This window comes from Streptomyces cellostaticus, from assembly GCF_001513965.1.
GTDB lineage: Bacteria > Actinomycetota > Actinomycetes > Streptomycetales > Streptomycetaceae > Streptomyces > Streptomyces cellostaticus.
Genome location: NZ_KQ948019.1, coordinates 113,634 through 169,187, shown reverse-complemented (window position 1 = coordinate 169,187; position 55,554 = coordinate 113,634). Strand labels below are relative to the sequence as shown.

The window sequence follows — 55,554 nt, the reverse complement described above, 5'->3', positions numbered from 1 at the left end:
GCTCCCCGGCCACCCCGCTGAGGTTCTGGATCATCTCGGGGGTGTGCCGGTGGCCGCCGCCGACGCCGTACGGCGACATGGAGCCCATGACCTCGCTGCCGAGCAGGTGGGGCTTGGGCGCCTTGCCCGCGCCGGAGGTGCCGGACGCGGCGACGATCACCGCCTCGGGCTCGGCGAGCCGGGCCGCGTAGGCCGGGTACAGGGCGAGGGAGACGGCGGTGGGGTAGCAACCGGGCACCGCGATGCGCTTGGACCCCTCCAGCGCGCCGCGGGCGCCCGGAAGTTCGGGGAGGCCGTAAGGCCAGGTGCCGGCGTGCGCGGAGCCGTAGAACCGCTCCCAGTCGGCCGGGTCCTTCAGCCGGAAGTCGGCGCCCATGTCGACCACGAGGACGTCCGGGCCGAGCTGCTCGGCGACGGCGGCGGACTGCCCGTGCGGCAGCGCCAGGAAGACGACGTCATGCCCGGCGAGCGCCTCGGCGGTGGTCTCGGCCAGCACGCGGTCGGCCAGCGGCAGCAGATGCGGCTGGAGCGCACCGAGCCGCTGGCCGGCGTTGGAGTTTCCGGTCAGGGCGCCGATCTCGACCTCGGGGTGTGCGAGGAGCAGGCGCAGAACCTCTCCGCCCGCGTATCCGCTCGCTCCGGCCACCGCCGCACGTACTGCCATGTCCACCCTCCTCTAGATGGCATGACTATACGTATCGCTGCACTTTTATGCAATCGCATGCGGGGGCCGGTACCCGCACCGCTCATCGGTGCGTCACGGCCTGCGGGGCGTCGGCCGTCACGCCGGCCGGGCGGGGCAGCATGATCCGGCGGGAGAGGACGAAGGTCACCGGGATCGCCGCCGCGGAGGCGAGGAGGGGGGCGAAGCGGCTGCCCGCGTGCAGGACGTCGACGATCACGTACACCCCCGCGGTGGTGATCAGGAAATTGGTGACGTTCGTCAGCGGGAACAGCAGGAACTTCCGCCAGGTCGGCCGCGTCCGGTAGGTGAACCGCGCATTCAGGAAGAAGGATCCGATCATGCTGAGCAGGAATGCCAGAATATGTGCGCCCAGATACGGCAGCCAGGTGAGCAACAGCAGATAGAGGCCGTAGTACGTCGCCGTATTGACGGCACCGACCACGGCGAAGGTGGCGATCTGTCTCGACATCAAGGGATAAGGTCTTTCGTCCGTTCCACGTTGGTCGCCTTCACCAGGAAGTGCGGACGCCCCTTCACCTCGTAGTAGATGCGGCCGGTGTACTCCCCGATGACTCCCAGCATGACCATCTGGACGCCCGCCAGGGCCGTGACAGCGGTGATGATGGTCACATACCCCGGCGTCTGCACTCCGTGGACGAGCGCGGCGCCCACGATCCAGGCGGTGTACAGCCCCGCGCACAGCAGCAGGCCCATGCCGAGCCAGAGGGCGGCGCGCAGCGGCCGGTTGTTGAAGGACAGCAGGCCGTCCAGGCCGTAGTTGAGCAGGCTGCGGAACGACCAGGAGCTGTGGCCGGCCTCGCGCGTCGCGTTCTCGTACTCGAAGGTGGTGCTCGGGAAGCCGACCCAGGCGAACAGGCCCTTGGAGAAGCGGTTGTACTCCGTGAGGTTCACGATCGCGTCCACCACGCGGCGCGAGAGCAGACGGAAGTCGCCCACGCCGTCGACCAGTTCGACATCGACCAAGCGGTTGATGAGCCGGTAGTACAGGCGGGCGGTGAGGGTGCGGGTGAGGCGGTCGCCGGTGCGGGTGCGCCTGGCGATGACCTGGTCGTAGCCCTGGTCGCGCAGCTCCACCATCCGCTTGATCAGCTCCGGCGGGTGCTGAAGGTCGGCGTCCATGACGACGACCGAGTCGCCCGAGGCGTGCCGCAGGCCCGCGAGCAGGGCCGCCTCCTTGCCGAAGTTGCGGCTGAAGGAGACGTAGCGCACCCGTGAGTCGCGGTCGGCGAGGTGCCTGAGGACGGCGAGGGTGCGGTCGCGGCTGCCGTCGTCGACGTACACGAACTCCATGTCGTGGCCGAGCGGCAGCAGTTCGTCCGAGATCTTCTGGACCTCCTCGTGGAAGCGTTCGAGGACGTCTTCTTCGTTGTAGCAGGGCGCGACGATCGATATCAGCATGGCGATCCCCCCAGGGGCGCGTCAGAGGGCAGTGGTCACGCGCTCGCGCGCTGGTGTGGTCGTGGACGGTGCCGAGGCACGTCGGCGGCGGACGGCGCCGAGGGTGCCGAGCAGGGCGAGCGTGAGAAGCGAAACGCCCCCGACGGCCGTGCCCAGCCGCAGGCCGGGTGGGTGGAAGGTGCAGGTCAGCGAGGTCGGGTGGGCGTTGAGGGGGACGGCGATCAGCCCGTGGTACTCCCCCGCGGGCCGCTCCGGGGCGCCGTCCGTCGCGCACCGCCAGCCGGCGATCCGGGGCGCGGCGACGACGGCGGTCCCCTTGCTGCCGGCGGGCAGTTCGGCCCGGAGGGTGCCGTCGGAGACGGTGACGTGGGTGGCGCCGGTGGCCGTGAGGTGAGCGGCCGCGGTCCGCAGGCGTGCGGTGTCCAGGCAGCCGACCGCGCCGCCCGGGATGCGGCCGGGGCGGTCCGGGGACAGCGCGATGCGCAGCCGCCCGGATGCCGCGGCCGGGCCGAGGGGCGCCATGGCAGCGCGGTTGCGCGGGTACGCGAACCGGAAGCGCGCGGTGGTATCGGCACCGTCGAGCCGGGCGGTGCCCGAGAAGTCCGGGGCCCACAGGTATACCTGGCTCCCGGCCGGGCAGCGGGCCGTGACCGTCGGCCGGGTGACGGCGTTCCGGGAGCCGACCCGACCGCCCCGCACCGGCTTTCCGGTGTCGTCGTGCACGGCGACGCGGGGCACGGTGTAGACGCGGCTGCCGAGCAGCATTTCCTGGTTGCGGTACGGCGAGGGCCCGAAGGCGGCCCGGTCGGGCGCGGTCCGTACGGTCACCAGGGGCGGCACGTCCTGCCGGGACACGGTCACCGGACCGCCGGCCCGGGTCACGTGCTTCTGGTGCGGATCCGGCGGGGAGTGCACCCGGGCGCCGACGGAGAAGATGACGTCGGTGACGGCGTTGTCGAGGCTCTGCACGCTGCGGCCGCGCGAGGTCGAGCCGCCGCCGAGCGCGGTGAGCGTACGGCTGAGGACGTCGGAGGTCAGGCTGCTGTAGTACTGGGCGCCCTGGCCGCCCACCAGCATCGGGTCGTTGCCGACGGTCTGCTCGCGTCCGGGGTCGGTGCGGTACCGGGGCCAGCCGTCGGCCTCGGCGATCGCCGCCGCCTGCCGCTGCTGCCGCTCGCCCCAGGGCGCGTAGTCGTCCAGGTGCGCCAGGCGCAGCCGGGTGGCCACGGCGGAGGTGGCGGCCGTCTCGCCGAGCTGCGCTGCGAGGAGGAGTACGACGGCCAGGCCGGCCAGCCGGGTGCGCCGGCCGGCGTCGGCGCGGCCCAGCAGCGCGAGTCCGCCGAGCGCGCCCGCGGTGGCGAGCAGCAGCACCGGCCAGGTAGAGAGCCGCACCAGGTCGCTGCGGCTCGCCACGAGGGTAAGCAGGGCAAGGAGCCCGGCCGCCGCCGCGAGCGCGCGCCGGTCGGGCGGGCCGTACGACAGCGAGTGCCAGGCGGCGATCACCAGCAGCCCGCACAGCACGAACGTCTGGCGGTAGGAACTGCCCTGCGGGGTGGCGAAGGCGTGCCAGACCAGGTGGGTGGGCGCCCACTGCAGGGACAGGGTCACCGCGAGGACGAGGAGCGTCCAGCCGGTGCGCACCCGGGCGGGGACCGCGCGGTGGAACGGCAGGGCGAGGGCAAGCAGCAGGGCCGTGATGCCCACGTAGACGGCCGGGGAGCCGAAGCCGTACGTCGTCGGCAGCAGCCGGGCCAGCAGGTCCTCGCTCGCCACCGGGGCGAACTGGCGGACGCGGCCCGGGTAGGCGTGCCTGGTGCCGAAGTAGACGACCGTCACCAGCGGGGCGGCCAGACCCATGCCGAGGGCGACGGTGAGCGCGGCACGGCCGGCCGCCGCGCGTGCCCGCCGACGGGGCAGGTCCGCCAGCAGCAGCCGGAGCAGCAGGACCAGGCCGGCGCCCAGGGTGGCCATGTAGGCGGTGTAGAAGTTGGCGGTCCAGGCGAGGGCCACGACCAGGACGCCGAGGTGGCGGCGGCGTCCGGCGAGGGCCCATTCGCCGACCAGACAGAGCAGGGGCAGGGCGATGAGGCCGTCCAGCCACATCGGGTTGTAGGAGGCGTCGGCCACGCTCCAGCCGCACAGGGCGTAGGAGGCGCCGAGCAGACCTGCGGCCCACCAGCGCCCGGGCCGCAGGGTGAGCAGCAGCCAGGCCATGGCGGCCGCGGCAAAGGCGGTCTTCAGGACGGTGATCACATACACCGCGAGGTCGATCTCGTCCCGTGGGAAGACGGCCACGAGCAGCGCGAACGGGCTGCCGAGGTAGGTGCCGAGGTCGGGCAGGAAGCTGGAGCCGTAGCCGGACTGCCAGTTGACGAGGAGGCCGCCGTCGGTCCTGCCGTGCAGCAGGTCCCACAGGTGGGCGTGGAAGGGGACGTACTGATTGCCCAGGTCGTTGACGCTGCGGGTGCGGGGGCCGAAGGGGTAGCTGCGGGCGAGGGTGTCGGCGGCGCAGAACGCCGTGATCGTGACGGCCGCGGCGAGCAGGGCGGCGGCCCGCCTCGGCTGGGATATCGCTTTCACACCCTGTTCCTGTCCGGGGGTCGCCGCGCGTTGCCCTGCATTTCCGGCGGTCCCCCACGGAATGTATGCCTTATGGATTCGCCGTCTTAGACGGGACCCGTTTCCTGTTGGTTGTGCGCTCACCAAAAAGTGGGGCGACTTCTTCCGAATACGGGAAACACCGTGTGAATTTCATGACGGCCAGGAAAACGAATGCTTTCCAAAAGGTGTTTTCAAGGTGAAGCGAGCAGCGCTTGACCTGGAGCGCACTCCAGGTTCTATCGTTCTTGTCATGACCAGCGGACAGCCCCTCCCGCAGGACCCGGAGCCCTCGTTGACCATCGCCCAGGTGGCCGAGCGCACCGGCCTGACGCACGACACGCTGCGCTACTACGAGAAGGCCGGCCTGATCGAGCGGATCGGCCGGACCACCGGCAACCAGCGCCGCTACCAGACGGCGGACCTGGCCTGGCTGGAGTTCCTGCTGCGGCTGCGCGAGACCGGCATGTCGATCGCGGACATGCAGCACTTCGCGCGGCTGCGGTCCGAGGGGGATGCGACGGTCGCCGACCGGCTGGCGATGCTCCGCGAGCACCGCGCCGGACTGGCCGACCGCATCCGGGCGCTCAGGCGCAACGCGACCGCGCTGGACGACAAGATCGATCACTACGAACAGCTGCTGGACGAACGGCAGCAGGGAACGGACGAGACGACATGAGCGAGAGCACCACCCGTGACGAGCGCTTCACCCACGGCCTGGAGGTTCTGAAGAAGGTCGACGGCGAGGCCGGGCAGCGGGTCGTCGACGCGCTCGCCGACATCAACCCCGAGCTGGGGCACCAGATCGTCGCCTGGGCCTTCGGAGACATCTACGACCGGCCCGGCCTCGCCCCGCGCGACCGCCAGCTGGTCACCCTGGGCATGCTCACCGCGCTCGGCGGCTGCGAGGCCCAGCTGGACGTGCATGTGAACGCGGCCCTCAACGTGGGCCTCACGCCCGAGCAGATCACGGAGGCGCTGCTGCACTCCGCCGTCTACTGCGGCATACCGAAGGCGCTCAACGCCACCTTCGCCGCGAAGAAGGTCTTCGCCGAGCGCGGGCTGCTGCCGCTCGGACAGCAGCCCGCGCAGGAGGACCCGGCGCCTACTTCTGCTTGATCCGCAGGAAGGTGACGGAGTTCGCCGGGAAGGTGTACGTGAACTTCCCCGCGACCGCGTCGAAGGTGGACGTCTGGGGGGCGACCGCCGTGGACGTCTCGGTGTTCACCGCGCCGGGCGCGGCGGCGAGCGTGGTCACCCTGGCCCGGGAGGCGACCTTCGCGCCGCCCAGGTCGATCGCCGTACGGGCCACCGAGGCCTGGGCGTTGACGACCTTGACGATCAGCTCACCGGTCTTCGCGTCCCGGGTGACGACCTGGCGGAACGGCTCGGCCGGCTTGTCGTCGGTGAAGCTGCCCCACTGCTGCCCGTCGAGGTAGAGCGTGACCTGGCGGCCGCGCACCTTGACGTCGATGTCGTAGGACCGGCCGGTCTCGACCGAGCCCGCCTTCGAGATCAGCGTGGACTTTCCGCCGTCCACGGCCTGCTCGACCGCGCTCTGGGTGTTGTTCCAGCCGCCCAGGTTCCACCAGTAGTAGTTGCCGGTGTCCTTGACGCCGAAGGCGACGAGGAAGCCCTCCTTGCCGGACTTCTTGGTGGCCTTCACCTGCAGGTCGTAGTCGTGCCAGGACGGGTCGCCCGCCTGGACCATGGTGTTCTCGGCGGTGTCGGACGTCTCGACGTACTGCCCGTCCTGGACGGTCCAGCTGCCGCTGCCCGTGTGGGTCCACTTCGAGGCGTCACCGGAGAAGTCGTCGCTGAGCAGGGTGCTCCCGTCGGCGGCGGTGACCTTGACGTCGTCGTAGGCGGCGCTGGTGTCCCAGGTGGACAGGCCGACGGCGCCGGTGACGGGTCCGCTGACGTCCGGGGTCGTGGTGGCCGTGGACGGCACCACCCGGCTGCCCACGTTGTTCATGAACAGCTTCTGGACCTCGTAGTTGGCCGAGCTCCAGGAGGCGTGGTTGTTGAACCACACCATGTCCGGGCTCCACTGCACGTAGTCCTCGTTGGCGAACAGCGGCGCGTAGGAGGCGAGCTTGACGACGTCCGCGTTGCGCTCCAGGCCGGTCATGTAGGCCGCCTCGGCGAGGCCGTTCTTGAAGGCGTTGCCCTGGGAGGCGTACTCGCCGAGGAAGACCTTCGGGCCGCTGCGGTCGTAGGAGTCGTAGCGGTCGTTGTTCTGCAGGAACCACTGCGGGCTGTTGTAGTAGTGCTCGTCGACCAGGTCGACCTTGGCGTCCTTGTTGAGCTTCCACGCCGTGTCGAAGGTCGCACCGGAGTCGTCCGGGCCGGAGTTGGAGATCACCTGCATGTACGGGTACTTCGCCTGGACGGCCGTGCGGAACTGCTGGAAGCGGGCGAAGAACTCGTTCGGCAGGTTCTCCTCGTTGCCGACCTCGATGTGGGTGAGGTGGAAGGGCTTCGGGTGGCCCATCCCGGCGCGCACCTTGCCCCAGGTCGAGGACGCCGGGCCGTTGGCGAACTCGATGAGGTCGAGGGTGTCCTGGATGTGCCGCTCGAGCAGGGCGTCGTCGGCGACGGCTTTGTTCTGGCCGCAGCCGGTCACCAGCGCCGGGACGACGGGCAGGGGCATCGCGCCGATGTCCTCGGCGAGGCGGAAGTACTCGTAGTAGCCGAGGCCGTAGGACTGGTTGTAGCCCCAGAAGTTGGAGTTGGTCGCCCGCTGCTCGACCGGGCCGACGGTGTCCTTCCACTGGTAGGAGCGCTTGCGCTGCCAGCCGGAGGCCTCGCTGTAGTCCTGCATCGAGCCGGTGTTGACCAGGCAGCCGCCGGGGAAGCGGACGAAGCCCGGGTGCAGGGCGGCAACCTTCTCGGCGAGATCCTTGCGCAGGCCGTTCGGCTCGTGCTTGTAGGTGTCGCGCGGGAAGAGGGAGACCATGTCGAGCGCGGCGGCGGCCGAGGAGGCGACGGTGAGCCGGCCCGTGGTGCTGGTGCGGGTCGCGGTGAAGGTGGCCTTGTACCGGGCCCAGCCGCCCTTCTTGACGGCGATCGGGCGCGCGGTGGCCAGGGTGCCGCCGGCGTCCTGGAGGGACACGGTGAGCGTGGTGCCGGCCCCGGCGCGGGCCCACACCGAGAAGTCGTACGTCTTGCCGTCCTGCACGGCGATGCCGGTGTTGTAGCCGGAGTCGGTGACCGATGAACCGGCGCCCAGGGACAGGTAGTCGCGGTTGCGGTCGTTGAGCCGGCCGGAGTCGTTCACGACCTGCGCCGTACCGGAGACCGTCCAGGCGGTCAGGGGCGTGTACGACTTGTTGTCGTCGGTGGAGTACTCGAAGGACCGGTTCTGCACGAGTTCGGCGTACAGACCGCCGTCGGCCGCGCGGTTGATGTCCTCGAAGAAGACGCCGTACATCGTCTTGTCGATCCTGGCGCCCTGGGCGGTGGGATCGACGGTGATCGAGTAGTCGGTGACATCGGCGGCGTGGGCGGGGGCCGGGACGACGGTGGCGGCGAGCAGGAAAGCGCTTGCCGTGAGGCCGAGTCTCAGCCTGGTGCGGGTGGTGCGTGACATGGATACTCCGCGGCTCTTGATTGTTCGAAATATCAGACTCTGGTCAGCACTTCGAACGGCAAGATAGGGAAGGGGTATGAGCACGTCAATGGGGCGGACAGACAGGGGTGATGATGGCCGAGTTCTGGCCCGTGGCCGACGTCCTGGCCCACCTGGCCGGACGCTGGCGGGTGGTGCGGACCGTGCGCGATCTGGCGAGCGGAGACGAAGGGCGCTTCGAGGGGGTCACCGTCTTCGGTCCGCCCGACGGCGGCGGGCTGCTGCACGAGGAGTCGGGCACTTTCACCTGGCAGGGCGTGACGAGGGCCGCGACGCGGACCCTGCGGTTCCTGCCGGGGAGCACGCCGGGCACGGCGGACGTACGGTTCGCCGACGGGCGGCCCTTCCACGAACTGGATCTGCGCTCGGGGCGGTACGTCGCCGATCACCCCTGCTCGGCCGACCTCTACCGGGGTGAGTTCACGGTCACGGACCCCGACCACTGGCGCACGGTCTGGCGGGTCGGCGGACCGGCGAAGGACCTGCTGCTCACCACCGACTACGTGCGCGAGTGCTGAGCGAAGACGCCGTCCAGGCGGAGGTTCCAGCGGCCCGAGCGGCCCGTCACCGAGGTCGTCGACAGCGGGCGCACGTCGATGTTCCAGTAGGTCGAGGGCGGCGCCTTCAGCACGTACACCAGGGCGGCGCGTATCACGGAGGGCTCGGCGACGGCGACGACCCGGCCGCCGTCGCCCACCGGGCGCGTGTCGAGCCAGCCGCCGACCCGGGAGATGAAGGCCAGCAGCGACTCGCCGCCGTGCGGGGTGGCACGCGGGTCGGCGAGCCAGGCGTCCACGGCGTCCGGTTCGCGGGCCATCGCCTCGCCCAGCGTCAGCCCGCGCCAGCGGCCCATGTCGCAGTCGCGCAGGGCGAGCTGGACCAGCGGGGCGTACCCGAGGGCGTCGCCGGTGGCACGGCTGCGCGGGGTCGGGGAGCAGTAGCGCAGCTCGGCCGCCGCCAGCGGCAGCAGGTCCCCGGCGACGCTCTGCACCTCGTCCCAGCCGGCCTGGTCCAGCGGCCGGTCGTCCTCGAAGCGCTCCGCGAGCAGCGGGGAACTGCGCGCGGCCGCGACGAACGTGACCCGAAGTGGCATGCGGTGATGGTGGGCCTCGGGTGTGTGCAGGTCAAGGGCTGTTGCCTGTGAGTTACCCGGGGTGTGCGCCCGCTCACTCGAAGGGGTGCACCATCCACTGGTCCGGGCGGTCCAGCGGCCTGAAGCCCAGCTTCTCGTACACCCCGTGCGCGTCCTCCGTGGCCAGCAGCATGCGGCGCAGCCCGAAGGGCCGCAGGTGGTCCCGGATGCGGCCGACGAACGCCGTGCCGACACCCTTGCCGCGCACCGACGGGTCGACGTACACATCGGCGAGCCAGGCGAAGAGCGCGCGGTCGGTCACCACGCGCGCGTACGCCACCTGCTCGCCCGAGGCGGTGGCGTACACCCCGAAGTTGATCGAGGACGCCATCGCCCGCTCGTGCTTGTCCCGCGGGCGGTCGATCGCCCAGTACGCGTCGGTCGACAGCCAGCCGTGGACGCGGTCGACGTCGACACGGTCGGTGTCGGCGGAGAACTCGTAGCCGTCGGGGAGGTCGGGTGCGTCGCTCATGCGGGGATCCTCACAGGACGGCACGACCGGCGTCGAACGGATTTACCTGCACCGACCACCGTCGCCCCGCCCTGGAACACCTGCTCGGAGCACCTGCTCAGAACACCTCCTCGCACGCCGTCCGCAACCGCCGCACTCCTTCCGCGATCTCCCCCGTCCCCGCCACCGCCGCGAAGCTCAACCGGAGGTGGCCCGCAGGAGGTTCGGCGCTGAAGTAGGGGCGGCCCGGAGTGAGGGCGACACCGGCGCGCAGGGCGGCGGCGGTCAGGGACGACTCGTCGACGCCGTCGGGGAGGCGGAGCCAGAGGATGTAGCCGCCGGACGGGATGTGCGGCAGGGCGAGTTCGGGCAGGTGCAGGGCGAGTTCGGTCGTCATGGCGTCGCGGCGGGTCTTCAACTCGGCCGACAGGGCCCGCAGATGGCGGGGCCAGGCCGGGGAGCCGACGAGTTCCAGGGCGGCCTCCTGGAGCGGGCGGGGGACGAAGAAGCTGTCCACGACCTGAATGGTGCGCAGCCGTTCCAGCACGGGCCCGCGCGCGGCCAGCGCGGCCACCCGGAAGCTGGGCGAGGTCACCTTGGTCAGCGAGCCGACGTGGACGACGACGCCGTCGGGGTCGTCGGCGGCCAGCGTCCGGGGCAGCGGGCCCGCGTCCGCGTGCACGAGGCGTCGTACGAAGTCGTCCTCGATGACGAACGCCCCCGCCGACCGGGCGATGCGCAGCACCTCGGCGCGCCGGTCGGGGGCCAGGACCGCGCCGGTCGGGTTCTGGAACAGGGGCTGGCAGACGAAGACCCGGGCGCCGGTGGCCCGGAACGCGTCGGCGAGCAGGTCGGGTCGTACGCCGTCGGGGTCGACCGGCACCGGGACCGGGCGCAGGCCGGCCGCGCGGGCGAGGGCCAGCATGCCCGGGTAGGTGGGCGACTCCACGAGGACCGGTGCGCCGGGCGGGGCGAGCGCCCGCAGGGCTGTGGCCAGCGCGGACTGGCCGCCGGCGGCGATCAGCACCTCGGCCGCGGTGACGGCCCCGCCGATGCCCCGCGCGAACCACTCCCGCAGCTCGGGGAGCCCCTCCAGCGGCGGCCTCCCCCAGGCGCCGGGGCGCCGCCCGGCCCGGGCGAGGGCCGCGGCCATGGCCCGCTCGGGTTGGAGCGAGGGGTGCGGATAGCCGCCGTTGAACTCCAGCACGCCCGGTGGCGGGGCGGCGAGCGAGACCGTCACCCCGGAGCCGTCCACCGTGCGCGGTACGAGATCGGTGACGCCCTCGGCGCTCAGCGCGACCTCCTGCCAGGAGGTGTCCCCGGCGGGCGTGGCGGCGGCCTGCGGGCGTGCGCGGAAGGCGCCGGCGCCGGGCCGGGTGACCACCAGTCCCTCGGCGGCCAGCTGGGCCAGGGCCCGGGAGACGGTCACCGGGCTCACCCGGAAGCGTTCGACCAGCGCCCTGCTCGACGGGAGCTTTCCACCAGGTGAGTAGCGGTCTAGTTCCCGTCGTAGCTGTTCTGCCAGTTCGCCGACACTGCTACGCTCATGCATGAGAGCACAGAGTAGCGCTACTACCACGACGGCGATAGCGGTCACCGCCCCCCGCGAGCACCGGTCCTTCGGCACCGGGCAGGCCGCCCTCGGCGTGATCGCCTTCTCCCTCACCTTCCCGTCCACCGCATGGGGCCTGGAGAGCTTCGGCCCCTGGTCCCTGGTGGCCGTGCGCAGCGTCCTCGCGGCGCTCGTCGCGGGCGGGTGTCTGCTGGTGCTGCGTGTGCCGCTACCCGACCGCCGGCATCTGCCGGGCCTCGCGGTCGTCGCCGTCGGTGTGGTACTCGGCTTCCCGCTGCTGAGCACGCTCGCCCTGCAGACCTCGACCACCTCGCACGCCGCCGTCGTGGTGGGCCTGCTGCCGCTGACCACCGCCGTCTGCTCGGCGCTGCGCATGGGCCACCGGCCCTCGCGGCGGTTCTGGCTGGCGGCGCTGGCGGGTGCCGCGGCCGTGCTCGCCTTCACCCTCGGCCAGAGCGGCGGCGCGCTCGACGCCGCCGACGGCTACCTGTTCGCCGCGCTGCTGGTGTGCGCGGCCGGGTACACCGAGGGCGGGCGGCTGGCCCGGGTCATGCCCGGCTGGCAGGTCATCGGCTGGGCGCTGGTGCTGTGTCTGCCGCTGAGCGTGCCGGGCGCCGCGCTGGCGCTGTCGTACGAGCCGGTGCAGCTGACCGGGCACGGCGTGGCGGGCCTGCTGTGGGTCTCGGTGGTCTCGCAGTTCCTCGGGCTGGTCGTCTGGTACCGCGGCATGGCGGCCATCGGGATTCCGAAGGCCAGCCAGTTGCAGTTGGCCCAGCCGCTGCTCACACTGGTGTGGTCGGCGCTGCTGCTGGGCGAGCACCTCACGGCGGCCGCTCCGCTGACCGCCGTCGCCGTGCTCGTCTGCATCGCCGTCACCCAACGGTCGTGACCGTGAGGAGGGCCTAATGCGCGCAAGCGTGGGTGACAAGCTTGTCCAGCACGGCAGGGTGGTCGGCCAACACGACCATGTCTCGGAAGTCGTGGAAGTGCTGGGCCCGGAGGGCAACCCGCCCTACCGCGTCCGCTTCCCGGACGGACACGAGGCCGTGATGTCCCCCGGCCCCGACTGCCAGGTCAAGCACAAGGAAAAGGAAAAGCAGTAGATCAGCGCGGTGGCTTCGCCGGCTGCCCGTAGTGGTCGGCGACCACCCGCGCCATCGCCCCGATCGGATCCGCAGCCACGTCCTTGGCGGCGAAGAACACGTGCCCGCGCACCTGCGGATATCCGGCGGCCAGCGTGAGGTGCCGGGACAGCTCGACCGGGTCCCGCCAGGCCGGGGGCTGTCCTGCGGCCCCCGCCTTGTACAGCGCCTCGCCGAGGTACAGCCGTGTCTTCGTGCCCTTGGCGACCTGGGCCCACCAGTCGACCAGGGTCGCGTAGTCGGCGGCGGCGTTGCCGATGTGCCAGTACAGCTGCGGGACGATGTAGTCGATCCAGTGGTTGCGCACCCACCTACGGGTGTCCGCGTGCAGATCGTCGTACGTCTGCACGCCCGCCCGGGTGTCCGAGCCGCGGGAGTCGGTCGTGGCGTTGCGCCACACCCCGAAAGGGCTGACCCCGAACCGGGTGCCGGGGCGGACCCGTTTGATGCCCGCCGCCATCTCCTTCACCAGCTGGTCGATGTTGTCGCGGCGCCAGGCGGCCCGGCTGGGGAAGTCGCCGCCGTACTCGTCGTAGGCGTCGTCGTCGTCGAAGGTCTGGCCCGCGACCGGGTACGGGTAGAAGTAGTCGTCGAAGTGGACGGCGTCGACCGGGTACCGGCCGACCGCGTCGAGCATGGCCTGCTGCACGAAGGCGCGGACCTCGGGCAGGCCCGGGTTGTAGTAGAGCTTCCCGCCGTAGGGCACCGCCCAGTCCGGGTGCCGGCGCGCCGGGTGCGAGGCGGCCAGCCGGCCCGGGTCGGTGTGGTTGGCGATGCGGTACGGGTTGAACCAGGCGTGCAGTTCCAGGCCCCGGGCGTGGGCCTCCCGCACGGCGGTGCCCAGGGGGTCCCAGCCCGGGTCCTCGCCCTGGGTGCCGGTGAGGTACTGGGACCAGGGCTCGTACGGCGAGGGCCACAGGGCGTCCGCGGTGGGCCGTACCTGGAGGACCACTGTGTTGAGCCGGTCACGGACCGCCCTGTCGAGGTGCGCGATCAGCTCGGTGCGCTGCGCGGCGGCCGTGAGGCCCGCGCGCGAGGGCCAGTCGCGGTTGGCCACGGTCGCCAGCCACACGCCCCGCATCTCGGCGGCCGCCCCCGTCCATGGGCCGTCCGGACCCCGCCGGCCCGGCGCCGCCGCGGCACCCTGGGCCATCGCCAGCGTCGACAGCGCCGCCAACGCGAACGCACGACGTGACATCCGCCCCATCTGCACACCCCCATACGCTCCGGATCCGCTCCGTCACGGATCGTTCCGCGCCCCAGGATGCCCCCACCCGGGCGATCGATCATCGATACTTGGCGGTAACGTGCACGATCGGAGCAGGCGCCGAAACCCGGAGGTCCTGCCGGAGCCGGAGAACACCAGCGAAGGGAACGATGTGACCGACATCGAGCGCGTCGGAGTCGTGGGCTGCGGCCAGATGGGCGCGGGCATCGCCGAGGTGTGCGCCCGCGCGGGACTGGACGTGAAGGTCGCCGAGACCACCGGCGAGGCCCTGGAGATCGGCCGTACCCGGCTGTTCAACTCCCTGGCCAAGGCCGCCGAGCGCGGCAAGATCACAGAGGAGGAGCGGGACGCCACGCTGGCGCGCCTCAGCTTCACCACCGACCTCGGCGAGTTCGCCGACCGCGATCTGGTGATCGAGGCCGTCGTGGAGAACGAGCAGGTGAAGACGGAGATCTTCCAGGTGCTCGACCAGGTGGTGACCCGGCCGGACGCGATCCTGGCCTCCAACACCTCCTCCATCCCGCTGGTGAAGCTGGCGGTCGCCACCTCGCGCCCCGACCACGTGGTCGGCATCCACTTCTTCAACCCGGCCCCGGTGCAGAAGCTGGTCGAGCTGATCCCGGCGCTCACCACCTCCGAGGGCACCCTCAGCCGCGCCCAGATGTTCGCCGAGAAGGCGCTCGGCAAGCACGCCATCCGCGCCCAGGACCGCTCCGGCTTCGTCGTGAACGCGCTGCTGGTGCCCTACCTGCTGTCCGCGATCCGGATGTTCGAGTCGGGCATCGCGAGCCGCGAGGACATCGACAACGGCATGGAGATGGGCTGCGCCCACCCGATGGGCCCGCTGAAGCTGTCCGACCTGATCGGCCTGGACACCATCGTCTCCATCGCCAACTCGATGTACGCCGAGTACAAGGAGCCGCTGTACGCCGCTCCCCCGCTGCTCCAGCGCATGGTCGAGGCGGGGCGGCTCGGCCGGAAGACCGGCTCGGGCTTCTACACCTACGGCTGATTACGAAGAGCGACGCCCTACGGGCCCGGCACCGAACTCGGTGCCGGGCCCATCTGTTTCACACACCGTGTGCGCGCCGGGCACGCATATGCCCTTCGCACACTCTCCCCAGGCGCCCACCAGGCGAGTTCACTCTTCATGCGCATGCAAGGGATGCGGAACAACCACGTTCGACTACGGAAAGGAGTGGACACGTGACCGCCGATCCAGAGCATCCCGTGGTCCATGGAGAACTCGCAGAGTTACGGCGCCGCCTCGACGTGGCGTACGCCCGAGTCGAGGGAGGACTCGCCCTGCTCAGTCACCGCACCAAGGAGACCGCCAAGGAAGTGGACGAGCTGCACACCCGCATGAGTTCACTGGAACACGCACGCTGGCCACTGCCCTCGGTCGCCGCGCTCACGGCTCTGGGAGCGCTGGTCGTGACGGTCTGGCAGGCGCTGGCCCACTAGGCATCGGCGAGCCTCAGGTGATGCAGCAGGAGTAACGCGGCCGCCATGTTGGCGGCCGGGACCTCCCCTCGGGCGATCAGGTCGGGGACGACTTTGAGGGGGACCCATTCACGGCGGTCCGACTCGAAGTCGTCCACGGGATGTCCGACGTACTCGCCCCGGTCGGACCAGTAGATGTGGTGCCGGGCGTCGGTGAGGCCGTTGGACGGCTCCACGCTCATCAGGTGGTGCAGGGGTCCCGGCCGCCAGCCGGTCTCCTCCTCCAGTTCCCTGGCGGCCGCGCTGGCGATGTCCTCGCCGTCCTCCACCACACCTGCGGCCAGTTCCCAGCCCCAGCTGTCGGTGATGAACCGGTGGCGCCACAGGAGCAGGACTTCGCCCGCCTCGTTGACCACCGTGGCGACGGCGACCGGCCGCAGCCGGATCAGGAAGTGGTCGAGGTGCCGGCCGTCCGGCAGCTCGACATCTGCGAGATTGACGCTGAACCAGCGATTTTCGTACACAGTTTGTTCGTTCTGTTTCGTCCACTGCACGGTTCTGCCACCTTCCGCCGAGTAAGTGGCAATATCGCAGCAGGGACTGTGTACCTACAGTGTGCCTACAGCGGTACGCGCAGTGCGCCGTCGATGAGTTCGGCGGCTTCGGCGGTTCCGGCCGAGCCGCAGCGCACCAGGTGCTCGCGCACCGCGCGGAGTCTGTCGCGCAGCCGCTGGGACTCCATCCCGCGGGCCTGCTCGGCCATCTGCACGGCCGTGGCCACCGCGTTGTCGGCGTTTCCCTGGCGCAGTTCGATCGTGCTGAGCATGGCGAGCCGGTGCACCCGGCCCCGGTCGTGGGCGGGGTTGTCGACCGCGGCCGCCGCATGCTCCCGGGCGGCGGCGAGTTCGCCGAGGCTCAGCAACGCCTCGGCCACCTGGACGTTGACGAGGCCGGGCTGGACGTAGCCGGTCTCGTCGGGCTCGTATCCGCGCCGGATGCGGTCGGCGGCCGTCTCGGCCCGGCGGATGCAGGACAGCGCGCTGCTGCTGTCGCCGAGGTGGGCGTACGCCTTGGCCTGCATCGCGTACAGGTCGGAGGCGAGGGCCGGGGTGATGTGCTTGCCGGCGGCGCGCAGCGCGGCCTCGGCGAAGGCGACGGCCTGCCGGTACTCCCGCATGAACAGCGCCTGGTTGACCAGCAGCGCGATCACGTACGCCCCGAGCCCCCGGTCCCCGCTGGCCTTGGCCAGCCTGAGCGCCTGGTGGAAGTAGCGCTGGGCGAGGCCGTGCGCATCGGAGTCGTAGGCACAGATACCGGCGATCGCCACCAACCCGCCGGTGGCCCGGTGCAGTTGGCGGCCGGTGGCGTCGGTGTAGCTGCCGCGCAGCAGCGGCGCCGCCTCGGCGTTGAGGAAGCCGACGATCCGGGTGCGGGTCGCGATGCCGCCGGCCTTGCGGTACATCTGCTCGTAGTGGGTGCGGGCGGCCCGCAGCATCTCGATGTCGGCGGCGGTGACCCGGTGCCGGCCGCCCCGGGAGACGTCCACGTCCTCGGGCGGGTTCTCCCACTCCCACACCGGCATGACGGCGGGGGTGCCGGTGACCGCGGGAGCGCCGAGCACATGCGCCCGTTGCTGTTCGTCCGAGCGCCACAGCGCGGTGGCCCGCTCCACGAAGCCGGAGAGCGAGCCGGCGTGCGGGGTGCTGGGCTCGCCCGGCACCCCGAGGCCGATGTCGTCCAGGGTGACATGCCGGTGCAGTCGTCCTGCGAGCACCTCGCAGATCAGGTCGGGCACCTGGCCGCGTGGCCGCTGGCCCTTCAGCCACCGTGCCACGGCGGTGTGTTCGTAGCGGAGCGCAAGGCCGCGTTTCCGGCCCGCCTGGTTGACGTGGGCGGCGAGACCGGCGTGTGAGATCCCCGCCTCGTCCAGGATCGCGTCGAGCAGAGTATTGGGCTGCATGGGATTGCCCCCCGAGTCGCCTGGTGCCGTCAGCGTAGTGCGTCCGCTTTCACACGGGGTGTGAACGGAGTGCCCGCATCCGCAGTGTGTGCGCACTGTCGCGGAGCGTGTTCTGCCGGTTGACTGAAAGTCCTCGCAAGAGGCTGGCCAAGCCGTCGGCTCCCCCTCAGAAAGCGGCGGCTTGGCCGTTTTGCGAGTCCCGGGGTGCCGCTATCGGTACGTCGTCGGCTGCCGGTCTGTGGGGGCTTGTCGCGCAGTTGCCCGCGTCCCTGGTACGGCGACGTTCCTTCGGTCGTTCCGCAGGACCAGTACCGCGATGTCGTCCGTGGGTGTGCCCGCCGTGTGGTGCAGAAGGGCCCTGAAGACCGTACGAAGGATCGTCTGGGCCGAGAGCGGGTGGTCGTGTACGGCCTCACGCAGCACTGCCGGCAGGGAGAAGAAGCGGCCGCGTGCGTCCCGGGCGTCTTCCGCTCCGTCCGTGAAGAGAACCAGGGACTCGCCGGGGAGGAGGTGGCCGCACGGGCGGGCCTCCAGTTCCGCCGGCAGCGGGAACGGGCCCAGGGGCGGGAGCGGATCGGCTCGGGTGAGTGGCTCCACCCGGGTGCCGCTGACCAGATACGGCCAGGGATGACCGCAGTTGAGGGCGCGCAGTTCACCGTCCCGGCCGATCTCCAGGAGCAGGACGGTGACGAACTCCTCGGCGACCGGGTTGTCCGGGTCCTGGGCACCGTTCGACGGGTGTTCGGCACGGGACCGCTCGCGCAGGTGCCGGGCCAGGGCGCGCTCCAGTCTCCGCAGGACGGAGCCGAGGTCGGGCTCGTCGTGCACCGCCTCACGGAAGCTGCCGAGCACGGCGGCGACGGTGCCGAGGGCGCCGAGGCCGTGGCCGCGCACGTCGCCCATCACCACCCGGACCCCGTGTTCGGTGGCGACCGCCTCGTACAGATCGCCGCCGATCGTCGCGCCGCGGTCGGCGGACAGCTGGGCCGCGGCGACGTTCAGACCGTCGAGGCGAGCCGGCAGCGGCCGCAGGACCACGCTCTGCGCGGCACCGGCGACCCGGCGGGCCTGCCTCAGTTCGCGCAGCAGGGCACGGCGGACGTGGAATATGAGTCCGGTACCGACCGCGAGGAACACGGCGCTGGTGACGATGCGTGCACCGAGCCCGCCCTGCTGGGCGAGCGGGCAGCCGAACTTGTAGGCGACCGCCACGGCTCCCCAGAGCGTGGGCAGTACGGCTCCCTGCGTGGTGGGTGCCCGTGCCTTGATGCGGATCATGCCTCTGGTCCCCCATGTGGGCCCTGACAGAGCAGACGGACCGACCCCGAAAGGCCGGTCCGATTCTGTCCAGAGCCATGGCCCGGAAGGACCAGATCACCGCCAGTTCCCACTCGAATGAGTGAGCCCACCCTGAGCAAACCCGCATTTATGCAGCTGGCGGCACGGGAACCCCCCTAGGGGCGCGGGGAGCTCAGCCCCTCAGGACAGCCCCCGTACGCTCGCCCGCAAGAGCAACAGCCGCATCCCGAGCAGCAGAAGCCTCATCCACGGTCAACGTACGATCACCCGCCCGGAACCGCAGCGCATAGGCCAGCGACTTCTTCCCGTCACCCAGCTGCTCCGCGTTCTCGTACACATCGAACAGCCGAATGGACTCAAGGAGCTCACCCGCACCCTCACGCAGCGCCGCCTCGACCTCGGCCGAGGGAACGGGCTTGTCGACCACGAGGGCGACATCCTGCGTGGCAACCGGGAAGGTGGAGATGCTCGGCGCCTGCGGGGCGCCGTCGCCCACCGCCTCCAGGGCGTCCAGGTCCAGCTCCATCGCGCAGGTGCGCTCGGGCAGCCCCAGGGCCTTGAGGACGCGCGGGTGCAGTTCTCCCGCGCGGCCCACGACCTTCTCCGCGCCGTCGGCGACGACCACCAGCTCGGCGCAGCGGCCGGGGTGCCAAGGACCGTACTGCCCCTTGCGCACCACCAGCTCCGCACCGGCCTCACGCGCGACGGCGCGCGCCGCCTCGACCGCGTCGGCCCACCCGGCCGGACGGCCACCGCCCCACCAGCCGGCCTGCTCGCGAGCGCCCGCGAGGACGACGGCCACGTGCCGCGGCTGCTCGGGCAGCGCGGCGTTCAGCTCGGCGATCTCCTCGTCGGTGGGACGCCGGTCGACGGGCAGATGCCCGGCGACGCGCTGCTCCTCGTGCGGCTGGAAGACCAGGCCCGTCTCGAACAGGGCCAGATCGTGCGAGCCCCGCCCGTCGTTGCGCCGCAGGGCACCCAGCAGGCCCGGCAGCAGCGTCGTACGGAGCGCGGGCTCCTCGTCGTTGAGCGGGTTGGTCAGCTTCACGACGCGGCGGGCCGGGTCGTCGGCGTCCAGGCCGAGCTGGTCGAAGACCTGCTCGCCGATGAACGGGTAGTTCGGCGCCTCGACGTAGCCCGCGCCGGCCAGTGCCCGGCCGACCCGGCGGTGCAGCCGCTGCCGGTGGGTCAGGCCGCGGCCCGAGGGGAGCTTGGGCAGTGTGGAGGGCAGGTTCTCGTAGCCCTCGAGACGGATGACCTCTTCGGCCAGGTCGTTGGGGTCGGTCAGGTCGGGCCGCCAGGACGGGACGGTGACGATCAGCTCGTCCTGCCCGTAGACGTCGCAGCCGGTCTCCTGGAGCCGTCGTACGACGATCTCGCGGCCGTAGTCCACGCCCGCGACCTTGTCCGGGTGGTTCGCCGGGACGGTGATCGTGTGCGGAGCGGAGGGCGCGATGACCTCGGTGACGCCGGCCTCGGCGGTGCCGCCCGCGAGGAGCACGAGCAGGTCGACGGTGCGCTGGGCCGCGGCGGAGGCGGCCTGCGGGTCCACGCCCCGCTCGAAGCGGCGGGAGGCCTCCGAGGACAGCTTGTGGCGACGCGCCGTACGGGCGATCGAGACGGCGTCGAAGTGGGCGGCCTCGATGACCACGTCGGACGTGGCGTTCTCCAGATCGTCGTGGTCGGCGATCTCGGTGTTGGCGCCGCCCATGACGCCGGCGAGGCCGATCGGGCCGCGCTCGTCGGTGATGACGAGGTCCTCGGCGTGCAGCTTGCGCTCGACGCCGTCGAGGGTGACGAGTTTCTCGCCCTCCTCGGCCCGGCGCACGCCGATGGTGCCCTGGACCAGCCCGCGGTCGTAGGCGTGCAGGGGCTGGCCCAGCTCCATCATCACGTAGTTGGTGACGTCGACGGCGAGCGAGATCGGGCGCATGCCGACCTTCTGCAGCCGGCGCTGCAGCCAGATCGGGGAGCGCGCCTCGGGGCTCAGACCGGTGACCGTGCGGGCAGTGAAGCGGTCGCAGCCCATCGGGTCGCCGACCTGGACCGGGTAGCCGAAGGCGTTCGGGGCCGGTACGTCGATCAGGGCCGGGTCGCGCAGCGGCAGGCCGTAGGCGATGGCGGTCTCGCGGGCGACGCCGCGGATGGACAGGCAGTCGCCGCGGTTGGCGGTGACGGCGATGTCGAGGACCTCGTCGACCAGTTCCAGCAGCTCGATGGCGTCCTTGCCGACCTCGGTCTCCGGCGGCAGCACGATGATGCCGTGGTTGCCGTCGTCGCCCATGCCCAGCTCGTCGCTGGAGCAGATCATGCCGTGGGACGTCTTGCCGTACGTCTTGCGCGCGGCGATCGCGAAGTCGCCGGGCAGCACGGCGCCCGGGAGGACCACGACGACCTTGTCGCCGACGGAGAAGTTACGGGCGCCGCAGACGATCTCCTGGGGCTCGCCGGTGCCGTTGGCCCGGCCGACGTCGACGGTGCAGAAGCGGATCGGCTTCTTGAACTCCGTCAGCTCCTCGATGGTGAGCACCTGGCCGACGACCAGCGGACCCTTGAGGTCGGCGCCGAGCTGCTCGACGGTCTCGACCTCGAGGCCTGCCGAAATGAGCTTGGCCTGGACGTCACGGCCGGTTTCGGTCGCCGGCAGGTCGACGTACTCCCGCAGCCAAGAAAGCGGGACCCGCATCAGATCTCCATCCCGAACGGCCGGGTGAACCGGACGTCACCCTCGACCATGTCTCGCATGTCTTCGACGTTGTGGCGGAACATCAGCATCCGCTCGATGCCGAACCCGAAGGCGAAGCCGCTGTACTTCTCCGGGTCGACGCCGCAGGCGGCCAGCACCCGCGGGTTGACCATGCCGCAGCCGCCCAGCTCGATCCAGCCCTCGCTGGAGCAGGTGCGGCAGGGCCGGTCGGGGTTGCCGACGGACTCGCCCTTGCAGACGTAGCAGAGCATGTCCATCTCGGCGGACGGCTCGGTGAAGGGGAAGAAGTTCGGGCGCAGCCGGGTCTTCATGCCCTCGCCGAACAGCGACTGGACCATGTGGTCCAGGGTGCCCTTGAGGTCCGACATGGTCAGGCCCTCGTCCACGGCGAGCAGCTCGACCTGGTGGAAGACCGGGGTGTGCGTGGCGTCCAGCTCGTCGGTGCGGTACACGCGGCCCGGGCAGATCACGTACACCGGCAGCTCGCGGTCGAGCAGGGAGCGGATCTGGACCGGAGAGGTGTGGGTGCGCAGCACGACACCGGACTCGGTGCCGCCGTCCGGGCCCTGCACGAAGAACGTGTCGGCCTCGCCGCGGGCCGGGTGGTCCGGACCGATGTTGAGCGCGTCGAAGTTGAACCACTCGGCCTCGACCTGGGGGCCCTCGGCGACCTCGTAGCCCATGGCCACGAAGACGTCCTCGATGCGCTCCGAGAGCGTGGTCAGCGGGTGCCGGGCGCCGGCCGGGACGCGGTCGTGGGGCAGCGTGACGTCGACGTCCTCCTCCACCAGCACGCGCGCGTCGCGCTCGGCCTCCAGCTCCACCTGGCGGGCGGCGAGGGCCTTGTTCACGGCGCCGCGGGCCATGCCGACGCGCTTGCCGGCCTCGGCCTTGGCGTGCGGGGGCAGGGCGCCGATCTCGCGGTTGGCGAGGGCCAGCGGGGAGGCGGGGCCGGTGTGGGCGACCTTGGCCTCGTGGAGCGCGTCGAGGGAGCTCGCTGCGACGAAGGCGGCGAGCGCCTCGTCCCGCATGCGCTCGATCTCTTCCGGTTTCAACGCCTCGACCTCTACAGGGTCGTACGACTTATTCGGTGCCGACATCTCTTCCCGTGCTTCCGATTGGCTGGCTGGAGGTCCCCGTCACCGACTCTGAGACTCTCTGAGGGCCGCGTGCAGGACACAAAGGTGCCAAAGGCCGAGTCTAACGGGGTGGAGACAGACGAATGCGCCCGCGGGCGCCTCAGGCCAGATAGGCCGGGGCCCCCACGGGCAACGTAAATCGGAATTCGGCGCCGCCGACGGAGGCGCGTCCGACCGTGATGGTGCCGCCGTGGGCCTCGACGATGCCCTTGACGATGTACAGACCGAGTCCCGTGCCGCCGCGCTTGCTGCCCCGCCAGAAGCGGGTGAAGACGCGGTTCATGGATTCCTCCGGGATGCCGGGCCCTTCGTCGCTCACCGTGACGGACGTGCCGGTTTCCTCGCCTTCGCGCGGGGATGCCGAGGGCGTGACGTCAATGGTGACGGTTCCCTCGCCGTGGCGCACGGCATTTTCCAGCAGGTTGCTGAGCACCTGGTCGACCTTGTCGGGGTCGGCCCACAGGGCGGGCAGCGGCTGCTCGATGCGGAGCAGGAACCGGTCGGCGGGCTGCCCGGCGGCGACGTAGGCCTGGATGTGCCGGCCGACGGCCGCGCCTATGTCCACGGGCTGGCGCCTGACCTCCAGCCGCCCGCTGTCGATCCGGGAGATGTCCAGCAGCTCGGCGATGAGCCGGGTGACCCGGTCGGCGTCGGCGTCGACGGTCTCCAGCATCAGCCGTTTCTGGTCGTCGGTGAAGCGTGCCCACTTGGCGAGGAGCGTGGCGGTGAAGCCCTTGACGGAGGTCAGCGGCGAGCGCAGCTCGTGGGCGACGGTGGCGATCAGCTCGGCGTGGCTGCGTTCGGTGCGGCGCCGGGCCTCGGTGTCGCGCAGGGAGACGATGACGCGGTGGACGGGCCCGAGGGGCTCGGTGCGCACGTACCGCGCGCAGACCAGTACTTCCCGCCCGCAGGGGAGCAGCAGGTTGCGCTCGGGCTGCCGGACCCGGATGGCGAGGCCGCCGTAGGGGTCGGTGAGCTGCCACCAGCGCCTGCCCTCCAGGTCCTCTAACGGCAGGGCCTTCTCCAGGGGCTGCCCGAGGGCGTCGGCGGCGCTCAGGGCGGTGATGCGTGCGGCGGCGGCGTTGAAGCAGATGACCCGGCCGTGCTCGTCGGCGACGACGAGGCCGTCGGGCAGCTGGTCGGGGTCGATGCCGAGGCCGGTCTCGATGCGGTCGCCGTGCCGGGGCGCGGGTGTGCGGCGCACGTCCCGCCCGTCCGGCGCAGTGCTCGTGCCGACCACGCTCATCCCCGTACCTCACCTCTCAGCCGGCGCAGGGCCCCGAGCTGGCCACCCTACTAGCTCTCGGTGACGGAGCGGCACCCTTCGCGGGCGCGCTGTGCACGGGCCGATGCGTAGAGACATACGGCGGCGGCCGTGGCGAGGTTCAGGCTCTCGGCCTTCCCGTGGATGGGGACGCGTACGACGGCGTCCGCGAGGGCGCGGGTCTCTTCGGGGAGCCCCCAGGCCTCGTTGCCGAACACCCAGGCGGTCGGCCCGCCCATCGTCCCCTTGTCCAGCTCCTCGTCGAGGTCGCGGTCACCGGCCCCGTCCGCGGCGAGGATCCGCACACCGGCCTCCTTCAGCCCCTGTACGGCCCGCTCGACGGGTACGCCGACGGCGACGGGCAGATGGAACAGGGAGCCCACGGAGGCACGTACGGCCTTCGGGTTGTACAGGTCGACGGAGGCGTCGGTGAGGACGACGGCCTCGGCGCCGGCGGCGTCGGCACAGCGCAGCACGGTCCCGGCGTTGCCCGGGTCGCGGACGTGGGCGAGCACGGCGACGAGCCTGGGCCGGGCGGCGAGGATGTCCTCGAAGGGCGTGTCCAGGAACCGGCAGACACCGACCAGCCCCTGCGGGGTGACGGTGGTGGAGATGTCGGCGATGACGTCCTCGGAGGCGAGGTGCACCCGGGCGCCGGCCTGTCGCGCCTCCCCGATGATGTCGGCGTACCGCTCCGCGGCTTCGACCGTGGCGAACAGTTCGACAAGGGTCGGGGTGCCGTCGGCACGATGCCCGGCCGCCTCCCTGACGGCCTGCGGCCCCTCCGCGAGAAACAGCCGGTCCTTGCCCCGGAAGTTCCGCTTGGCGAGCCGCCGGGCGGCATTCACACGGGCGGACCGGGGGGAGATCAGCTCGGGGCTGACGGGGGGCATGTTTCTTCCTTCAGCAGCTTGGGTTCGGCATCTTTTCTCCGCCGCAACGGCGATCAACCACGGCGGCGGCCGTCGGCGGTGCCGTACCGACCCGCACCGCACAACGCAACGGACCCGCAGGCAAAAACCCGCGGGTCCGCACAGTCACGTCGGCCTGAAGCCAGCGCAGCGTCACGCAGCCTTGGGCGCGTTGACGTCCGACGGCAGCGCCTTCTGCGCGACCTCGACGAGCGCCGCGAAGGCGTTCGCGTCGTTCACGGCCAGCTCGGCCAGGATCTTGCGGTCGACCTCGACGTTCGCGGCCTTCAGACCCTGGATGAAGCGGTTGTAGGTGATGCCGTTGGCGCGGGCAGCGGCGTTGATGCGCTGGATCCACAGCTGACGGAAGTCGCCCTTGCGCTTCTTGCGGTCGTTGTAGTTGTAGACCAGCGAGTGGGTGACCTGCTCCTTGGCCTTGCGGTAGAGGCGCGAACGCTGACCGCGGTAGCCGGAGGCCTGCTCGAGGATCGCCCGGCGCTTCTTGTGGGCGTTGACTGCCCGCTTGACGCGTGCCACTTGTTAACTCCTTGTAGCGGGGTCGTGGGGGTACTCACACGACCCGGAAACGACTGGGTCCCGGTCCTGGCGTACGGCGCTCGGATTCAAGCGCCGGTACGTCACTTGCCGAGAAGCTTCTTGATCTTCGCGGCGTCGCCCGGGGCCATCTCGGCGTTGCCGGTGAGGCGACGCGTCACGCGGGACGACTTGTGCTCAAGCAGGTGGCGCTTGCCGGCGCGCTCACGGAGCACCTTGCCGGAGCCGGTGACCTTGAAGCGCTTGCTGGCACCGCTGTGCGACTTGTTCTTCGGCATAGCGCCGTATCTCCTCGTCGGGTGGCGCTCCGGTGCCCGGTCACGAAAACCGGGCACGGTGGAGCGTCGCTCTTCTATCGGTTACATCCTTGGGGACTGGCGTCCCCCGGGATCACGCCTCGGCGGGCTCCTCGGCGGGCGCCTCAGCCTCGGCAGCGTTCTGCGAACGACCGGGGTTGGCCTTCGCCTCCGCCTTACGGGCTTCCTGCGCCTGGCGAGCCTCGGCCATTGCCTCGGTCTTCTTCTTGTGCGGACCGAGGACCATGATCATGTTGCGGCCGTCCTGCTTCGGGTTCGACTCGACGAAACCGAGGTCCTGGACGTCCTCCGCGAGACGCTGCAGCAGTCGGTAGCCCAGCTCGGGCCGGGACTGCTCGCGACCACGGAACATGATCGTGATCTTGACCTTGTCGCCCTGCTTGAGGAACCGGACGACGTGACCCTTCTTGGTGTCATAGTCGTGCGGGTCGATCTTCGGCCGGAGCTTCATCTCCTTGATGACCGTGTGCGCCTGGTTCTTGCGCGCCTCACGGGCCTTCATGGCCGACTCGTACTTGAACTTCCCGTAGTCCATGAGCTTGCACACGGGCGGACGGGCGTTCGCCGCGACCTCGACCAGGTCCAGGTCGTACTCCTGCGCAAGCTCCAGTGCCTTGGCCAGGGGGACGATGCCCACCTGCTCGCCACTGGGACCGACAAGTCGCACCTCGGGAACGCGAATCCGGTCGTTGATGCGGGGCTCGGCGCTGATGGATCCTCCTCGGTAGCACCACACGGCGGTCTGGCGGACAGCCGCGTACGTCTCTTTTCGTTAGACCTAACCGCGCCGAAGCACAAAAAATGCCCCGGACGATCACAGGCGGGGCTCCCATACCAACCGGAGCACCGCCGCGATGACCGCGGGGCGCGACTCGGGCGGCTCCATCGTCCGTACGGAACGATGGTGGCCGCCTGACCGGGTGACCCGCCGTCCCGGGGGACGGTCAGGTGGGAGATCGGAGCCTCCACTTGTGGGCCGAGCACAGTAGTGTCCGGCCGGTCGTCAACAAGGTTAGCAGGATCGCTTGACAAGGGCTAATTGAGCCCGGGTGGGGCTGATGAAGGCGCCCGGCCGCCCTCGCCTATCGTGTGGGGCATGAGTGAGACCCCTCCTGAGAACACCGACTTCGACGCGATGACCCGGGACATCGCCGAGGTTCCCGCCGTCGAGGTGATCGTGACGGTCGCCGTCAACCTGATGAGCGCCGCCGCCGTGAAGCTCGGCCTGAGCGAGGAGGGCGACAAGTACAAGGACCTGGACGAGGCCCGCAAGCTGGTGACCGCGCTCGCCGGTCTGCTGGACGCGAGCGCGACCGAGATCAGCTCGTTCCACGCGGCGCCGCTGCGTGACGGCCTGAAGTCGCTGCAGCTGGCGTTCCGCGAGGCGTCGGTCGTGCCGGACGAGCCGGGCCAGGGTCCGGGCGAGAAGTACACCGGCCCGGTCTACGGCTAGGCCTCGGTCCTACGGTCAGCCGCGGGGGTGTTTTCACTCCCGCACGTACAAGGGCTCGCCCGGAGGGGTGGTCCCGGCCGGCAGCAGTGCCAGGTCGAGGCCGCGCACCAGGCGGGCCCTCAGTGTGTCGTCGGCGGCCAGCCGCCCGGCGACCGCGCGGGCGGCCTCGGCGGGCGCGGCAGCCGGGTCGAGGACGAGGGCGAGGGTCCCGTCGGCCTGCCCGGGCCCGAAGTGGGCGCGCAGCACGGCGGGCTCGGCGGCCACAGCGGCGCGCACGGCCTCGACGACGGCCGGGTCGGCGAGCGGATCGGTGCTCGTACGGCCCTCGGCGAGGGCGAGCAGCGCCTGGCCGGTCAGTTCGAAGGGCACCGGTCCGGCGAGGTCGAGCACGACGGTGTCCGCCTTCTCGTGCGCGGCGGCCTGCAGGGCCTGGTGCAGGGGTACCGCGACGGGGCGGGCCGCCGGGTCCCAGCGGGCCAGGGAGTCGGTGGAGGTGAAGGCGGGCAGGGCGGTGCGGTGGCCGGCCTTCAGGGTGGGTACGGCCATGTCGCTGGTCTTCTCGCGGCGCAGCCCGTTCTCGTCCTCCTCGACCTCGCCGAGCACGGCCACCACGGGCACCAGCAGCCGGGCGCCCCGGAGCGCCTCCAGGACCGGGCCCACGGCCGTGCGGTCCTCGGCCCAGGCGGCGAGGGCGGCGCTCAGCCGGGGGTCGGCGGAGCCGTCGTCGTCGGAGAAGCCGGGGTCGGGAATGTTCTTGTTCGCCACGGTCACCGACCCTATAGGGGGGATGCCGCCGGCTTTGTGCGGGCCCGGGGAACCGGGCCGTCACGCCCTTCACAGGAATCTCAGCCTTCCCTGACGCGGATCTCACGTCCGTCCCACGAGGCACACAGTGCCCGCCCCGAGCATCCCGGGCATGGAGTCCTCCAGAGCCGGCCGTCGCCGCGCCCGCCGCGCCCGGCGCCGCCCCCTTCTGTCCACCGCACTCGCCGTCGTCGCCGTGGCCGGGGTCACGGCGGGCAGCACGGTCTGTGTGAAGGCACGGGCGCACTCCGGTGCCGGCGCCGTATCGTCGGCGGCGTCGCCGTCGGCCTCCTCCTCGGCCGCGGCGGGCGAGGAGGCATCGGTGGAACGCGCGACGTCACCTTCGGCTGTGGACCGCAAGGCCTCACTGGCGAAGGCGATGGCATCGGTGACGGTGCCGTCCGGAGCAGAGGTGTCGGCGGCGGTGCTGGAACTGGACTCCGGCCAGAGCGCCGCGTACGGCGAGGCCGCCTTCGACACGGCGAGCATCGTCAAGGTCGACATCCTGGCCACGCTGCTGCTCCAGGCGCAGGACGCGGGGCGGCAGCCGACGGCGGCGGAGAGGGCGTACGCCGCGAAGATGATCGAGAACAGCGACAACGCGTCCGCGACGGCCTTGTGGCACACGATCGGGCGGGCTGAGGGTCTGGACGCGGCGAACGAGCGCTTCGGCCTGTCGGCGACCTCGGGTGGTGACGGTGAGCTGTGGGGGCTGACGCAGACCACGGCTGCGGATCAACTGGTGTTGCTTCAGCAGGTGTTCGGGGAGGAGTCGCTGCTGAGTGCGGCCTCTCGGACGTACGTCCAGGGGTTGATGAAGGCTGTGGAGGCCGATCAGCGGTGGGGGGTGTCGGCGGCGGCTGCCGGTTCCTCGTGGGCGTTGAAGAACGGGTGGCTGCCGCGTAGTACGACGGGGCTGTGGGATGTGAACAGCATCGGGCGGGTGACGGTGGACGGGGCCGATTATCTGGTGGCTGTGCTGTCGAAGGGGACGGCGAGTCAGGCGAAGGGCATCGCTCTCGTGGAGGCTGCTGCGAAGGCGGCGGTGGCCGGGTTCGCCTCTGCACCGTAGGAGTACGCGTCCCTCAGGGAGTTGTCCTTCGGTTTCTCCACAGGACGAACCCCGCTACCAGCAGAACTCCGCCGATGCCGCCTGCCAAGGGGCCCGCCCAGTCGGAAGCCGAGCTGGTGGGCCTGGCCGCGTCCGGGCCTGAGCCGAAGTACTTTTCGTCGTACGACGCCGGGTGCAGGGCCCGCGGCTTGAGCTTGGCCGCTGCCCTGAGGGCTGCTGCCGGGTCGATCATGCCGAAGCCTCGGGAGTCGTCGCGGCCGCCTACCGGGGCGTCGCGGGCCGTGTCCTCCAGGAGCTTCTTGATCTGGGCCGGGGCCAGGGTGGGGTGGGCCGCCTTGATCAGTGCCGCAGCGCCGGAGACGAAGGCGGAGGCGGCCGAGGTGCCCCAGCCCTCGTAGTACTTGTGGTCGGGGTCGGCGATCACGACGTCCACGCCGGGCGCGCTGACCGCGGCGTACCAGCGGCGGGTGGAGAAGGAGGCGCGGGTGCCGTACTTGTCCACGGCGGTGGCGGCGATGACGCCCGGGTAGGCGGCCGGGTAGGAGACGTGGTCGCCCTTGTCGCCGCCGTTGCCCGCGGAGGCCACCACGACCACGCCCTTCTTCAGGGCGTACTGCACGGCCTCGTCCTCGCTCGGCTCCGGGTGCGCGGAGTTCGAGTCGTCGCCGAGGGAGAGGTTGATGACGTCGGCGCCGTGGTCGGCGGCCCAGCGGATGCCGTCGGCGAGAGCGTTGCCCCGGGTGGTGCGGGCCTTGGTGCGGGCGGAGTCGCCGTCCTCCAGGATGACCCGTACGGGCAGGATCCTCGCCTCGGGGGCGACGCCCATGACGCCGTCGGCGTTGCCGGGTCCGTGGCCGTGTCCGGCGATGATGCCGGCCATGGCGGTGCCGTGCCGGGCCCAGGTGCGGTCGCCGGGCTCGGCGCCGAAGCCGATCATGTCCTTGGCGGGCAGGACGTTGCCGGCCAGGTCCGGGTGGTCGGCCTCGACTCCGGTGTCCAGGACGGCGACGGTGACGCCCTGGCCCTTGGTGGTGCGCCAGGCCTCGTCGAGGTGGAGGGCGGACAGGCCCCACTGCTGGCCACGGATGCCGTCGGCGTACGCGGCGGTGGACGGCAGCAGAGTGAGGGAGCCGGCGAGCAGGAGGCTCACCGATGCGCCGGCGGCGCTCACGCGGCGGCGGCCGGACATCGATCGCCTCATGAAGGTTTCTCCGAGGCCGAGCTGACGGTCTGGCGCAGGCGCCGTTCGATACGGTCGGCCAGGCCCTGCGCCTCGTTGCCGAGGCCCGCCTGGGCCGGTGCCGTGGTGGCGGCGGAGCCGGTGGCGTCCGCGGCGGGCTGCGGGGAGTCGACGGTGCGGCCGTCGGCCCAGCCGGAGACGGCGTAGGCGACGACGGGGGAGTCGGTGAGGACGGAGATGGTCCAGGTGGCGCGCTGCTTGTCGCCGAAGCCGGCCGCGGCGGTGCCCTTGGCGGCGTACGGCCGGGGCATCAGGTCGGTGCGGCGGTCCAGGTGCTCGTCGCGGAAGCGGGCGGCGAGCGCGGACATGCTCGCGGAGTCGCCCTTGGTGAACAGCAGGCCGACGGTGGTGACGTAGGTCTGGGTGGCGTCGGTGTAGGTGGCGCGCAGGAGGCGCTGGCAGCCGACGGGGGCGAGGACCTTGTGCAGCAGCGGGTCGAAGGCGTCGGTGCAGCCGCTGTCCGGGGCGACGGCGATCCGCGTCCAGGACCGGTCGGCGCCGCCGGGGCCGGCTCCGGTGCCCTGGAGGGTGGGCGGGAAGAGCTGGTCGACGGGCACGCTGTGCCACAGCGTCGCGGCCGCGCTGAATCCGCTTCCGGCCGAGCCGTCCCCATCATCTCCGGTGAGCCAACTCCCGGTCACAGCACCGCCGATGAGGCCGAGCCCGAGGACCAGGCAGGCGGCGGCAGCGGCGGTCCGGGGCCGTACCCGTACCCCCAGCGGCCGTGCCCGCATCCGCCCGTCGTACCCCTCCGGATCCCCGAAGGACACGACGGGCCGGGCGGCCGCCCCGGCACTCCAGGAGAAGGCCGGATCCGGAGAAGCCGGCGGGGGGCTGGCGGGGTGGGCCGGATCGCTCGGACTCCATGCGGTCCGAAGATCACGCACACCGGGCAGGGGCGGCGACACCAGCGACGGAGAAGCCGGGCGGCTGGGGGCGGGGGCCGGTGAGGAGGCAGGGCGGCCGGGGGCGGGCGGCGATGCGGAGGCAGGGCGTCCGAAGACGGGCGCCGATGCGGACGCAGGGCGTCCGGAGGCGGGCTCCGGCGCCGAGGAAACCTCGTGGTCGGGGGCGGGCAGTGGCGAGGAGCCCGCGTACCCGGCAGCGGACCCCCGCGTGGGCCCGGAGGCGGGCGAGGCCGCAGACCCCGGGAGCGGCGTCCCGGGTGCCGACGGGATCGGCCGGAGCCGGGCCGTCGTCTCGGACGGGGCCTCCGCAGGCGCTCCGGATCGGTGCGGCCGGGACCCCGCGCGCAGCGCCGCCGAGGGATCCTCGCGGTCGGAGACGGGGGCTGACGTGGAACCCGGATGTCCGGCGGCAGACCCCTGCGACCCCGGGCGCCCGGAGGCGGAGGACGACGCAGGCCCAGGGCGCCGCGGCCCGGTCGCCGACGGGATCGGCCGGAGCCGGGCCGTCGTCTCCGACAAGGATTCCGCCGGGGTCTCGGGGCGGCGGGGCTGAGCCCCAGGGACGCGCACCGGGCGCGGAGGCGCGGTCGCAGCGGCGCCGACGTCGTGCGGCTCGCGGCCCGCGGACGGTGGGGCGTCGGGGAAGCGGGCCGAGGCGGGGGGCGGTGGCGGGCTCACCGGGTCGGCGGCCTCCGGTACGGCGGAGGGGCGCGAGGCGGGGACGTGGGAACGGCCGGTCCCGGTCGGTCCCTCGGAGGGCGCGGTCTGTGGCTGTCCCTCCCCCGTCGCCTGAGCGGACGCGCTCCGCGCAGCGCGCGGTGCGAACACGGAGGGCTCGTCGTCGAGGTCGTCGTCGCCTGGCGCGGGCGCGGTGTGCTGCGGCCCCGGGATTCGGCGTGCGGGCGGCTCCGCGAGGGGTCCGTACGCGGCCGGGATCTCGGCGGACCCGGCGGCAGCCCCGTACGCGGACCGCTCCCCCGCCATGCCTCGGCCGACGGACGCCGTCAGGGCTTCCGGCCCGCCGGATTCCGGCCTGGTCCCCTGTGCTGCGGATCCCGCGCCGGTCCTTCCGGCAGCGGGCGTGCCCGGTGACGGTGTGCCGGGGGTGGTGTCCTGGGCGGGGCCCGGAGGCGGAGTCGACGGGCGCGGAGGGATCGGGGCGCGGCGCGCTTCCGTGCTCATGCACCCCCCGTTTCCTCGTGCCCGGGCCGCTTCCTCGTACGCGGGCCGTCGTGCTTCTCGGCCGCGCCCGGTCGGAAAACCCCGTCCGGGCACGCATACCCGTACGGCTGGACCGGCATCCCGGTTCAGGTGATGCGGCCGGATGCGTTCCGCCGTACGTGCGCGTCACTCTACGGGTTGTCCGGGAGAGAAACAGAACCAGTCCGCCAGGCCGGGGCATCTGCCCGGATCGTCCCCCTACCCTGCGGTAATCCTGTCTGGCAGGCTTCCGTCATGACTGCGCGTGCCGCTGATCGGGCCCGTTACGACCGGGCCACCGCCCATCTCGACGCCCCCGTCGCGATCGTGGATCTGGACGCCTTCGACGCCAACGCGGACGACCTGGTCCGCCGCGCCGCCGGCAAGCCGGTCCGGGTCGCCAGCAAGTCGGTCCGCTGCCGGGCCCTGCTGGAGCGTGTCCTGGCCAAGGACGGCTTCCAGGGCCTCATGTCGTTCACCCTGGCCGAGTCGCTGTGGCTCGCCCGCTCCGGGTTCGACGACATCCTGCTGGCCTATCCGTCCGCCGACCGTGCGGGCTTCGCTGAGCTGGCCGGCGATCCCAAGCTCGCCGGCGCCGTCACCGTGATGGTCGACGACGTCGCGCACCTCGATCTCATCGACGCGGCCCGCGACGGCGGGCGTGAAGTGGTGCGGGTCTGCCTGGAGTTGGACACCTCCCTGAAGCTGCTGGGCGGCCGGGTCAGGGTGGGTGCGCGGCGTTCGCCGCTGCACGCCCCGGCCCAACTCGCCGAGCTGGCCAGGGCCGTGGCCCGGCGGCCGGGGTTCCGGCTGGTGGGGATCATGGCGTACGAGGGGCACATCGCCGGGGTCGGGGACGCCGTGGCCGGGCGGCCGCTTCGCTCGCGGGCGGTTCGGCTGATGCAGGCCGCCGCCCGGCGCGAGCTGGCCGAGCGGCGGGGCGCCGTGGTGCGGGCGGTGCGGGCCGTGGCGCCCGAGCTGGAGTTCGTCAACGGCGGTGGCACGGGCAGTGTGCAGCACACCGCCGCCGAGGAGGCCGTGACCGAGATCGCGGCCGGTTCCGGGTTGTACGTGCCTCGGCTCTTCGACAACTACACGTCCTTCAGCGGCCGCCCGGCCGCCCTGTTCGCCCAGCCCGTCGTGCGCCGGCCCGGGGTGGGTGTCGTCACCGTGCTCGGCGGCGGCTATCCGGCCTCCGGTGCCGCCGGTCCCGACCGGCTGCCGGTGCCGTACCTGCCGGAGGGCCTCGGGTACGACCCGCAGGAGGGCCCCGGCGAGGTGCAGACCCCGCTGCTCGGCTCGCCCGCCGACGACCTGCTCATCGGTGACAAGGTGTGGTTCCGGCACGCCAAGGCGGGCGAGCTGTGCGAGCGGTTCGACGCGCTGCACCTGATCGAGGGGGACGCGGTGACGGCGACCGTGCCCACCTACCGGGGTGAGGGGCGGACCTTCCTCTGAGCGCCGCTCAGTAGACGGTGTCGGCCCGGTCCGGTACCACCGAGCCGTCGGTGCGCCGGAGCGGACCGTGCGTGCCGTCGGGAGCGGTGTAGGCGGCGGTCGCGCAGGGGTACGGCTGCGGCCTGCGCGGCAGCGGGGCGAGGAACATGGGGTTCACCAGCCAGTGCCCGTCGGCGTCGTCGTACGCCCGGCACATCAGCTCCGGCTTGTTGCGGTTGATCACGAGGTGGGCGCCGGTGGCGTCGCCGACGAAGGTGACGTCGGTGTCGGCGTCGCCGGCCGCGAGCGCGGGCCGCCGCTGCCAGGGCTGCTTCTTCCAGGCTGCGGCGCCCTGGACGCCGTAGATCTCCTGGTTGATCCAGCAGCGCTTGCCGTCGATGTACGGGATGACCGCGCCCCGGGTCGCCGGGACGCCGCCGCAGCCCTCGTTCCGCACGGTGATCCGGCCCCGGCCGTCGAGGACCGGGCGGATGGCGAGGGTGTGCGCCGCGTCGACGCCCACGGCCCCCGACCAGACCTCGGTGACGGGCTCGGCGCCCGCCGAGACGACGTAGACCCTGAATCCGGCTCGCTGCAAGGTGCGGATCAGGTCGCGCTGCTGGTCGTAGGAGCGGACGTAGGCGGGGACGGTGTGGGTGCCGAGGGTGCGGGTCGCGCCGACGGGGGCGGCGAGGGCCTCGCGGCGGGCGGCGCGGGCATAGGAGGCGAGTTCGGCGGGGGTGCGGCCGGCGAAGAGCTGGGGCACCCAGGCGTACTGCGGGACCGTGCGCCGGTGGTCCCAGCGGCCCGCGAAGGCGGCGGCGCCGCTCATCGTCGTGCCGTTCTCGCGGATCTCCACGATCTCGTCCGTGCAGCGGGGCTCGGCCGAGGTGCGCAGGGGTGCGCCCGCGCCGGTGCCGCAGGCGGCCGTGAGGGCCCGGTCGGCGGCGTCGGTCAGCCAGGCGCTGGTGTCCTTCCAGCGGGCGGGGCGCAGGAGTTCGTCGTGGCGCAGGGCCCAGGAGAGGGTGGCGTCGGTGACGTCGTTCTTGGTGACCGTGTTGTCCCAGTCGAAGGCGGCGACGGCTCCCTCGTGTCCGGAGCAGGTTCCGCGGGCGTCGATGACCTGCTGGAGGTGGGCGCGGTTGGCGCCGTACCAAGTGGCGGTCAGCCGGGGGCAGTTGTGATCGGGCGCCGCTGCGGTGGGCGCGGCCGCCAGGGCGGCGGCCGCTGCCAGGGTCCACGCGAGATGCTGTCGCATATGTTGGGGACCGTACACCTTTGTCCCTACAGGGGCGTGACGTACGCGCCCGAGATTCCGCCGTCCACCAGGAAGTCGGTGGCGTTGACGAAGGAGGAGTCGTCGCTGGCCAGGAAGGCGACGGCGGCGGCGATCTCCCCGGCCTCGGCGAACCGGCCGAGCGGGATGTGGACGAGGCGGCGCGCGGCCCGCTCCGGGTCCTTGGCGAACAGCTCCTGCAACAGCGGGGTGTTGACCGGGCCGGGGCACAGCGCGTTCACCCGGATGCCCTCGCGGGCGAACTGCACGCCCAGTTCGCGGGACATGGCGAGCACGCCGCCCTTGGAGGCCGTGTACGAGATCTGCGACGTGGCCGCGCCCATCCTCGCCACGAAGGACGCGGTGTTGATGATGGAGCCCTTGCCCTGGCGGCGCATGTACGGGATGACGGCCTTGCAGCACAGGTAGACGGAGGTGAGGTTGACCTCCTGGACCCGCTTCCAGGCCTCCAGGCCGGTCTCCAGGATGGAGTCGTCGTCGGGCGGGGAGATGCCGGCGTTGTTGAAGGCGACGTCGACGCTGCCGTAGGTGTCGTACGCCGTCTTGAACAGCGCCTCGACCTGCTCGGGGTCGGTGACGTCGACCTTGACGAAGATCCCGCCGATCTCGTCGGCGGCGGCCTTGCCGCGGGCCTCGTCGACGTCGGCGCAGACCACGTGCGCGCCCTCGGAGGCGAGGCGGCGGGCGGCGGCGAGGCCGATGCCGCTGCCGGCTCCGGTGACGACGGCGGTACGGCCGACCAGGCGGCGGCAAACGATGGAGTCGGTCACTGTGCGGGGCCCTCCGTACTGATGAAGACGTTCTTGGTTTCGGTGAAGGCGGTCAGGGCGTCCGGGCCGAGTTCACGGCCGAGTCCGGACTGCTTGAAGCCGCCGAACGGGGTCCAGTAGCGGACGCTGGAGTGGGAGTTGACGGACAGGTTGCCCGCGCGGACGGCCTGGGAGACGCGCAGGGCGCGGCCCACGTCCCGGGTCCAGATGGAGCCGGACAGGCCGTAGGGGGTGTCGTTGGCCAGGCGGATCGCGTCCTGTTCGTCGGCGAAGGGGAGCAGGACGGCGACGGGGCCGAAGATCTCCTCGCGGGCCGCCGCGCTGTCCGGCCGCTCCCCCGTCAGGACGGTCGGCGGGAACCAGAAGCCGGGTCCGTCGGGGGCGCCGCCGCGCAGGGCGGGGGCGTCCTCGGGGACGTACGACCGTACGCGGTCCAGCTGCTGACGGGAGATCAGCGGACCCATCTGGGTCTTCTCGTCGGCCGGGTCGCCCACCACGACGGCGGCCAGCGCGTCGGCGAGGAAGGCGCGGGCCTCCTCGTACACCGACTCCTGGACGAGGATGCGGGTGCGGGCGCAGCAGTCCTGGCCGGAGTTGTCCAGGAAGGAGAACGGGTCGAGGGCGGCCTTGAGGTCGGCGTCGGCGAAGACGACGCTGGGGCTCTTGCCGCCGAGTTCGAGGGTGACCGGCTTGACCAGCCGGGCGCAGCGCTCCATGACCTCGCGGCCGGTGCGGGTGGACCCGGTGAAGACGATCTTGGCGACGTCGGGGTGGTCGACCAGCGCCCGGCCCGCGGTGTGGCCGTAGCCGGGGAGGACTTGGAACAGCCCCTCGGGCAGGCCCGCCTCCAGCGCGAGTTCGGCCAGGCGCAGAGCCGTCAGCGGGGTGGTCTCGGCGGGCTTGAGGACGACGGCGTTGCCCGCGGCGAGCGCCGGGAAGGAGCCCCAGGCGGCGATGGGCATGGGGAAGTTCCAGGGGGCGATCACGCCGATGACGCCCAGGGGTTCGTGGAAGGTGACGTCCCAGCCGCCGGGGGCGGGAATCTGCCTGCCGAGGAGGCGTTCGGCGCCGCCGGCCGCGTACAGCAGCAGGTCGCGGGCGTTGCCGGCCTCCCAGCGGGCGTTGCCGAGGGTGTGGCCGGCCTCGCGGACCTCCAGCTGGGCGAGTTCCTCGATGTGGGCGTCGACGACGTCGGCGAAGCGGCGCAGCAGGCGGGCGCGGTCGGCGGGCGGGAGGGCGGCCCACTTCGGCTGGGCGTGCGAGGCCCGTACGACCGCGGCGTCCACCTCGGCCGCGTCGGCGGCGGGGACGGTGGCGACGACCTCCTCGGTGGCGGGGTTGAGGACCTTCAGCTCGTGCGGGTCGGACACGTGATGACCTTTCACAGGCGTTCGAAGGAGCGGCGCAGCTCCCAGTCGGTGACCGCGGCGTCGAAGGCCTCCAGTTCGACGCGTGCCATGTTGCGGTAGTGGGCCACGACCTCGTCGCCGAAGGCGGCCTTGGCCACGGGGCTGTTCTCCCAGAGTTCGGCGGCCTCGCGCAGGGTGGTCGGGACGTGCTCGAAGTCGGCGGTGTAGGCGTTGCCGGGGCAGGGCTCGGGCAGTTCCAGCTTCTGCTCGATGCCGTACAGGCCGGCCGCGACCAGTCCGGCGACGGCGAGGTAGGGGTTGACGTCGCCGCCGGGCAGGCGGTTCTCGAAGCGCAGGGAGCGGCCGTGGCCGACGACGCGCAGGGCGCAGGTGCGGTTGTCATGGCCCCAGGCGACGGCCGTGGGGGCGAAGGAGCCCGGCTGGAACCGCTTGTAGGAGTTGATGTTGGGGGCGTAGAGGAGGGAGAAGTCACGCAGGGCCGCGAGCTGTCCGGCGAGGAAGTGCCGCATCACGTCGGACATCCCGTCGGGCCCGGCCATCGCGTTGCCGCCGTCGGCGTCCGCGAGCGAGAGGTGGATGTGGCAGGAGTTGCCCTCGCGCTCGTTGAACTTGGCCATGAAGGTGATCGAGACGCCCTCCTGGGCCGCGATCTCCTTCGACCCGGTCTTGTACAGGGCGTGCTGGTCGCAGGTGCGCAGGGCGTCGTCGTAGCGGAAGGCGATCTCGTGCTGGCCGGGGTTGCACTCGCCCTTGGCGGACTCCACGGTCAGGCCGGCGCCCGCCATGTCGTTGCGCAGGCGGCGCAGCAGGGGCTCGATGCGGCCGGTGCCGAGGATCGAGTAGTCGATGTTGTACTGGTTGGCCGGGGTCAGGCCGCGGTAGTTCGCGTCCCAGGCCTGCTCGTAGCTGTCCTTGAAGACGATGAACTCCAGCTCGGTGCCGACCTGGGCGGTGTAGCCCAGCTCGGCGAGGCGGTCGAGCTGACGGCGCAGGATCTGGCGCGGGGCGGCGACGACCGGGGAGCCGTCGTTCCAGGCGAGGTCGGCAACGAGCAGGGCGGTGCCGGGGTGCCAGGGGATGCGGCGCAGGGTGGCGAGGTCGGGGTGCATGGCGAAATCGCCGTAGCCGCGGTCCCAGGAGGACATCGCGTAGCCGTCGACGGTGTTCATCTCGGTGTCGACGGCGAGCAGGTAGTTGCAGCCCTCGGTGCCGTGCTGGAGTACCTCGTCGAGGAAGAAGCGGGCGGCGAACCGCTTGCCCTGGAGGCGCCCTTGCATATCGGGGAACGCCAGGACGACAGTGTCGATCTCACCGCCGGCGACGAGGGCGTGCAGCTCCTCGACGCTCAGCGGGGGTGTGCGGTCTGCCACGGGAGAGCCTCCTTCGGCTTCTTCGCGTTTTGCGGCGGGGCCGGGAGCCATAAGGTATTGCCGAGAACCATTGCTTGGGAAGGGGGTACGGCCATGTCGCAGGAGACGGAAGCCCAAGGGCTCCGCGAGCAGATGGGGGACGACCGGCTCGCTCCGGTGCTGCGGCCGGTGCGGGCGGGCAACGGCTTCGAGGAGGCGTTGGAGCAGATCCTCCAGGTGGTGCGGCTCGGTCTGGTGCCGGGCGGCGAGCGGCTGCCGGCCGAGCGGGAGCTGGCGGAGCGGCTCGGGATCAGCCGGGTGACGCTGCGCGAGGTGCTGAAGGTGCTCCAGGACCAGGGTCTGGTGGAGTCCCGGCGCGGGCGGTACGGCGGAACGTTCGTGCTGCCGCGCACGGACGCGGGCGGCGAGGACGAGCTGCGGCGGCGGATCGCCGAGGTCGACGTCGAGGACGTGCTGCGCTTCCGCGAGGTGCTGGAGGTGGGGGCGGCGGGGCTGTGCGCGGCGCACGGGCTGACGGACGAGCAGGCCGACCGGCTGCGGGAGGCGCTGGACCGGACCCACGAGGCCCCGCTCGCGGACTACCGGCGGCTGGACACGCTGCTGCACCTGACGCTGGCCGAGCTGTGCGGTTCGCCGTCGCTGACCGCGCAGTACGCGGCGGTGCGGGCGACCGTCAACGACCTGCTGGACTGCATTCCGCTGCTGGTGCGCAACCTGGAGCACTCGCAGCGGCAGCACATCGCGCTGGTGGAGGCGGTGCTGGACGGGGACGCGGACGGTGCGCGGGAGATGATGCGCGAGCACTGTGCGGGCACGGCGGCGCTGCTGCGGGGCTTCCTGACCTGAGCCGGCTCTGCAAAGGTATGCCTGAGCACCTTTGGATTCCTGGGAGGGCAGCGTGAGCGTACGACCGCTGATCGGTGTGAGCACCTATCTGGAGACCGGCACGCGCTGGGGCGTGTGGGAGCTGGAGGCGGCACTGCTGCCGGCCGGTTATCCGAGGCTGGTGCAACGGGCCGGGGGGCTCGCCGCCCTGCTGCCGCCGGACGCGCCCGAGCGGGCCGCCGCCGCGGTGGAGCGGCTGGACGGGCTGGTGATCGCGGGCGGGCCGGATGTCGATCCGTCGCGGTACGGCGCCGAGCGCTCGCCGCGTACGGGGCCGCCCGCACCGGAGCGGGACCCCTGGGAGCTGGCACTGATCGACGCAGCACTGGCGGCGAACGTGCCGCTGCTGGGGATCTGCCGGGGGATGCAGCTGCTGAACGTGGCTCTCGGGGGCACGCTGGTGCAGCATCTGGACGGGCACGCGGAGGTCGTCGGCGTGTTCGGGGAGCATGCGGTGAAGCCGGTGCCGGGGACGCTGTACGCCGGGATCGTCCCGGAGGAGACCTCCGTTCCCACCTATCACCACCAGGCGGTGGAGCGGCTCGGTGAGGGGCTGGTGGTTTCGGCCTGGGCGGCGGACGGGACCGTGGAGGCGATCGAACTGCCGTCGAGTCAGGGGTGGGTGCTGGGAGTGCAGTGGCATCCGGAGATGGGGACGGATCTGCGGGTGATGCAGGCGCTCGTCCGGTCCGCATCCTGAGGTCACCCCCTCGTCAGCGACAGCAACTCCCGCGCCGGCCCCGTCGGCCGGTGCCCCGTGGGCCACACCGCCCGCAGGTCGCGGTGCAGGGACAGCCCCTCCACCGGGATGCCGACCAGGCGCCGCATCGCCAGCTCCTCCCCCACGGCCAGTTCGCTCAGGACCGACGGGCCCGCGCCGCTGACCGCCGACGCCTTCACCGCCGTCGTCGAGGAGAGTTCGATGAGAGGACGGGCGAGGCCGCCCAGGGCCGTGTCCAGGACCTGGCGGGTGCCGGAGCCCCGCTCGCGCAGGATCAGGGGCGTGGCCGCCAGCTCCTGAGTCGTCACCGGGCGCCGGCGGCGGGCCCAGGGGTGGCCGGGGGCCGTGACGACGATCAGGCGGTCGTGGGCGATGACCGCGGAGTCCAGGCCCGCCGGGACCGTGAGGCCCTCCACGAAGCCCAGGTCCGCCTCGCCGGCCAGCAGGAGTTCCGCGACCTTCGCCGAGTTGCCCGCGAGCAGCGACACCGCCGTGTCGGGGCGCGCGGCGTGCAGGGCGAGGAGCCAGCCCGGCAGCAGGTACTCGGCGATGGTCATGCTCGCCGCGACCCGCAGCCGCGAGTCCCGCCGGTCGCGCAGCGCCCGCGCGCCCGCGTCGAAAGCGGCCGCCGCCTCCACCACCCGCCGGGCCCAGTCGGTCACCAGGGCTCCCGCGTCCGTGAGCCGGGAGCCGCGCGGCGAACGGTCGACCAGGGCCACGCCCAGCTGCCGCTCCATGGAGCGGATGCGGCTGCTGGCGGCCGGCTGGGTGATGCCGACCTCGCGCGCGGCCGCCCCCAGGCTGCCCAGCCGTGCCACGGCCAGCAGCAGCTCCAGCGCGCCGAGGTCCGGCACCCGGTGCGCCAGCGAGCCGCCGGGCCGGCCGTCGTCCGTCGCGTTCTGGTCGCTCATAAGACCAGCTTATGCCCTGATAGAAGCGAACCCCCTGGTCAGCGGCGACAGGCGGCGACAGGCTGGCGTCATGGTCACCGCAGCACCTTCTCTGCCCGTCGCACGGGCCGTCCACGTCCGCCACCTCGGTCCCAACTGGTACGCCTCCGTCATGGGGACCTGCATTGTCGGCACGGCCGGCGCCGCGCTCCCCGTGCACCTCGGCGGGCTGCGCGGGGTCTGCACGGCCGTCTGGGCGCTGTCCTCCGTCCTGCTGACGATCCTGCTCACCGCCCGCGCCCGGCACTGGACCCACCACCGGGACCAGGCCCGCGCCCACCTCCTCGACCCGGCCATGGCCCCCTTCTACGGCTGCCTGTCCATGGCCCTGCTCGCGGTCGGCGGCGGTGCCGTGACCGTCGGCCGGGACTGGATCGGCACCGGTGCGGCCGTCGCGCTCGACACCGTGCTGTTCACCGCCGGTACCGGGATCGGGCTCGCCGCCGCCGTCGCCGTGCCGTACCTGATGGCGGTGCGGCACCGCGTCGAGCCCTCCCAGGCCACCCCGGTCTGGCTGCTGCCGCTCGTCGCGCCGATGGTGTCGGCCGCGCTCGGTCCGCTGCTCGTGCCGCACCTGCCGCCGGGACAGCCCCGGGAGACCCTGCTGCTGGCGTGCTTCGCACTGTTCGGGCTGAGCCTGCTGGCCACACTGCTGATGCTGCCGCTGGTCTTCGCCCGGCTGATCACCGGCGGCCCGCTGCCCCTCGCGCTCACCCCGACCCTGTTCCTGGTCCTCGGCCCGCTCGGACAGTCCACCACCGCGCTCGGCCTGATCGCGGACGACGCTCCCGGCGTCGTACCAGCCCCGTACGACCGTGGTCTCGGCGTGTTCGCCGTGCTCTACGGGGTGCCGGTCATGGGGTTCGCGCTGCTGTGGCTGGTGCTCGCGACCACGCACGTGGTGCGGGCCCGGCGGCAGGGCATGGGGTTCGCGCTGACCTGGTGGGCGTTCACCTTCCCGGTGGGCACCTGCGTCACCGGAGCGGCGGCCCTCTCCCGGCACACGGGGCTCGCGGTGTACGACGCCCTGGCCGTCGCCCTGTACGTCGTCCTCGTCGCCGCCTGGTCGGCGGCTGCCGCCGGGACCGTGCGCGGCCTGCTCAGGGGTGAGCTGCTCGCAGGGCCTCGGCCAGCACCCGGGGCGCCTCGGCGAGCGATGGGCCGTACCAGGTCAGGTGCCGTCCGCTGACCAGGGCGCAGGGCAGGCCGGGGAAGGCCTCGGGACCGTCGTCGGCGGTGAAGCGGTAGGGCTCGTCGGGGAGGATGACGAGATCCGGGGCCGCCGCCCGCAGCTCGTCCAGCGGGACGCGCGGGTAGCGGTCGGGGTGGGTGGCGTACAGGTGGTGCACGCCGAGGCGGGCCAGGACGTCGCCCGCGAAGGTGTCGCGGCCCAGGACCATCCAGGGGCGGCGCCAGACCGGTGCGACCGCCGTGCTGCGGCTCGCGGGCTCCGGCAGCGCGGTCCAGGCCGCCTCCGCCTCGTCGAGCCAGCGGGGCCGTACCGGCGCGCCGCACGCGGCCAGCACCCGCTCCAGCGCCCGGAAGCCCTGGGGCACCGTCCGCACCTCGGTGACCAGCACCTCCAGACCCGCCGCGCGCAGGGCGTCCAGGTCGGCGGCGCGGTTCTCCTCCTCGTTGGCGATCACCAGGTCGGGGGCGAGGCCGAGGATCCGGTCCACCTTGGGATTCTTGGTGCCGCCGATCCGGGCGACCTCCAGACCGACCGGGTGGCTGCACCAGTCGGTGGCACCGACGAGGACTGCGGGCAACGTCACGGCAACGGCCTCGCTGAGAGACGGGACCAGGGAGACGACTCGCACTAGGCAGCCCCGGCGTGGGCAGCGCCCCTGAGGGGCGCGGGGAACTGCGCGACCAGCCACAACGAACCCGCAGACAAGAGACGGCCCACTCTCAGCGAGACCTGTCCTGTACCGCCTCGATGTGCTCGGCGACCGCCACCACGATGACCCTGGTATCGGGGACAGTCGCCCGCCAGCGATGCCGAACCCCGCCGGTGAGGTAAAGCGTGTCGCCTCGTCCGAGGCGATACGCGCGGCCCTCGGCCTCGATCTCGACGGCGCCGTCGGCGACGTACATCAGCTCGTCGTTGCGGTGCTGGAACTCGCGGCCGGCGTCGTGGTCGCCGGTGAACTCGGAGGCGTGCAGCTGGTGGTGGCCGCGCACCAGGGAACGCGTGCGCGGGTCGAAGTCGCCCTCGGTGGCGGGCTCGGCGCGTACGACGTCCACGCTGGCCGCGGGGTCGGCGGCGGCGAGGAGTTCCACGGCGGTGGTGCGCAGGGCGTCGGCCAGTTTCTCCAGGGAGGTGCGGCTCGGGCGGGCCTTGTCGTTCTCGACCTGGCTGAGGAAGGGCACCGAGAGGCCGGTCCGCTCGGCCACGACGGCGAGGGTGAGCTCCAGCGCACGGCGACGCCGCCGGACGGCCGCGCCCACCCGCACGGGCTGCTGCTCTTTGTGGTCGCCCATCGCTCCGGCTCCCTCCTTCACTCGTCGTGTCGCCGACCGGGTGCCCGTCGCCGGGCACACCTCTGATGAGTTGTCTGCACCCTATGCATGTTCGGCAAACCGTTTCACGCGGCTGTCACATCCCTGACACGCCCGGGGGCCCGCACCCTCACGGTTCTCGCCAGTGCAGTGGCCGGCCGTGCGGGACGGGTCTCTCCTGCTTCAAGGCTGGAGCGGGCGTCCGTGTTCCCACCGGGGCGGGGTCCATGGCGCTCTGTAGTTGGCCGGATCCTTCCCGTGGACGGACAGGTCGCCTGACCGGTTCCGGGACGCCGCGAGGGGTGGGCAGCGCCCCACGCCGGCGGACGGTCGTACGGCGATGCCCACCCCTCGGGTGGCGGTCCGGGCCGGTCAGGTCACCCGGCCGCCCGGCTCTTGGCGCCCTCCCGGGCGACCGGCGCCCAGGTGTCGACCAGGCCCGGGTGCTGCTTCAGCCAGGTGCGGACCGCGTCCTGCTCCCTGCCCTTGCCGGACTTCTGGATCTGCGCCTCCAGGCCGGTGAGCTGCTTCTCGGTCATCGAGAAGTCCTTCAGCCACTGGGCGGCCCGGGGGTTGTCGGAGGCGAAGCCCTTGCGGGCGAGGGTGTGCACGCCGTCGCCCTTGCCCCAGGCGCCCCGGGGGTCCTTGAGCTTCTTCAGGCCGTAGTCGCTGTACGCCCAGTGCGGCGACCAGAGCGTGACGACGACCGGCTGCTTCCGGGCGTAGGCACGCTTCAGCTCGGCGAGCATCGCGGGCGTGGAGCCGTCGACCACGTCGTACGTGCCCTCGAGGCCGTACTCCTTGAGGACCTTTTTCTTGAGCAGGCCCATCATGCCGGCGCTGGGCTCGATGCCGACGATCTTCCCGCCGAACTCGGAGGCGTGGTCCTTCAGGTCCGCCAGGGAGTTCACGTCCTTGACATAGGAGGGGACGCTCAGCTCCAGGGAGGTGGGTCCGTACCACTTGCCGAGGTCGTCGAGCTGCTTGCCGTACTTCGTCCAGTACTCGGCGTGCGTGGTCGGTAGCCAGGAGTCGGTCTGGAAGTCGAGCTGGCCGGTGGCGAGGCCGGTGTACAGGGGGCCGGCCGCGTACTGGGTGGTGGTGACCTTGAAGCCGCGCTCCTCCAGCAGTTCCTTCCAGAGGAAGGTGGAGGCGATGCCCTCGTCCCAGGGGATGTAGCCGATCTTGATCTCCTTGCCCTTGCCGACGTTCGTGGCAGCGGCCTGGGAGGTGCCGGCGGAGGAGCCGAAGATGCCCATGCCGCCCGCGACGAGCGCGAGGACGACCACGCCGACGACGGCGACCTGAGGGCGCAGGCGGTACGACCACGCGGTCGTCCGGGCCTTCGCGGCGGCCCTGCGGCCCAGCGGGGACAGCTGGGTGCCGAGGGCGCCGGTCATGCGGTCCAGGTAGATGGCGAGGACGACGATGCCGACGCCCGCCTCGAAGCCGAAGCCGATGTCGAGGCGGCCGATGGCCTCGTTGACCGCGCCGCCCAGGCCTCCGGTGCCGACCATGCCGGCGATGACGACCATGGACAGGCCCAGCATGATCACCTGGTTGACGCCGGCCATGATGGTCGGCAGGGCGAGCGGCAGCTGGACGCGCAGCAGGATGTCGCGCGGGGTGGTGCCGAACGCCTCGGCGGCCTCGACCAGTTCGGCGTCGACCTGGCGGATGCCCAGCTCGGTCATGCGGACGCCGGGGGCGAGCGCGAAGATGAGGGTGGCGATGACACCGGCGGCGGTGCCCAGGCCGAAGAAGAGGATGGCCGGGATCAGCAGGACCATCGAGGGCATCGTCTGGAGCAGGTCCAGGACCGGCCGCACGGCGGCGCTGACCGCCTTGGAGCGGGCGGCCCAGATGCCCAGCGGGACCGAGATCACCAGGGCGATCACGGTGGCGACGAGGACCAGGGCCAGCGTGGACATGGCCCGGTCCCACAGGTCGAGCGAGTCGACCAGCGCGAACCCGGCGAAGGCGAGAACGCCCGCGACCAGGCCGCGCAGCCACCAGGCGGCCACCGCGAGGATGCCGGCCAGCAGGAGCGGCTCGGGGGCGGTCAGGACCGCGTCGATGCCGTCGTACATGCCCTCCACGACCGCGCGGATCGCGTCGAACAGCCAGGACAGGTGGGCGACCAGCCAGTCGACGCCGGAGTCGACCCAGTCACCGAGGTGCAGCCTAGGCACGGGCGATCACCTTCCCGCCGTTCTCGCACGCCGCCGGTTCGCCCTGTTCGTCGCCGAGGAAACCGACGAGCCGCTGCCGGGGGACGACGCCGACGAGCGCGCGGTCGGCGTCGAGGACGGCGACCGGGTGGGTCAGGCGGGCGCTGATCGCGCACAGCTCGGCGAACGGCGTGTCCGGGGTGGCCGTTTCGCAGCCGCAGTTCGCCTCGTCGCCGCTGACCTCGGTGTCCATCACGGCGGCGGCGGTCAGCACGCGGGAGCGGTCGACGTCCTGGATGAAGGAGGCGACGTAGTCGTTCGCGGGGCGCAGCAGGATGTCCTCGGCGGTGCCGGTCTGCACGATGCGGCCGTCACGCATGACGGCGATGCGGTCGCCCAGGCGCATGGCCTCGTTGAGGTCGTGGGTGATGACGACGATGGTCTTCTTCAGGGTCTTCTGCAGTTCCAGGAGCTGGTCCTGCATGTCGCGGCGGATCAGCGGGTCCAGGGCGCTGAACGACTCGTCCATCAGGAGCAGGTCGGCGTCGGTGGCGAGGGCGCGGGCGAGGCCCACGCGCTGCTGCATGCCGCCGGACAGCTCGTCGGGCCAGGAGTCCTCCCAGCCGGCCAGCCCGCACAGGGCGAGCGCCTCGTCGGCGCGGCGCTCGCGCTCGGCGCGGGGCACGCCCTGCACGTCCAGGCCGTAGGCGGCGTTGTCGCGGACGCTGCGGTGCGGGAAGAGCGCGAAGTGCTGGAAGACCATGCTGATCTTCTTCGAGCGCAGCTCGCGCAGTGCGCGGTCGGTGAGCGCGGTCAGGTCCTGGCCGTCGAAGCGGACCTGGCCCGCGGTCGGCTCCAGAAGGCCGTTGAGCATGCGCAGCAGGGTGGACTTGCCGGAGCCGGACAGGCCCATGACGACGAAGATCTCGCCGGCCTCGACGGCGAAGGAGGCGTCGATCACGGCGGCGGTGGTGCCGTCGGCGCGCAGCTCCTCACGGTCGGCGCCCTGCCGCAGCCGTTCCACTGCCTGGTCCGGTCGTCTGCCGAACACCTTGAACAGGTGCTCGGCCTGAAGCCTGGATGACACACGTACCTCTCGTCGCGGTGGACAGGACAGAGGCCGCGCCTTTCCAGAAGCGTCTTGGTCAAACTTTTAAGTGGCCCAGCTCACAGGGGCAGGTCCGTGACGGCAGGTGACTGTCAGTGCCGTACGGCATGATGCGAGCGTGACCGGACGACTCATGCTTCTCGACACCGCCTCGCTGTACTTCCGTGCCTATTTCGGCGTGCCGGACTCCGTGAAGGCGCCGGACGGCTCGCCGGTGAACGCCGTGCGGGGGCTGCTGGACTTCATCGACCGGCTGGTCAAGGACCACCGGCCACAGCAGCTGGTGGCCTGTATGGACGCCGACTGGCGGCCGCAGTGGCGGGTGGACCTCATCCCCACCTACAAGGCGCACCGGGTCGCGGTGGAGCACGAGGGCGGCCCGGACGAGGAGCAGGTGCCGGACACGCTCTCCCCGCAGGTGCCGGTCATCGAGGCCGTACTGGACGCGGCCGGCATCGCCCGGGTCGGGGTCGAGGGGTACGAGGCCGACGATGTGATCGGCACGTTCACCGCGCGCGCCAAGGGCCCGGTGGACATCGTCACCGGCGACCGCGACCTCTATCAGCTGGTGGACGACGAGCGCGGGATCCGTGTGCTGTACCCGCTCAAGGGTGTCGGCACGCTGCAGCTGACCGACGAGGCGGTGCTGCGCGAGAAGTACGGGGTCGACGGCCGGGGGTACGCGGATCTGGCACTGCTGCGCGGCGATCCGAGCGACGGTCTGCCGGGCGTGGCCGGTATCGGCGAGAAGACGGCCGCCAAGCTGCTGGCCGAGTTCGGCGACCTGGCCGGCATCATGGCGGCGGTCGAGGATCCGAGGGCCAAGCTCACCCCGTCGCAGCGCAAACGGCTGGACGAGGCCCGGCCGTACGTCGCCGTCGCGCCGAAGGTGGTGCGGGTGGCGGACGACGTGCCGCTGCCGGACGTCGACCTCGCGCTGCCGCACGTCCCGCGCGATCCGGCGGGACTCGAGGCGCTGTCGGCGCGCTGGGGGCTGGGCGGCTCCCTGCAACGGCTGCTGACGACGCTCGGTGAGTGACTCCGACGGAATATTCCGGCAAAACGCGTCCATCAAGCCTTCATGGAGCCCCTGTTAACCGAAGAGAGGTGCTAACTTAGGTAAACCTAACCAATGCAGCAGGAGGCCGTGATGGCAGAGCGTCCGGGACGAGCGCCGCGCAAGCCCCGTACCGCGCAGGTGGTGCGCACCGAACGGCTCACCCCGCACATGCAGCGCGTGGTGCTCGGTGGCGAGGGACTCACCGGTTTCGCGGCGGACACCTGCACCGACCACTATGTGAAGCTCCTGTTCGGCCCTCCGGGGGTGACCTACCCGGAGCCCTTCGACCTGGAGCGGATCCGGGCGGAGTTCCCCCGTGAGCAGTGGCCGGTCACACGGACCTACACGGTGCGCGCCTGGAATCCCGAACACCGCGAGCTGACCCTGGACTTCGTGATCCACGGCGACGAGGGTCTGGCCGGGCCGTGGGCCGCCCGGGTGCAGCCCGGGGAGACCGTGCTCTTCATGGGTCCCGGGGGTGCGTACGCGCCCGACCCGAGCGCCGACTGGCATCTGCTCGCCGGTGACGAGAGCGCGCTGCCCGCGATCGCCCGCGCCCTGGAGTCGCTGCCCGCCGGTGCCCGGGCGCACGCCTTCGTGGAGGTGTCGGGCCCCGGGGAGGAGCAGAAGATCGACTCCGATGCGGAGGTCGTCTGGCTGCACCGCGGGGACCGGCCGGTGGGCGAGGCCCTGCTGGATGCCGTGCACGCGCTGGAGTTCCCTCAGGGCCGGCTGCACGCGTTCGTGCACGGTGAGGCCTCCTTCGTGAAGGAGCTGCGCCGGCTGCTGCGGGTCGAACTCCAGATCCCGCGCGAGGACCTCTCGATCTCCGGCTACTGGCGCCTCGGCCACAACGAGGACGGCTGGCAGGCCGCCAAGCGGGAGTGGAACGCCCGCATCGAGGCCGAGCAGGAGAGCGGCGGGGCCGCGGCCGCCTAGGACCGCCTCGCTCAGGGCGCCGTCTCGTTGATCTTGCCGAACGGGACGTGCACGCTGGGGGTGGTCCGGGACGTGCGCTCCAGGTGGGTCACCTGGTCGTCGAAGAAGATGTGCGGGTTCAGCACCTTCATGACGGCACCCTTCTCGATGCCGCCGAGGAAGAAGGCGTCATTGACGGTGACGCCCCACTTCTTCAGGCTCGTCACGGCACGCTCGTGCGTCGGCGCGCTGCGCGCGGTCACGATGGAGACGTGCACCCGGATCTTGTAGTCGGGGTCGTCCCGCCGCCGCTGCTCCTCGCGGCGTTGTATCCGGTTCACGCTGGCCAGGAAGTCGCGCAGCGGTCCGGGATCGTGCGGGGTCGCGGCATTGCGGGCCTCATGGGCGCGGAACTCCTCCAGACCGCCCGACTGGTACACCTGCTCCGAGGCGTCGCCGGCCAGGACGCCGTCAAAGTCGAAGGCGATGCGCAGATCCCGGTCGGCGAGGTCGTCCGCGTACGGCGAGCCGAGAACGTGCCCCGCGGGCAGGCCCGCGGCGACGGCCTCGCGCACATCGGCCCCGTTCGCCGACAGGAACAGCGACATGTTGAGGGCGGTCATGAACGTGTAGGGGGAACGCCCCTGCATGAAGACGGCCCGGGTGATCGGCAGGTCGTGGGCCTGGATGGACCGCATGACCCGCAGGCCGGTGTCGGGGTCGTTGCGCGAGAGGATGATGACCTCGACGAGGGGATCCCCGGGGTCGCCGAGGTCGTTCAGCGACAGCAGCCGCTGGATGAACGCGAACGCGACCCCGGGGCGGAGCGTGTGGTCCAGATTCTCTTCCTGGTAGGCCCGGTAGGCCTCCTCCCCCTGCTCCCGGAACACCGCGTCCGACTCCTCCAGATCGAACAGAGCGCTGGAGGCGACGCCGATGACGAGTCGGTCCGCAAGCTCGTAGGGCGGCATGGCCTTCACCTCGGGGCGAGAGAGTTCGGCCCTTCATCATCTCATCGGCCAAGCGGCCCGCCCGGGCCCGGAGTTCCGGTCAGTCTCCGCGCACGCGCGCGTGGAGGTGCATGTCGTGCCAGCCGTCCGGGTGCAGGAGGGCGCTGCGCTTGGTGCCCTCCAGGGCGAAGCCGCACTTGGTGGCGACGCGGCAGGACGCCTCGTTGGCGGTGGCGTGCAGGAGTTCGAGGCGGTGCAGGCCGATCTCCTCGAAGGCCCAGCGGGCCAGGGTCGTCGCGGCGCGGGCCGCGACCCCCCGGCCCCGGGCCTCTCGCACCGTCCAGTACGCGACCTCGGCCGTGCCGTCGCCGAGCAGAATCTGGCGCAGGGCGGCCCGGCCCAGCAGCTCGTCCGTGTCCTCGTCCACGACGGCCCACTGGGCGTTGCTCTCGCCCTCCCAGGAGTTCTGCCACTCCTCGATCCAGCCGGCGGCCTCCTCCTCCGAGGCGCAGGACCTGATGTGCCACTGGTGCAGGACCGGGTCCTGGAAGGCGGCGTGGACGGCGGGCGCGTCCCCGGCCCGCCAGGGGCGCAGGACCAGGCCGTCACCGGTCGGGAGGCTGGGCTGCGGGGTGCGGGCGAGGGCTCCGGCGGTCAGTACCGGGCGGGTGAGGAAAGGCATGATCCGCATCCTGTCAAGGGCCGGGCACTGGGCCCAACCGTATTCTGGGTGGCGATGAGACGCCGTACGCCACCCCCGCCCGCCCCCCTTCCCCAGCGCCACGGCGTCGACCCGGTGCGGGTACGGCTGCCGTTCGGCGGGGGGTGGGCCACCGTGCGGGAGCATCTCGTGGAGCGGCTGACGGGGGCCGGGCCCGGCGTGGTCGCGGGGATGTTCGACGCGGGACTGGTCGTGGCGGCCGACGGGCGGGCGGTGGCGCCGGACGCACCGTACGAGCCGGGCCTGTTCGTGTGGTTCCACCGGGAGCTGCCCGACGAGGTTGCGGTGCCGTTCCCGGTGGAGGTGGTCCACCGGGACGCGCACATCGTCGTGGCCGACAAGCCGCACTTCCTCGCGACGACCCCGCGCGGCACGCATGTCGCCCAGACCGCGCTGGCGCGGCTCCGCCGCGAGCTGGACCTTCCGGCGCTGACCGCCGCCCACCGGCTGGACCGGCTCACCGCCGGTCTCGTGCTGTTCACGGTGCGGCCCGAGGAGCGCGGGGCGTACCAGACGCTGTTCAGGGACCGGCGGGTGCACAAGGAGTACGAGGCCGTCGCGCCGTACGATCCCGCGCTCGCCCTGCCCCGGACCCTGCGCAGCCGGATCGTGAAGGAGCGCGGGGTGCCGGCCGCCCGGGAGGTCGAGGGCGAGCCGAACGCGGTGACGCGGGTGGAGCTGGCCGAACACGGGGCCGGGCTGGGCCGGTACCGGCTCGTCCCCGAGACCGGGCAGACCCATCAGCTGCGGGTGCATCTGAACGCACTGGGCGTGCCCATCCTCGGCGACCCGCTGTATCCGGAGGTGACCGCCCCCGCGGCGGCCGGTGACTTCCGGCATCCGCTGCAACTGCTCGCGCGAAGGCTGGAGTTCACCGATCCGGTCACGGGGGCGGAGCACTCGTTCGTCAGCGGGCGGACGCTGTCGGCCTGGTCGGCCCCGGCACAGTGGGCCGACCAGGAGCCGTAGCGGCGCCGCTCCTGAGCTCAGTCGCCGCGCCACCAGCGCAGCATGCGCTGCCACAGGTTCGCGCGGCGGGCCGGCTGCGGTGCGACGGCGGGCTCGGGAGCGGGCGGCGGGGCCGTCGGCCGGGGCTCGGCGGCGGGTGCCGGGTCCGTGCGCAGGCTGCCGACCTGCCAGGTGGCGCGCTGCGACGGGATGGGTGAGGGGCTGGGCGGACGCTGCACGTCCTGCTGGGGCTTGGGTTCGAAGCGTACCGGCAGGGCCACCAGGTGGCGGGAGGCGATGGACGACCGCCAGCTCAGGTCCTCCTCGGGGCAGTCCAGCTGGATGTCCGAGAGCCGCATCAGCAGGGCGTCCACGCCGACGTCGGCGATGGCACGGCCGATGTCCTGGCCGGGGCACTCGTGCGGGCCGCCGCCGAAGGCGAGGTGCGAGCGGTTGCCCTGCATGTTGGCGGACAGGTCCGGGCGGACGCGTGGGTCCACGTTGCCCGGGGCGGGCGCGAAGAGCAGCCCGTCGCCCTTGCGGATGCGCTGGCCGCCCAGCTCGGTGTCCTGCTTGGCGAAGTAGCCGAGCACCGTGCTGAACGGCGGCTCGTCCCACAGGGACTGTTCGATCGCCTCCGGCACGGTCATCTGGCCCCCGTTGAGCTTGGCGCGGAAGCCCGGCTCGGTGAGGACCATGCGCAGCGCGTTGGCGAGCAGGTTGGCGGTGGCCTCGTAGGCCGCGAACAGGACGAGGCGCAGGTGTTCGCGGACCTCGTCGTCGGTCAGTCCCGCGGGGTGGGTGATGAGGTGACTGGTGAAGTCGTCGTCGGGCCGGGCGCGGCGGCGGGTGGTGAGCCGGCTCAGCGCGTCCATCACGTAGGCATGGCTCTGGATGGCGGTCTCGGTGCCCTTGAGCGCGTCACGGGCGGCCTGCACCATCCGGTCGTTGTACTCCTCGGGCATGCCGAGCAGCTCGCACATGACGGCCATCGGCAGGTGCTCGGCGAACTGGGAGACCAGGTCGGCCCGGCCGCGTTCGCAGAAATCGTTGACCAGTTCCTGGGTGTAGCGGCCGATGTGGCGGCGCATGTTGCGGTGGTCGATGGTCGACATGGCGCCGGTGACGGCCGCGCGCAGCCGCTGGTGCTCGTCGCCCTCGGCGTGCGAGCAGATGGGCTGCCAGGCGATGTGCGGCATGAGCGGGTGGTCGGGTTTGACCATGCCCTCCTGCAGCGGGGTCCAGATCCGGCTGTCGCGGGCGTACTGGGAGGGGCTGCGCACCAGGTGCAGGTTCTCGGCGTGCCCGAGGACCACCCACATCGGTACGTCGTCGTGCAGCAGCACGGGCGCCACGGGGCCGTGCTCCTCCCGCAGGCGCTCGTAGAGGTCGCCCAGGTCGGCCGCGTCGGGGCCGTAGAGCCGGTGCAGTCCCCCGGGGCCCGGGCCGTGCGCCGGGCAGCCCGGCGGCGGGCTGGGGGCGGGGTCTGTACCGGTCAGGTGTTGGGGTTCAGGCGTCACAGTGTCGCTCCGGAACGGAAGGTGTGGGGTAGTAACGGGGTGCGGGTCAGGTGAGGGCGCCGGACAGGGCGAGCGAGTGCAGGAAGCGCATCAGGGTCATCAGCACTTCCTTGCTGGAGGCCCGGCGCCGCACGTCGCAGTCCATGATCGGGATCTCCGGGGCCAGGTCCAGCGCGGTACGCAGTTCCTCGATGGGGTAACGGGGCGCGTCGGGAAAGGAGTTGACGGCGACGACGAAGGGCACACCGCGTTCCTCCAGGCGTCCCATGACGTCGAAGCTGACTTCCAGGCGCCGGGTGTCGACCAGGACGACCGCGCCGAGCGCGCCTTCGAACAGGCCGTTCCACAGGAACCAGAAGCGTTCCTGGCCGGGGGTGCCGAAGAGGTAGAGCACCAGCTTGTCGGTGATGCTGATGCGGCCGAAGTCCATGGCCACGGTGGTGGCCGTCTTCGATTCGGAGCCGTAGTTGTCGTCGACCCCGATGCCGGCCTGGGTCATGGTCTCCTCGGTGGTCAGCGGTCTGATCTCGCTGACCGAACCGACCATCGTGGTCTTGCCGACGCCGAAGCCGCCCACGATCACGATCTTCACCGCGGACTGCGCCGTGTGCGGCAGATGGTCCTCGGTGCGTGGGCCGGGGATGGTGTCAGAGCCGTTGAAGTCCATGCATCACCGCTTCGAGGAGTGAACGGTCGGGGACCGACTGGCGGACGATCGGGGCGCGCGCCTGCACCAGTTCGGTCGTGATCAGCTCGGTGATCAGGACGGTCATCGCGCTGAACGGCAGATTGAGGTAGGCCGAGAGCTCGGCCACCGACAGGGGCGCGGTACAGAGCCGGAGCACGGCCGCCTCCTCCGGTGAGGCGGACGGCGGCGGCCCGGAGCGCGACACGATCAAGGTGACCAGGTCGAGTTCGGCCCGGCCGCCGTCGGCGGTGCCGGCGATGGTGTACAGCCGCTCGGGGTACCTGGGGTTCTCCTCGCCGTCCGCCGGTTTGGGGAGCGGCGGTGGCGGGGGCGGCAGTTGCTGCGGCTGGCGCCGTTTACGACGCGGAGGGGTCATACGGTCTGCCCGTTCCGCCTGGGCGGACTGGTCAGATGGGTGCCCATCCGGACGACGAGGTCGCGCATCATCCCGCCCATCCGGCCCGGCTCGCAGGTGACGTCGGAGAGCACGGCGAGGTAGGCGTTGGCGCCGGCGTTCATGAGGTAGAAGTAGCCGCCCTCGATCTCGATGACGACGAGCTTCATGTCACCGGCGCCGGGAATCTCCTGGATGATGGCGCCGGCGAGGCTCTGTACGCCCGCGCAGGCGGCGGCCACCCGGTCGGCGGCGTCGGGGTCGCCGCCGTGGCGGGCGATGCGCAGCCCGTCGGCGGAGAGGACCACGATCATCTCGATGCCCGGTACGCCGTCGTTCAGTTGCTTGAGCATCCAGTCGAAGTTGCCTCGCTGCTGGATCACTTGAGGTCCCCCTCGTCGTCGGCCTCGGTGCCGGTGTCCGAATCGTTGAGCAGGTGCAGGTACGCGGTCGGGTTCAGCGTGAAGTCGGTCAGTTCGCTCGCGGTGGCGCCCTCGGGCATGCCCTTCCTCAGGCCGTTCCAGAAGTCGTCGACCCACATGCCCGGCGGCCGGTCCCGGAGCTTTTGCAGCTCGGGGTCGATCTCGGGCTCGGGCTCGGGTTCGGGCTTGTGCTGGGACCAGATGGTCGGCCTGCCCTCCCGCTCGGCGCGCTCGATGGCGGCCTGCTCGGCGATCCGCTGGCTGAGCGGGGTCTTCACCCGGCTGCGGCGCTGCGGCAGACCGCCCGCCGTCCACTCGGTGACCTCGGGGACGTCGTCCTCCATGGAGATCCCGGCGGGGATGCGGGGGCTGGTGGGGCGGCGCTTCTTGACCGGGCGCTTCGGGCCCTCCACCGCGCCGAGCTCGGGCTTCGGCACGGCGGTCGCACCGATGCCGTGGGCGGCGCCGACACCGGGCTCGGTGGTGGTCATGACGCTCGGTACGACGAGGATCGCGCGGACGCCGCCGTAGGCGGAGGCGCGCAGCGAGACCTGCATGTCGAAGGACTTGCAGAGCCGGCCGACCACAGCGAGGCCGAGACGCGGGCTCGGGCCCAGGTTCTCCGCGTCGTCGCCCGCCATGGCGTCCGTGATCGCCTTCTCGATGCGGGCGCGGGACTCCTCGCTGAGGCTGACGCCGGCGTCCTCGATCTCGATGACGAGACCGGTCTGCACCTCGGCGGCGGTGACGTGCACCTTGGTCGTCGGCGGCGAGTAGCGGGTGGCGTTGTCGAGGAGTTCGGCGGCCGCGTGGATGATCGGCTCGACGGACGTGCCCTTGATGTTGATGTTGACGATCGAGTTCAGCTCGATGCGCCGGTACTCCAGGATCCGGGACATGGCGCCGCGCAGCACGCTGTACAGCGAGACGGGCAGGGGCCACTGGCGGCCGGGGCGGCCGCCGCCGAGCACGGAGATGGTGTCGGCGAGGCGACCGATCAGCGCGGTGCCGTGGTCGATGCGCAGCAGGTCGTCGAAGACCTCGGGGTTGCGGCCGTGGTCCTCCTCCATCTCGCGCAGTTCGTTGGCCTGCTGGTGGACGATGGCCTGGATGCGGCGGGCGATGCTGACGTAGGAGCGCTCGGTCGCGTCGCGCATCGAGATCTCGTGGTCGGCGCCGCGCAGCGCGTTGTGCAGCAGGGTGCGCTGCGACTCGGGGATG

At 71.9% G+C, this 55,554-nt stretch carries 54 protein-coding genes (2 of these 54 running past the window's edge); 16 read left to right on the top strand and 38 right to left on the bottom strand.

What is annotated here, in order from left to right:
• From argC to AQI88_RS12270, 4 genes are all read right to left on the bottom strand, one after another.
• On the bottom strand, positions 1-664 hold the 5' portion of the coding sequence (argC, locus tag AQI88_RS12285) for an N-acetyl-gamma-glutamyl-phosphate reductase (RefSeq protein ID WP_066996568.1). It extends 365 nt beyond the left edge of the window; the window shows 664 of its 1,029 coding nt (coding positions 1-664); it begins with the start codon at positions 662-664; its stop codon lies off the left edge, out of view.
• An 82-nt stretch (positions 665-746) separates the two neighbouring features.
• Positions 747-1,154, bottom strand: coding sequence for a GtrA family protein (locus tag AQI88_RS12280; RefSeq protein ID WP_066996565.1), 408 nt, complete (start codon positions 1,152-1,154; stop codon positions 747-749).
• Positions 1,154-2,104 (bottom strand): glycosyltransferase family 2 protein, encoded by a 951-nt coding sequence (locus AQI88_RS12275; RefSeq protein WP_066996562.1) that lies wholly within the window; start codon positions 2,102-2,104, stop codon positions 1,154-1,156. The genes AQI88_RS12280 and AQI88_RS12275 overlap by 1 nt, the downstream gene beginning before the upstream one ends.
• Positions 2,105-2,125: 21 nt before the next feature.
• Positions 2,126-4,684 (bottom strand): YfhO family protein, encoded by a 2,559-nt coding sequence (locus AQI88_RS12270; RefSeq protein WP_066996559.1) that lies wholly within the window; start codon positions 4,682-4,684, stop codon positions 2,126-2,128.
• Between the two features lie 271 nt (positions 4,685-4,955).
• Between AQI88_RS12270 and AQI88_RS12265 the strand changes: the two genes are divergently transcribed.
• The gene (locus AQI88_RS12265) at positions 4,956-5,381 is read left to right on the top strand and encodes a MerR family transcriptional regulator (protein WP_066996556.1); all 426 of its coding nucleotides are present in this window, start codon (positions 4,956-4,958) and stop codon (positions 5,379-5,381) included.
• Positions 5,378-5,821, top strand: a complete 444-nt coding sequence (locus AQI88_RS12260; RefSeq protein WP_066996553.1) for a carboxymuconolactone decarboxylase family protein — start codon at positions 5,378-5,380, stop codon at positions 5,819-5,821. The genes AQI88_RS12265 and AQI88_RS12260 overlap by 4 nt, the downstream gene beginning before the upstream one ends.
• Here AQI88_RS12260 and AQI88_RS12255 read toward each other — a convergent pair.
• Complete coding sequence (locus AQI88_RS12255; protein WP_066996550.1) at positions 5,808-8,294, bottom strand: alpha-L-arabinofuranosidase C-terminal domain-containing protein; 2,487 nt, start codon at positions 8,292-8,294, stop codon at positions 5,808-5,810. The genes AQI88_RS12260 and AQI88_RS12255 overlap by 14 nt on opposite strands.
• Positions 8,295-8,407: 113 nt before the next feature.
• On the opposite strand from AQI88_RS12255, the gene AQI88_RS12250 reads away from it, so the two are divergent.
• Positions 8,408-8,851 carry a DUF6314 family protein gene (locus AQI88_RS12250; RefSeq protein WP_066997168.1) on the top strand — a complete coding sequence of 148 codons (444 nt, stop codon included), beginning with the start codon at positions 8,408-8,410 and terminating at the stop codon, positions 8,849-8,851.
• Here the strand turns inward: AQI88_RS12250 and AQI88_RS12245 are convergent.
• The 3 genes from AQI88_RS12245 to AQI88_RS12235 all read right to left on the bottom strand — a co-directional run bounded on the left by AQI88_RS12245 (position 8,833) and on the right by AQI88_RS12235 (position 11,468).
• Positions 8,833-9,426: a histidine phosphatase family protein gene (locus AQI88_RS12245; RefSeq protein ID WP_066996546.1), complete on the bottom strand. Its 594-nt coding sequence runs from the start codon at positions 9,424-9,426 to the stop codon at positions 8,833-8,835. The genes AQI88_RS12250 and AQI88_RS12245 overlap by 19 nt on opposite strands.
• 73 nt (positions 9,427-9,499) lie before the next feature.
• On the bottom strand, positions 9,500-9,937 hold the full coding sequence (locus AQI88_RS12240) for a GNAT family N-acetyltransferase (RefSeq protein ID WP_066996543.1): 438 nt from the start codon (positions 9,935-9,937) through the stop codon (positions 9,500-9,502).
• 97 nt (positions 9,938-10,034) lie between these two features.
• On the bottom strand, positions 10,035-11,468 hold the full coding sequence (locus AQI88_RS12235) for an aminotransferase-like domain-containing protein (RefSeq protein WP_066996541.1): 1,434 nt from the start codon (positions 11,466-11,468) through the stop codon (positions 10,035-10,037).
• Between AQI88_RS12235 and AQI88_RS12230 the strand changes: the two genes are divergently transcribed.
• Together AQI88_RS12230 and AQI88_RS12225 are read left to right on the top strand one after the other, a co-directional pair.
• Complete coding sequence (locus tag AQI88_RS12230; RefSeq protein ID WP_079057531.1) at positions 11,467-12,378, top strand: DMT family transporter; 912 nt, start codon at positions 11,467-11,469, stop codon at positions 12,376-12,378. The genes AQI88_RS12235 and AQI88_RS12230 overlap by 2 nt on opposite strands.
• A 16-nt stretch (positions 12,379-12,394) precedes the next feature.
• Positions 12,395-12,592 carry a DUF1918 domain-containing protein gene (locus tag AQI88_RS12225; protein WP_066996535.1) on the top strand — a complete coding sequence of 66 codons (198 nt, stop codon included), beginning with the start codon at positions 12,395-12,397 and terminating at the stop codon, positions 12,590-12,592.
• 1 nt (position 12,593) lies between these two features.
• On the opposite strand, the gene AQI88_RS12220 is transcribed toward AQI88_RS12225, so the two are convergent.
• On the bottom strand, positions 12,594-13,838 hold the full coding sequence (locus tag AQI88_RS12220) for a glycoside hydrolase family 10-like protein (RefSeq protein WP_208615766.1): 1,245 nt from the start codon (positions 13,836-13,838) through the stop codon (positions 12,594-12,596).
• Between the two features lie 172 nt (positions 13,839-14,010).
• Here AQI88_RS12220 and AQI88_RS12215 point away from each other — a divergent pair, with 172 nt between their 5' ends.
• Positions 14,011-14,871 carry a 3-hydroxybutyryl-CoA dehydrogenase gene (locus AQI88_RS12215; protein WP_066996529.1) on the top strand — a complete coding sequence of 287 codons (861 nt, stop codon included), beginning with the start codon at positions 14,011-14,013 and terminating at the stop codon, positions 14,869-14,871.
• Positions 14,872-15,065: 194 nt separating this feature from the next.
• Positions 15,066-15,323 (top strand): hypothetical protein, encoded by a 258-nt coding sequence (locus AQI88_RS12210; RefSeq protein ID WP_066996526.1) that lies wholly within the window; start codon positions 15,066-15,068, stop codon positions 15,321-15,323.
• On the opposite strand, the gene AQI88_RS12205 is transcribed toward AQI88_RS12210, so the two are convergent.
• The 10 genes from AQI88_RS12205 to infC all read right to left on the bottom strand — a co-directional run bounded on the left by AQI88_RS12205 (position 15,320) and on the right by infC (position 26,190).
• Positions 15,320-15,856 carry an NUDIX hydrolase gene (locus tag AQI88_RS12205; protein ID WP_079057530.1) on the bottom strand — a complete coding sequence of 179 codons (537 nt, stop codon included), beginning with the start codon at positions 15,854-15,856 and terminating at the stop codon, positions 15,320-15,322. The genes AQI88_RS12210 and AQI88_RS12205 overlap by 4 nt on opposite strands.
• 65 nt (positions 15,857-15,921) lie before the next feature.
• On the bottom strand, positions 15,922-17,262 hold the full coding sequence (locus AQI88_RS12200; RefSeq protein ID WP_066996520.1) for an NsdA family TPR-like regulatory protein: 1,341 nt from the start codon (positions 17,260-17,262) through the stop codon (positions 15,922-15,924).
• Positions 17,263-17,472: 210 nt separating this feature from the next.
• Complete coding sequence (locus tag AQI88_RS12195; protein WP_066996517.1) at positions 17,473-18,540, bottom strand: PP2C family protein-serine/threonine phosphatase; 1,068 nt, start codon at positions 18,538-18,540, stop codon at positions 17,473-17,475.
• A 193-nt stretch (positions 18,541-18,733) separates the two neighbouring features.
• Positions 18,734-21,247: a phenylalanine--tRNA ligase subunit beta gene (gene pheT / locus AQI88_RS12190; RefSeq protein ID WP_066996515.1), complete on the bottom strand. Its 2,514-nt coding sequence runs from the start codon at positions 21,245-21,247 to the stop codon at positions 18,734-18,736.
• Positions 21,247-22,368 carry a phenylalanine--tRNA ligase subunit alpha gene (pheS, locus tag AQI88_RS12185; protein ID WP_066996512.1) on the bottom strand — a complete coding sequence of 374 codons (1,122 nt, stop codon included), beginning with the start codon at positions 22,366-22,368 and terminating at the stop codon, positions 21,247-21,249. The genes pheT and pheS overlap by 1 nt, the downstream gene beginning before the upstream one ends.
• 139 nt (positions 22,369-22,507) lie before the next feature.
• A complete protein-coding gene (locus AQI88_RS12180; protein WP_066996509.1) occupies positions 22,508-23,653 on the bottom strand; it encodes a sensor histidine kinase in 1,146 nt (381 codons plus the stop codon).
• Positions 23,654-23,703: 50 nt separating this feature from the next.
• Positions 23,704-24,564: a TrmH family RNA methyltransferase gene (locus tag AQI88_RS12175; RefSeq protein ID WP_066996507.1), complete on the bottom strand. Its 861-nt coding sequence runs from the start codon at positions 24,562-24,564 to the stop codon at positions 23,704-23,706.
• A gap of 171 nt (positions 24,565-24,735) precedes the next feature.
• A complete protein-coding gene (gene rplT, locus AQI88_RS12170) occupies positions 24,736-25,119 on the bottom strand; it encodes a 50S ribosomal protein L20 (RefSeq protein ID WP_006141703.1) in 384 nt (127 codons plus the stop codon).
• A gap of 101 nt (positions 25,120-25,220) precedes the next feature.
• Positions 25,221-25,415 carry a 50S ribosomal protein L35 gene (rpmI, locus tag AQI88_RS12165; RefSeq protein ID WP_004933563.1) on the bottom strand — a complete coding sequence of 65 codons (195 nt, stop codon included), beginning with the start codon at positions 25,413-25,415 and terminating at the stop codon, positions 25,221-25,223.
• Positions 25,416-25,527: 112 nt separating this feature from the next.
• Positions 25,528-26,190, bottom strand: a complete 663-nt coding sequence (gene infC, locus AQI88_RS12160) for a translation initiation factor IF-3 (protein ID WP_079057529.1) — start codon at positions 26,188-26,190, stop codon at positions 25,528-25,530.
• A gap of 360 nt (positions 26,191-26,550) precedes the next feature.
• Here infC and AQI88_RS12155 point away from each other — a divergent pair, with 360 nt between their 5' ends.
• Positions 26,551-26,907, top strand: coding sequence for a DUF1844 domain-containing protein (locus AQI88_RS12155; RefSeq protein ID WP_066996504.1), 357 nt, complete (start codon positions 26,551-26,553; stop codon positions 26,905-26,907).
• A gap of 33 nt (positions 26,908-26,940) precedes the next feature.
• On the opposite strand, the gene AQI88_RS12150 is transcribed toward AQI88_RS12155, so the two are convergent.
• Positions 26,941-27,672 (bottom strand): SseB family protein, encoded by a 732-nt coding sequence (locus AQI88_RS12150; protein ID WP_066997165.1) that lies wholly within the window; start codon positions 27,670-27,672, stop codon positions 26,941-26,943.
• Between the two features lie 151 nt (positions 27,673-27,823).
• Between AQI88_RS12150 and AQI88_RS12145 the strand changes: the two genes are divergently transcribed.
• On the top strand, positions 27,824-28,783 hold the full coding sequence (locus AQI88_RS12145; RefSeq protein ID WP_066997162.1) for a serine hydrolase: 960 nt from the start codon (positions 27,824-27,826) through the stop codon (positions 28,781-28,783).
• A gap of 13 nt (positions 28,784-28,796) precedes the next feature.
• On the opposite strand, the gene mycP is transcribed toward AQI88_RS12145, so the two are convergent.
• Together mycP and AQI88_RS12135 are read right to left on the bottom strand one after the other, a co-directional pair.
• A complete protein-coding gene (mycP, locus tag AQI88_RS12140; RefSeq protein WP_066996501.1) occupies positions 28,797-29,984 on the bottom strand; it encodes a type VII secretion-associated serine protease mycosin in 1,188 nt (395 codons plus the stop codon).
• Positions 29,981-30,757: a hypothetical protein gene (locus AQI88_RS12135; RefSeq protein ID WP_244184111.1), complete on the bottom strand. Its 777-nt coding sequence runs from the start codon at positions 30,755-30,757 to the stop codon at positions 29,981-29,983. The genes mycP and AQI88_RS12135 overlap by 4 nt, the downstream gene beginning before the upstream one ends.
• 1,629 nt (positions 30,758-32,386) lie before the next feature.
• On the opposite strand from AQI88_RS12135, the gene AQI88_RS12125 reads away from it, so the two are divergent.
• Positions 32,387-33,589, top strand: coding sequence for an amino acid deaminase/aldolase (locus AQI88_RS12125; protein ID WP_066996493.1), 1,203 nt, complete (start codon positions 32,387-32,389; stop codon positions 33,587-33,589).
• 7 nt (positions 33,590-33,596) lie between these two features.
• Here AQI88_RS12125 and AQI88_RS12120 read toward each other — a convergent pair whose 3' ends face one another.
• Genes AQI88_RS12120 through AQI88_RS12105 form a run of 4 tightly spaced genes read right to left on the bottom strand, consistent with a single transcriptional unit; the run spans position 33,597 to position 38,375 of the window.
• Positions 33,597-34,826: an HAD family hydrolase gene (locus tag AQI88_RS12120; protein WP_066996490.1), complete on the bottom strand. Its 1,230-nt coding sequence runs from the start codon at positions 34,824-34,826 to the stop codon at positions 33,597-33,599.
• A gap of 26 nt (positions 34,827-34,852) precedes the next feature.
• The gene (locus AQI88_RS12115; protein ID WP_066996487.1) at positions 34,853-35,635 is read right to left on the bottom strand and encodes a 3-oxoacyl-ACP reductase; all 783 of its coding nucleotides are present in this window, start codon (positions 35,633-35,635) and stop codon (positions 34,853-34,855) included.
• Positions 35,632-37,005 carry an aldehyde dehydrogenase family protein gene (locus tag AQI88_RS12110; RefSeq protein WP_066996484.1) on the bottom strand — a complete coding sequence of 458 codons (1,374 nt, stop codon included), beginning with the start codon at positions 37,003-37,005 and terminating at the stop codon, positions 35,632-35,634. The genes AQI88_RS12115 and AQI88_RS12110 overlap by 4 nt, the downstream gene beginning before the upstream one ends.
• 11 nt (positions 37,006-37,016) lie before the next feature.
• Positions 37,017-38,375: a glutamine synthetase family protein gene (locus tag AQI88_RS12105; protein WP_066996481.1), complete on the bottom strand. Its 1,359-nt coding sequence runs from the start codon at positions 38,373-38,375 to the stop codon at positions 37,017-37,019.
• Positions 38,376-38,468: 93 nt separating this feature from the next.
• Between AQI88_RS12105 and AQI88_RS12100 the strand changes: the two genes are divergently transcribed.
• A complete protein-coding gene (locus AQI88_RS12100; protein WP_066996478.1) occupies positions 38,469-39,221 on the top strand; it encodes a FadR/GntR family transcriptional regulator in 753 nt (250 codons plus the stop codon).
• 52 nt (positions 39,222-39,273) lie between these two features.
• Complete coding sequence (locus AQI88_RS12095) at positions 39,274-39,960, top strand: gamma-glutamyl-gamma-aminobutyrate hydrolase family protein (RefSeq protein ID WP_066996475.1); 687 nt, start codon at positions 39,274-39,276, stop codon at positions 39,958-39,960.
• 2 nt (positions 39,961-39,962) lie between these two features.
• Here the strand turns inward: AQI88_RS12095 and AQI88_RS12090 are convergent, their stop codons facing one another.
• The gene (locus AQI88_RS12090) at positions 39,963-40,892 is read right to left on the bottom strand and encodes a LysR family transcriptional regulator (RefSeq protein WP_066996472.1); all 930 of its coding nucleotides are present in this window, start codon (positions 40,890-40,892) and stop codon (positions 39,963-39,965) included.
• Between the two features lie 70 nt (positions 40,893-40,962).
• Between AQI88_RS12090 and AQI88_RS12085 the strand changes: the two genes are divergently transcribed.
• The gene (locus tag AQI88_RS12085) at positions 40,963-42,120 is read left to right on the top strand and encodes a TDT family transporter (RefSeq protein WP_066996469.1); all 1,158 of its coding nucleotides are present in this window, start codon (positions 40,963-40,965) and stop codon (positions 42,118-42,120) included.
• Here the strand turns inward: AQI88_RS12085 and AQI88_RS12080 are convergent.
• From AQI88_RS12080 to AQI88_RS12065, 4 genes are all read right to left on the bottom strand, one after another.
• Positions 42,032-42,751, bottom strand: coding sequence for a helical backbone metal receptor (locus AQI88_RS12080; protein WP_066996466.1), 720 nt, complete (start codon positions 42,749-42,751; stop codon positions 42,032-42,034). The two genes, AQI88_RS12085 and AQI88_RS12080, sit on opposite strands and share 89 nt — an antisense overlap.
• A gap of 91 nt (positions 42,752-42,842) precedes the next feature.
• Positions 42,843-43,415, bottom strand: a complete 573-nt coding sequence (locus AQI88_RS12075) for a helix-turn-helix domain-containing protein (RefSeq protein WP_066996462.1) — start codon at positions 43,413-43,415, stop codon at positions 42,843-42,845.
• Positions 43,416-43,810: 395 nt separating this feature from the next.
• The gene (locus AQI88_RS12070) at positions 43,811-45,625 is read right to left on the bottom strand and encodes an ABC transporter permease/substrate binding protein (protein WP_066996459.1); all 1,815 of its coding nucleotides are present in this window, start codon (positions 45,623-45,625) and stop codon (positions 43,811-43,813) included.
• A complete protein-coding gene (locus tag AQI88_RS12065) occupies positions 45,618-46,691 on the bottom strand; it encodes a quaternary amine ABC transporter ATP-binding protein (RefSeq protein ID WP_066996456.1) in 1,074 nt (357 codons plus the stop codon). The genes AQI88_RS12070 and AQI88_RS12065 overlap by 8 nt, the downstream gene beginning before the upstream one ends.
• Positions 46,692-46,830: 139 nt before the next feature.
• On the opposite strand from AQI88_RS12065, the gene AQI88_RS12060 reads away from it, so the two are divergent.
• A complete protein-coding gene (locus AQI88_RS12060) occupies positions 46,831-47,751 on the top strand; it encodes a 5'-3' exonuclease (RefSeq protein ID WP_066996453.1) in 921 nt (306 codons plus the stop codon).
• A 111-nt stretch (positions 47,752-47,862) separates the two neighbouring features.
• Positions 47,863-48,711, top strand: a complete 849-nt coding sequence (locus AQI88_RS12055) for a siderophore-interacting protein (RefSeq protein ID WP_107118543.1) — start codon at positions 47,863-47,865, stop codon at positions 48,709-48,711.
• Between the two features lie 11 nt (positions 48,712-48,722).
• Here the strand turns inward: AQI88_RS12055 and AQI88_RS12050 are convergent, their stop codons facing one another.
• Both AQI88_RS12050 and AQI88_RS12045 read right to left on the bottom strand, forming a co-directional pair.
• Positions 48,723-49,661, bottom strand: coding sequence for a 5'-nucleotidase (locus tag AQI88_RS12050; RefSeq protein WP_066997156.1), 939 nt, complete (start codon positions 49,659-49,661; stop codon positions 48,723-48,725).
• A 79-nt stretch (positions 49,662-49,740) separates the two neighbouring features.
• Positions 49,741-50,322, bottom strand: coding sequence for a GNAT family N-acetyltransferase (locus AQI88_RS12045; RefSeq protein WP_066996451.1), 582 nt, complete (start codon positions 50,320-50,322; stop codon positions 49,741-49,743).
• A 54-nt stretch (positions 50,323-50,376) separates the two neighbouring features.
• Here AQI88_RS12045 and AQI88_RS12040 point away from each other — a divergent pair, with 54 nt between their 5' ends.
• Positions 50,377-51,330, top strand: a complete 954-nt coding sequence (locus tag AQI88_RS12040) for an RluA family pseudouridine synthase (protein WP_066996448.1) — start codon at positions 50,377-50,379, stop codon at positions 51,328-51,330.
• A gap of 17 nt (positions 51,331-51,347) precedes the next feature.
• On the opposite strand, the gene AQI88_RS12035 is transcribed toward AQI88_RS12040, so the two are convergent.
• The 5 genes in view from AQI88_RS12035 to AQI88_RS12015 are tightly spaced (at most 46 nt apart) and all read right to left on the bottom strand, a layout consistent with a single transcriptional unit that may run on beyond the window.
• Positions 51,348-52,829, bottom strand: a complete 1,482-nt coding sequence (locus tag AQI88_RS12035) for a cytochrome P450 (RefSeq protein ID WP_066996446.1) — start codon at positions 52,827-52,829, stop codon at positions 51,348-51,350.
• 46 nt (positions 52,830-52,875) lie between these two features.
• A complete protein-coding gene (locus tag AQI88_RS12030) occupies positions 52,876-53,496 on the bottom strand; it encodes a GTP-binding protein (RefSeq protein ID WP_066996443.1) in 621 nt (206 codons plus the stop codon).
• Entirely contained in the window at positions 53,477-53,893 is a 417-nt protein-coding gene (locus AQI88_RS12025) for a DUF742 domain-containing protein (RefSeq protein WP_066996440.1), read from the bottom strand. The genes AQI88_RS12030 and AQI88_RS12025 overlap by 20 nt, the downstream gene beginning before the upstream one ends.
• On the bottom strand, positions 53,890-54,294 hold the full coding sequence (locus tag AQI88_RS12020) for a roadblock/LC7 domain-containing protein (protein ID WP_066996437.1): 405 nt from the start codon (positions 54,292-54,294) through the stop codon (positions 53,890-53,892). The genes AQI88_RS12025 and AQI88_RS12020 overlap by 4 nt, the downstream gene beginning before the upstream one ends.
• Positions 54,291-55,554: the 3' portion of an ATP-binding protein gene (locus AQI88_RS12015; protein ID WP_107118532.1), read on the bottom strand. The gene runs 395 nt beyond the window's last position; the window shows 1,264 of its 1,659 coding nt (coding positions 396-1,659); its start codon lies beyond the right edge, outside the window — the gene reads right to left on this strand; the stop codon is at positions 54,291-54,293. The genes AQI88_RS12020 and AQI88_RS12015 overlap by 4 nt, the downstream gene beginning before the upstream one ends.

Coding starts and splice junctions, on each gene's coding strand:
- AQI88_RS12220 (WP_208615766.1), bottom strand. CDS start 13,838: ATGGGGCGGATGTCACGTCGTGCGTTCGCGTTGGCGGCGCTGTCGACG.
- AQI88_RS12155 (WP_066996504.1), top strand. CDS start 26,551: ATGAGTGAGACCCCTCCTGAGAACACCGACTTCGACGCGATGACCCGG.
- rpmI (WP_004933563.1), bottom strand. CDS start 25,415: ATGCCGAAGAACAAGTCGCACAGCGGTGCCAGCAAGCGCTTCAAGGTC.
- AQI88_RS12265 (WP_066996556.1), top strand. CDS start 4,956: ATGACCAGCGGACAGCCCCTCCCGCAGGACCCGGAGCCCTCGTTGACC.
- AQI88_RS12030 (WP_066996443.1), bottom strand. CDS start 53,496: ATGGACTTCAACGGCTCTGACACCATCCCCGGCCCACGCACCGAGGAC.
- AQI88_RS12135 (WP_244184111.1), bottom strand. CDS start 30,757: ATGCGGGCACGGCCGCTGGGGGTACGGGTACGGCCCCGGACCGCCGCT.
- AQI88_RS12275 (WP_066996562.1), bottom strand. CDS start 2,104: ATGCTGATATCGATCGTCGCGCCCTGCTACAACGAAGAAGACGTCCTC.
- AQI88_RS12180 (WP_066996509.1), bottom strand. CDS start 23,653: ATGAGCGTGGTCGGCACGAGCACTGCGCCGGACGGGCGGGACGTGCGC.
- AQI88_RS12225 (WP_066996535.1), top strand. CDS start 12,395: ATGCGCGCAAGCGTGGGTGACAAGCTTGTCCAGCACGGCAGGGTGGTC.
- AQI88_RS12245 (WP_066996546.1), bottom strand. CDS start 9,426: ATGCCACTTCGGGTCACGTTCGTCGCGGCCGCGCGCAGTTCCCCGCTG.
- AQI88_RS12085 (WP_066996469.1), top strand. CDS start 40,963: ATGGTCACCGCAGCACCTTCTCTGCCCGTCGCACGGGCCGTCCACGTC.
- AQI88_RS12280 (WP_066996565.1), bottom strand. CDS start 1,154: ATGTCGAGACAGATCGCCACCTTCGCCGTGGTCGGTGCCGTCAATACG.
- AQI88_RS12090 (WP_066996472.1), bottom strand. CDS start 40,892: ATGAGCGACCAGAACGCGACGGACGACGGCCGGCCCGGCGGCTCGCTG.
- AQI88_RS12100 (WP_066996478.1), top strand. CDS start 38,469: ATGTCGCAGGAGACGGAAGCCCAAGGGCTCCGCGAGCAGATGGGGGAC.
- AQI88_RS12055 (WP_107118543.1), top strand. CDS start 47,863: ATGGCAGAGCGTCCGGGACGAGCGCCGCGCAAGCCCCGTACCGCGCAG.
- AQI88_RS12040 (WP_066996448.1), top strand. CDS start 50,377: ATGAGACGCCGTACGCCACCCCCGCCCGCCCCCCTTCCCCAGCGCCAC.
- AQI88_RS12045 (WP_066996451.1), bottom strand. CDS start 50,322: ATGCCTTTCCTCACCCGCCCGGTACTGACCGCCGGAGCCCTCGCCCGC.
- AQI88_RS12260 (WP_066996553.1), top strand. CDS start 5,378: ATGAGCGAGAGCACCACCCGTGACGAGCGCTTCACCCACGGCCTGGAG.
- AQI88_RS12195 (WP_066996517.1), bottom strand. CDS start 18,540: ATGATCCGCATCAAGGCACGGGCACCCACCACGCAGGGAGCCGTACTG.
- pheS (WP_066996512.1), bottom strand. CDS start 22,368: ATGTCGGCACCGAATAAGTCGTACGACCCTGTAGAGGTCGAGGCGTTG.
- AQI88_RS12050 (WP_066997156.1), bottom strand. CDS start 49,661: ATGCCGCCCTACGAGCTTGCGGACCGACTCGTCATCGGCGTCGCCTCC.
- AQI88_RS12250 (WP_066997168.1), top strand. CDS start 8,408: ATGGCCGAGTTCTGGCCCGTGGCCGACGTCCTGGCCCACCTGGCCGGA.
- mycP (WP_066996501.1), bottom strand. CDS start 29,984: ATGAGGCGATCGATGTCCGGCCGCCGCCGCGTGAGCGCCGCCGGCGCA.
- AQI88_RS12025 (WP_066996440.1), bottom strand. CDS start 53,893: ATGACCCCTCCGCGTCGTAAACGGCGCCAGCCGCAGCAACTGCCGCCC.
- pheT (WP_066996515.1), bottom strand. CDS start 21,247: ATGCGGGTCCCGCTTTCTTGGCTGCGGGAGTACGTCGACCTGCCGGCG.
- AQI88_RS12125 (WP_066996493.1), top strand. CDS start 32,387: ATGACTGCGCGTGCCGCTGATCGGGCCCGTTACGACCGGGCCACCGCC.
- AQI88_RS12120 (WP_066996490.1), bottom strand. CDS start 34,826: ATGCGACAGCATCTCGCGTGGACCCTGGCAGCGGCCGCCGCCCTGGCG.
- AQI88_RS12200 (WP_066996520.1), bottom strand. CDS start 17,262: ATGCAGCCCAATACTCTGCTCGACGCGATCCTGGACGAGGCGGGGATC.
- AQI88_RS12240 (WP_066996543.1), bottom strand. CDS start 9,937: ATGAGCGACGCACCCGACCTCCCCGACGGCTACGAGTTCTCCGCCGAC.
- AQI88_RS12075 (WP_066996462.1), bottom strand. CDS start 43,415: ATGGGCGACCACAAAGAGCAGCAGCCCGTGCGGGTGGGCGCGGCCGTC.
- AQI88_RS12145 (WP_066997162.1), top strand. CDS start 27,824: ATGGAGTCCTCCAGAGCCGGCCGTCGCCGCGCCCGCCGCGCCCGGCGC.
- AQI88_RS12255 (WP_066996550.1), bottom strand. CDS start 8,294: ATGTCACGCACCACCCGCACCAGGCTGAGACTCGGCCTCACGGCAAGC.
- AQI88_RS12175 (WP_066996507.1), bottom strand. CDS start 24,564: ATGCCCCCCGTCAGCCCCGAGCTGATCTCCCCCCGGTCCGCCCGTGTG.
- AQI88_RS12230 (WP_079057531.1), top strand. CDS start 11,467: ATGAGAGCACAGAGTAGCGCTACTACCACGACGGCGATAGCGGTCACC.
- AQI88_RS12235 (WP_066996541.1), bottom strand. CDS start 11,468: ATGCATGAGCGTAGCAGTGTCGGCGAACTGGCAGAACAGCTACGACGG.